Genomic DNA, 55,781 nt, shown 5'->3' with positions numbered 1-55,781 from the left:
CGGCGTACCGTTCAGGCCGCTCTTCTTCGGCTCGATCTGCAGCATCGAGCTGGCCTGGTAGACCGGCGTGGCCATTACCGCGTAGGCCAGGCCGCAGGCGCCGAACAGCCCGGTGACCGCGCCGATGAAGGCCTTGTGGTCGTAGGCCGCGCGCAGGATGCCGGCCAGGTCGATGCGGTTGTCGGCCTCGTACTCGATGGCGGGACGGGTCAGGGCGGTCATGCGGCTCCTTCCTGTATCGACGACGTCGCGGCTCCGCCGCTCGGCAATGGCATCAGTGTTTCAATCCGGCAGCCGGGACCAGTCGGCGGGCCAGGTTGGCGCCTGCGTTGGCGGCGACCGTCAGCAGCGCGCGCAGCTTGCGCGCCGGGGAGATCAGCGCCAGCGCGTGGCAGAACACCTCGGCCATGAAGTGCTGGTAGAGCGCCTCGTTGCCGATCCGCTGGTAGTAGCGGGCCAGGCTGTAGTAGGCATGCAGCGACATGCGGATGCGCTGCCGGCTGGGGCGCATGGAGAAGATCCCGCCCTGGTGCACGCGGTAGGCCGCCGGCTGGATCTGCTCGAGGAACTTGCCCTTGCCGTGGGCGCCGAGCAGCGACCACCAGCAGATGTCCAGCACCTCGACGCCGTGCAGCTCCGCGGGCAGCTCATGGACGAGGTTGCGAAAGCACACCGTGAGGGTCGACAGCGGGCGCCCGCGCATCAGCTCCAGCGCGCTGGCGTCGCGCCGGTAGCGGGCGCCGAGATGCGGCGAGCGGATCACGCCCCGCTCGTCGAACATGAAGGCGTCGTGATAGGTGATCACGTAGTCGCGGTTGTGCTCGAGGAAGTCCACCTGGATCTGCAGCTTGCGCGGGTCGGTCCAGTAGTCGTCGCCCTCGCAGTAGGCGATGTAGCGGCCGCGCGCCTGGGCGAACAGGGCGGTGCTGAAGGGCACGCCGAGGCTGTACTGGTTCTGCGTCTGGTAGATCGGCCGGATGATGTTCGGATAACGCGCGGCGTACTGGCGGATCAGCGCGGCGGTGCCGTCGCTGGAGGCGTCGTCGTGGACGATGATCTCGAACGGGAAATCGGTCTCCTGGCGCAGGAAGCCGTCGAGGGTCGCGCCGATGAACGCCTCGTGGTTGTAGGCCAGGCAGACGATGCTCAGCAGGGGTGTGGTGTGGCCGCCCCAGCGCGCGAGCAGCGCGTGTTCGTGCTTCAGATCCATTTCCGGGTACTCGGTCCGAGGGCCATGAGGTACAGCCGCTCCCGCACGCCGCGGGTGCTGGCGGTGACCAGCAGCAGGCAGAGCAGCCCGGAGGCGGCCAGTGCCAGCAGGATGTCCAGCCGCGCCTCGCTGGCGATGGCGTCGAACAGCGGTTCGCCCAGCAGCAGGCCCAGCGCGGTCGCCGCGGCGACGCGCAACAGGTCGCGCATCCACGGCCCCTGCAGTTCGGGGGCGAAGCGCCGGTGGACGATGGTCGGCCAGATCGCCAGGGTCGCCAGGCGCAGGAAGAACCAGGCCAGCGCCGCCCCCAGCGCGCCCGCCGAGAATGCGGCGTAGGCCACCACCGGGATGCTGATCGCCGTCGAGACCAGGCTGTACCAGATGTGCATGCGCAGCCGGCCATAGGCGTACTGCAGGTAGAACTGGAAGGCGCCGACCGCCAGCAGGGCGCTGCCGGCGGCGTACCAGGGCAGGATCGCGGCGCTCCACTGGGCGGCCTGCGCGTCGCCGCTCCAGGCGAACAGCAGGTCGCGCGCGTGGAAGGCGATGACCCCGGCCAGCGGGAACAGGATGCTGCAGATGAAGCGGTTGGCGTTCAGGTAGAGCGCCTGCATGTCCGCCACCCGGCCTTCGGCGGTGAGCAGCGTCAGCCGCGGCAGCAGCGTCTGCACCAGCGGGTTGGCCAGGGTCGTCAGGCCCGTGGCGATCAGCGCCACCAGCGAGAAGTAGCCGTATTCGCGCAGCAGCAGCAGGTTGGACAGCAGCACCTTGTCCAGCTGGGTGAGGACGATCGACAGCAGCGTGGTCAGCGACAGCCCGGCGGCGAACGGCAGCACCGGCCGGACCACCCGCCAGTCGAACCCCGTCAGCCGATGCGGGGCGGGCAGCAGGCGATAGGCCTGGACCGCGAAGAGCGCGGCCTCGACCAGGGTGACCGCGGTCTGGAACAGGAAGAAATGCAGCGGCTCCTGGGTCACCCGGGCGACCAGCCAGAGGCCGCCGAGGTAGCGCAGGCTGGCGATGGCGACGTTGGCGCCGTTCAGCCAGGCGTGCCGCTCCATGCCCTGGATGCCGCTCTTGTACAGCGTGATGTAGAGCCGCAGGCCGACCATCAGCCCCATCAGCGCGATGCACCGGGCGATGACCTGGACGTCCAGTTGCTGCGCCTGCAGCCAGTGATCGGCGATCCAGCCGCTGCCCAGGCCGATGCCGGCCACCGTGGCCACGGCGATCGGCAGGAAGATCAGTTCGAACGAGCGCAGCAGCCGCCCCGGCAGGCCGTCGGTCCCGCCGCCGCCGCGGTGGCTGGCGACCTGCCGCACCAGCGAGGGAGACAGACCGGCATCGAGCACCTGCAGCCAGGCCTGCATGACGGCGAAGAAGCCGATCAGCCCGTAGGCCTCGGCGCCCAGGTGCCCCAGGTAGAAGGGCAGCACCACAATTCCCACCAGCAGCGCGTAGGCCTGCCCGAGGTAGCTCAGGCCGGTGTTGCGCACCATGGAAAACATGCCGGCGTCCGACATCGCGAGCGACCTCAACAACTCTGCTTCAACTCGACCCCGGCCGCCGGGGCGCGCAACGCGTCGAGCGCCGTGGACAGCGGGCGGTACAGCGAGACGGCGGTGGCGCGGGCGCCGGTGGCCTCGCGGACCAGCGTGCGGATGATCCGCTCCTGCACGCCGCGCGGCAGGCCCGGGTAGATCGGCAGGCACAGCACGCGGTCGCTCAGGGCACGGGAGCGCGGCTGCGGGGCCTGCGGCTGGAGGTAGTCGAGGGTGTCCAGCGACGGGTAGAAATAGCGCCGCGGGTTGATGTCCTGGCCGTTGAGCGCGGCGCGCACGCACAGCAGCTGGGCCTCGTCGCGCAGCGCCAGCGGGAAGTAGCCGTGGTTGCGCTGGCTGCCCGGCTGCGCCCGCTGCAGGTCGAAGTGCTCGCCGAGCGTGCGCTCGTAGCGATGGGCGATCTCGGCGCGCTGCTCGAGGATCGCGTCCAGGTCGTCGAGGATGCACAGCCCCATGGCGGCGCAGACCTCGTTGAGCTTGGCATTGATGCCGGGCCCGTCGATCTGGTCGGTGTCGACGATGCCGAAGTTGCAGAGCAGGCGAATCCGCGCGGCCAGTTCGTCGTCGTTGGTGACGATGGCGCCGCCCTCGATGGTGTGGAACAGCTTGGTGGCGTGAAAGCTCAGCGTGCTGACGTCGCCCCAGTTGAACACCGACTCGCCCTGGTGCCGCACGCCGAAGGCGTGGGCGCCGTCGTAGACCACCTTCAGGTGGTAGAGCCTGGCCAGCTGTGCGATGCGCTCGACGTCGCAGGGGTTGCCGAACACATGGGTGGCGACGATGGCGCGGGTCTCGTGGTCGATGCGCGCCTCGATCTGCGCCGGGTCCAGCGTCCAGGTGGCCTCGTCGATGTCGGCGAACACCGGCCGGATGCCCTGCCACTCCAGTGAACTGGCGGTGGCGACGAAGCTGAACGGCGTGGTGACGGCCGCGCCGCTCAGGCCGAGCGCGCGGTAGGCGATCTGCAGTGCCAGGGTGCCGTTGCTGGTCAGGACGATATTGCGCACGCCCAGGTAGTCCTTCAGCCGCTCCTCCAGCGCGATCGCCAGCGGCCCGTGGTTGGTCAGCCAGTTGCTGGCGTAGATGCTGTCCACGTAGCGCTTGAACTTGTCCTTGTTACCGAGATAGGACCGAGTGACGTTGATGGTCATGGCGAATTCCTTGTCGAGCGCACGGCCGTGCGCGCCACCGGAGTGGGCCTGGTTGGGTCGGTGAAAGCGTTGTCCTGTAGCGGGCCGCGAACCCTGCCGAGGGTCGCTGGCCGTGAAGCGGTGCAGCTCCTGCCGCCTGGACGGGCGGGGCTGTCGTGGCCTGGGTAGCGGAAGGGCTACGCGTGCCTCCGTGTACGCAGATCGAGCGGCCATTTCTCTCTCCCTGAGGAAACTGCACTTGCCGGGCCTCGTGCCCTTTTCGTGGTCCTGCGGGTGACCAACGCCGTCAGCGAAGCCTTGCGCCGGGCAAGGCTACCGCCACCAGGTGCCCGTGGCGGGCCCGGTTCGATGTCTGGGAGTTTCCGAACGCATGGCCGCAGGTCGCGACCGGTGGCTTCGGATGGCTACCGCCCTCGGCTTTCGCCGAACTCATTCCCTTGATCGCGCACCTTGCGGCGCGCCGACTGTCCCTGCGGCGGATACCAATCCGGCTGGGGAGGCAGCAAAGGAGAACAGGGTCTTCTTGATTGTTGGGTATGTGACCGAACTCTCAGCTTTTTGCTGCAAGACTAGGTATTGACCACGGCCGCTTCGCTGTCAAGCGAAGCCGCGAGAAATACTTCTGCCAGGGGTGGCGCATGCCGCTGCCGTGATTTCGACGCCCGCTCCCGTAGGGGGGAGGCCCTGCCTGCGACCTGGCATCCGCCGGGAATGGGGGCCTGCACTCAGTTGGAGTCGACACGAAGCCACTCCCTCTCCCCGCGGGAGAGGGCTGGGGTGAGGGCAGGGCTGCACCGGATTGATTGGTGGGCTGAAGCGGAACGCCGCCCGGCCCACCCAACGCCCAGGCGTGCAACGACGCCTGGGCAGGCTTTCCCCTCATCCGGCCCTGCGGGCCACCTTCTCCCGGGGGAGAAGGGAAAGCGTCGGCGCTGCCCTGATTTCGATGCCCGCTCGCGTAGGAGCAGGCTCTGCCTGCGACCTGGCATCCGGTATGGGCCGAGCCAGTTCATGGTCAAGATCCCACGCAGCCGCAACGAGCCACTTTTCCGTAGGAGCGAGCTTGCTCGCGAACCGGGCACTCAGCCAGAGCTGACAAATGTTGGGCTGTGCATCGCCTGAATAGTGGGCTCAAGCCCACCCTGCGCCCACGCGTGCGATGACGTCCGAGCGCTCCCGCGGCCGCTGTGCGGGCACGCTCTTTTGTGGGAGCGGCCTGGGCCGCGAAACGGGCCTGCACTCAGTTGGAGTCGACACGAAGCCACTCCCTCTCCCCGCGGGAGAGGGCTGGGGTGAGGGCAGGGCTGCACCGGATTGATTGGTGGGCTGAAGCGGAACGCCGCCCGGCCCACCCTACGCCCAACTCGCATGCATGCAATGATGCGAAAGCGGCCCGTTCCCTGCCGCCGGGAGACGGGCCGCTCGAAGGGCGAGGGACGCCGGGGTTAGATCACCTCGGCCCAGAGGTCGTATTCGTCGGCGTTGGTCACCCGTACGCGAACCTTGTCGCCGGGCTGCAATGGCTGCTCGCTGTCGACGTAGACCATGCCGTCGATTTCCGGGGCATCGGCGTAAGAGCGGCCGATGGCGCCTTCCTCGTCGACCTCGTCGATGAGCACTTCGATCTCCTGGCCGATCTTGCGCTGCAGGCGCGCCGCGCTGATCGCCTGCTGGTGCGCCATGAAGCGCTCCCAGCGGTCCTGCTTGACCTCGTTCGGCACCGGCTCCAGGCCCAGTTCGTTGGCCGGGGCGCCCTCGACCGGCGAGTACTGGAAGCAGCCGACGCGATCGAGCTGCGCCTCGGTCAGCCAGTCCAGCAGGTACTGGAAGTCCTCCTCGGTCTCGCCGGGGAAGCCGACGATGAAGGTCGAGCGGATGGTCAGCTCCGGGCAGAGCTCGCGCCACTGCTTGATGCGGGCCAGCGTGCGGTCCTCGAAGGCCGGGCGCTTCATCGCCTTGAGCACCTTGGGGCTGGCGTGCTGGAAGGGGATGTCGAGGTAGGGCAGCAGCTTGCCCTCGGCCATCAGCGGGATGACGTCGTCGACGTTCGGGTACGGGTAGACGTAGTGCAGGCGCACCCACACGCCCATGGAGGAGAGCGCCTCGCACAGCTCCTTCATGCGCGTCTTGACCGGGCGGCCGTCCCAGAAGTCGGTCTTGTACTTGAGATCGACGCCGTAGGCGCTGGTGTCCTGGGAGATCACCAGGATCTCCTGCACGCCGGCCTTCACCAGGCGCTGCGCCTCGGACAGCACGTCGCCCACCGGGCGGCTGACCAGCTTGCCGCGCATCGACGGGATGATGCAGAAGCTGCAGCTGTGGTTGCAGCCTTCGGAAATCTTCAGGTAGGCGTAGTGGCGCGGGGTGAGCTTGATGCCCTGCGGCGGCACCAGGTCGACGAAGGGGTCGTGATCGACCTTCGGCGGCACCACCTCGTGCACGGCGTTGACCACCTGCTCGTACTGCTGCGGCCCGGTGACCGCCAGCACGCTCGGGTGCACGTCGCGGATGTTGCCTTCGTCCACGCCCATGCAGCCGGTGACGATCACCTTGCCGTTCTCGGCGATGGCCTCGCCGATGGCGTCCAGCGACTCGGCCTTGGCGCTGTCGATGAAGCCGCAGGTGTTGACCACCACCACGTCGGCATCCTGATAGGTGGGCACCACCTGGTAACCCTCCATGCGCAGCTGCGTCAGGATGCGCTCGGAATCGACCGTCGCCTTCGGACAGCCAAGACTGACGAACCCGACTGTTGGCGCTTTGCTCATGGGAGAAACCCTCAGGACACCGGAAAAAATGGCGCGCGAGTATACAGCGCTTTAGGCCCTTTCGAGCCACCTCCAGGCGCCGGTCGTCGTGCCGGATTTCAGCGGCCGGTGACGGGCAGCGGCCCGCTGCTCGGCCGGCGCCGGTACCAGGCGGCGAACAGCAGGACCGCCAGCAACAGTTCGGCCAGGTCGCCGCCGTAGTACATCATCACGGCGGCCACCTCCAGATCCTCGGGCGCTGCGCCGGCGCCGCGGGGATAGCCGTGGCCGTACATCAGCTTGGCCAGCAGCGCGTGGGCCGCGGTGCCGGCGAACAGCACCAGCAGGCGGGGGCGAAAGCCCGGGCGGTGGGGGGCCGGCGATCGACCAGCTGTACAGGTATCCGGCCACGAGGAAATGCAGCAGCAGCCAGCCGTGCAACACCGGCTGGCGCTGGCTCCAGGCGAACAGCGGAGTGAGGTAGAGCAGGTACAGTGCGCCGATGTCCAGCAGCAGCGCCGAGACCGGATGTGTCAGCACGCGCAGCGGCCGGCTGCCGAGCAGGGCGGTCAGGCGTCGTGCAGCGCTCGGCGGCGCCGCCTTGAGCAGCAGGGTGCCGGGCTGGCCGAGCATCAGCGACAGCGGGGCGAACATGCCCAGCAGCAGATGCTGAGCCATGTGCCCGCGCAGGTCGCCGTGTGCCCAGTGCTGCGCCGAGGGTGCCAGCGCGGCGGCGAGCAGGGCGCAGCCGAAGAGAAAGCACGCCGTGCGTGCGGCCGGCCAGTTCCGGGCGAGTCGGGCTACGCCGAGAAGGTAGAGGCCGGCGAGCAGCGCCGCCAGCCCCATCGGCAGCGCGTCAGCGCCCCACGCCGCGCCCGGCGCCACAGCAGCGCCCCGATCAGCAGCAGGAGCAGGGCGGCGGCATTCCAGCCCAGGTCGTACAGCCAGAGATCCTCGACGTAGCGCACCTGGTGCACCCGCAGCACCTTGTGGTCGACGATGCCGTCGAACAGCTGGAAACCGCCCGCGCCGAGGAACAGCCCGGCCCAGGCATGGCCGACCGCCAGCGTTCGCCGCTGGCGCAGCTCGGCGAAGAGGAAGAAGCCGGCGACCAGCAGGATGAGTTCGGCGGCGTGCAGCAGGCCGTCCGACAGCAGGCCGATGGCCGGCGTCGCGCGGTCGAAGAAGTGGTGCCAGGCGAGCAGCTGGTGAAAGACAATCTCGTCGATCGCGGCCATCAGCCCGACGCCGATCAGCGCGGTCGCCAGCAGCGAGCGTCGGGTGTCGAGAATGCCGGAACGGCTCTCCATTCGGCCTCCGTCTTGTTGCCTACCGTTGTGGCTGCACGTCGCGAACGGATTCAGCGGCGCTCAGAGGGATTCAGCGCTCCGGAATGATCGAGATTTTGCCGTCCTTCTCGAGGATGGCGAACTTGATCTGGTCCAGGCGCTCGAGGCCCTGGGTATTGCGCGCCGCTTCGAGGATGTCTTCCTCGCCGACCCGGGCCTTGTCCAGGCGCCGCTGCAGCACACGGCCGTGTTCGACGATGATCATCGGCTCGCCGTCGATGAACTTGGCCAGGCGCGTCGAGCGGCGCTTGAGCAGCGACAGGGCGATGTCGAAGGCGATCAGCGACACGATGACCACCACCGCGTTGGTCACCGAGAAGTCGTCGCCGAGCAGTGCCTGCTGGGTGGCCTCGCCGATGATCAGCAGCAGCACGAAATCGAAGGTGGTGATCTCCGACAACGTGCGCCGGCCGGCGAAGCGCAGCACCAGCAGCACGGCGAAGTAGACGGCGGCGGCGCGAAGAACCGAATCCACGTTGGACTCCTCAGGGGTAGACGAACTGGCTGATGTCGAGCGTTTCGCCGCGCAGCTGGGCACGGCTGCGCGCCGGCCCGACGCCGTTGGGCCGTAGCGTCAGGTTGAGCGTGGCGCTGTCGCCGCCGAGCGTGAGCTGCAGGCGCATGCCGCTGCCGGCGCCTTCCGCCAGCGCCGGCTCGGGTTGGATGCTTTCCAGCGCGAAGCGCTCCAGCAGCGCGCCGTCGAGCGTCAGCCAGAGGGTTTCGCCCGGGCTGCCGCGGATCGTCAGGCGCATGTCCGAACTCGCGCCGAGCCGCTCGAAGCGCTGGTAGTCGACGGCCAGCTGGCCGCTGGGCGTCTGTGCGTTGACCCGGCTCAGCGGGCCGGTACTGAACAGGCCGGCCAGCGCGAGGACGAGAATGAGCAGGATCAGGTACCAGCCGACGCGCTCGGTCTTCCATAGCCGCTGCTGCAGCGTCATATCCTCGCGGATCGGGTAGCTGCGGCTTTCCAGCTCGTCGCGGTTGTCGGCCATGGGGTCCTCGGCTCGCGGCCCTTGCAAGCGATAGACGATGCCGATGCCGGCAAAGTTCGGGACTCAGCGCGGCTCCGCCGGCCGATCCCGCGAGCTCCAGGGTTGCGCACCGTAATAACGGGCCAGCTGTTCGATCTGCTCGTCGTCGAGGCGGCGCGCGGCACTGTGCATGACATGCGCGTACTCGCTGCCGCCGCGGAGGCCGTCGCGGAACAGCTGCAGCTGCAGCGCCAGGTAGCCGGGGTACTGCCCAGCGATCTCCGGATACTGGCGGTTGCGCGGGGTGGAGGTCGGGCCGTGGCAATGCACGCAGCCGGGCACGCCGCGCTCGGGCAGGCCCTGCCGGGCGAGCGCTTCGCCTTGCGCCGGAGGGGCCGGCGGCGCTTCCTGCGTCGCCGGGGCGGGCAATCCGGCGTAGTGCCGGGCCAGCGCCTGCAGGGCCTGGTCGTCGAGCCCGGCGACGATCGGCTGCATGATGCCGCTCTGCCGCGTGCCACTGGCATAGGCACGCAGGCTGGCGAGCAGGTAGGCCTCGCGCTGCCCGGCGAGCTTGGGGTAGGCGCCGAGGCCGCGTCCGAGGCCGTCGTCGCCATGGCAGCGGGCACAGTCGGCGAGCAGTGCGTCCGGCGCATCGGTCGGCGCCTGCAGGCGCGGGACCGTGGCTGCCGCGCCCGGCCCCAGCGCGAGTTCGCGATAGCGTTGCGGGCTCATGCCAGGCAACTGCTCGAGGAAGGCCACCAGCGCCCAGACCTCGTCCTCGCGCCCGAGCGCCGGCCAGGCTGGCATGGCGGTGAACTTGATGCCGTTCTTGACGATCCAGAACAGCTCCTCGGGCCCCCACTCGGCGATGCGCGGCGGCAGGAAGGGCGGCGCCGGCGTCATCCGCTCGACGATCAGCGACCGCTCCTGGCCCGGTGCGCCGTGGCAGAAGGCGCAGCCGGTGGCGTAGTGCCCGGCGCCCTTGAGCACCAGCGATGGGTCGTCGAGCGGGGGCGGGGTGATGCTCGCCGACTGCGTACGTACCGAACTGCGCATGGTGAAGTGCAGCAGCCAATCGGTGAGCGGCCAGTGCCCGGAGCTGGCGGCCACCGGAACCAGGCCCGACCAGGCGAACAGCAGCCCGGTGCCGCTCAGCAGCACCAGCGTCAGCGCCGCCGCGGCCAGCCGAAAGCGCCACGAACCGTGCCGCAGCCGTTGCCCGAGGCCGGCGAAGGGCCGCATGAGCAGGCGGTAGAGTGCCTCAGCGGGCCGATGCGACATCGGTTTTCTCTCTCAGCAGGCCGGCCAGCAGGTAGAGCCCGCCGGCCAGATAGGAGCAGCCGCCGAACACCAGCATGATCACCCCGCCCAGGTGCTGGTCGTCGAGCGCGGACAGGCCGTCGGCGGCCAGTGCCGCGTGCGCGTACAGCGGTCGCCCGGCCAGCGCCAGCAGCACGCCGAGCAGGGTCATGTGCATGGAGGTCAGCAGCAGCCCGGCGATGCCGGCCGCGGCGCGGTCGCGGCGCCGCGAGCCGCCGAAGGCCGACAGCCAGAGCAGCAGGCCGACGGCCAGGTAGCTGAGCTGCTCCAGCGCCAGCAGGCCGCTGGAATGGCGGGCGGCGTGGTGCAGCGCCGGCGCGTGCCAGCCCCAGACCACCACCAGCTCCACCAGTGAGGCCAGCGCCGGCGAAAACAGCCGGGGCGCCTGCTGTACCGGGTCCAGGCGGCCGTTGGCCAGCCCGAGCGCGAGCAGCGGCGCGGCTACCGCCACCACCAGCACGTGCATCGCCATGTGCGCGGCGAAGGCGCGTTCGGCGAGCGCCGGCAGCGGGCCGAGCCAGGCCATGGCCAGGGTCAGCGCGCCGAGTAGCAGGGCCAGGCGTTTCATTCGCAGGTCTCGATGAACACGACCGAGAGCGCCACGAACAGGGTGGCGACGAAGCTCAGGCCGCTCAGCAGCAGGGTTGAATAGCCGAGGAAACGGTAGCGGTCCTCGGCGGTGTCGAAGTCGTGCGGCGGATCGGCGTGGCCGAAGCGGTGTTGGCGATAGCCGCGCCAGCCGGTCAGGCCGATGCCGACCAGCGCCACCAGCGTGTACAGGCCCACCAGCAGGCTCGCGTCGCCCAGCAGGCCGGTCCGGCCGGCGACCTTGGCGCACCAGACCGCCGCGGTGACGTAGCACAGCAGGAAGTGGATCGCCCAGATGCCCGGGCCGAAGGTCAGCAGCCACAGGCTCCCCCAGCGCGCCGGCGGGGCTTCCAGTTCTTCGTCGGGCAGATCGTCGTTGCGTTCGTTCATGCGACCCTCGGGAATCCGCCGATCACCGCCACCGTCACCACCAGGGTGATGGCCATGAAGTGCCAGTAGAGGCCGACGTTCTGCATGTCGATGTCGTATTCGGCGGTCATCCGTCCGGCGGCGCGCCGGGCGACGCAGTACAGCAGCATAATCAGCGCCGCGCCCAGGTGCAGCAGCGTCCAGAGCACCAGCACCCAGACCGTCGCCGGGTAGACGTGAGTGGTCGGATCGAGCCCGCTAAGGTGCGGACCGGCGAACAGCGCGACGCTGCAGGCCACCGTGAGCAGCGCGGCCAGGGCCAGCGACAGGTAGAAGCCGAGGACCTGGTCGCGCCGGTTGCAATGCCGCGCCAGCAGGGTCAGCGCCCAGGCGCCCAGGCCCAGCCCGGCGGCGATGGCCGGCCAGAGCAGGCCGGGCCCCGCGGCCGGCCCCGGCAGGAAATCGTCGTGCACCGTCCAGAAGAAGAAATAGCCGAACACCAGGCTGGCGAAGGCGCTCATGTCGCCGATCATGGTGATGAACATCGCCCACCAACCCACCGATTTGGGCCCCGAGGCGTAGAGCGGCAGGGTCAGGCCGAGGCCGACATCCTTTTGCGGCTTTTCCGGGATCATCGCGGTGCCCGTCCACAGCCAGCCGAGGATGGCGAAGCCCGCCAGCACCGCACAGACGAGCGCCGGCAGGTACAGGTGATAGACCGGAAAGATGAAGGCGCCGCCGGTGAAGATCGCCGCCCACAGCGTCTGGAAGGTCGGCCCCGGCACCCGCAGGCATTGCATCGGCCGGCCGTCGATGGTGCTGGTGATCAGTGTCTCGCGCTGCCCTTCCTCGGCGTCGGGCAGGTAGAAGCGCCCGGCATCGACGTCGGCCATCAGGTTGGGCTGGTCCCAGAGCGGGTAGCGGCTCTTGATCAGCGGGATCGAGCGCACGCCCCAGGACTCGTCGGGCATCTTCGCCAGCCACTCCAGCGTGCCGGCGCTCCAGGGATTGCGTGGCGAGTAGGGCTCGTTCTTCTTCGGCCGCACCACCTCGAACAGCAGGATCAGCACGCCGGCGGCGAACACGAAGGCGCCGACGGTCGAGACCAGGTTCAGCAGGTCCAGGCCCATGCCGGCCGGATAGGTATAGACCCGCCGCGGCATGCCCAGCAGCCCGGTGAAGTGCATCGGCAGGAAGGCCACGTTGAAGCCCACGAACATCAGCCAGAAGGCCCACTTGCCGCTCCTTTCCGACATCTGCTTGCCGTTGGTCAAAGGGTAGAAGTAGTAGATCCCGGCGGCCACCGGGAACAGCATGCCGCCGATCAGCACGTAGTGCAGGTGGGCGACGACGAAATAGGTGTCGTGTGCCTGGAAGTCGAAGGGCGCCACCGCCACCATCACCCCGGTCAGCCCGCCGAGCACGAAGATCGCCAGCGCCCCGGAGACGAACAGCGTCGGCACCGACTTGACGAAGCGCCCGGCCAGCGCCGTGGCGAGGAAGCAGAAAATCTGCACGCCGGTGGGAATCGCCACTGCCTCCGAGGCGGCGGAGAAGAACGCCAGCGAGATGCCGGGCATGCCGGTGGTGAACATGTGGTGCACCCACAGCCCGAAGCTGATGAAGCCGGTCCCCACCGCCGCCAGCACGATCCAGCCGTAGCCGACGATCGGCCGCTGCGCGGCGGTGGGCACGATCATCGCCACCAGCGCGATGGCCGGCAGGAAGATGATGTAGACCTCGGGGTGGCCGAAGATCCAGAACAGGTGCTGCCACAGCAGCGGATCGCCGCCGCGGGTGTGGTCGAAGAACGGCCAGTCGAAGGCGCGCTCCATCTCGAACAGCAGGTCGCCGGCGATCAGCGGCGGGAAGGCGAACAGGATCATCACCGCCACTACCAGGATGTACCAGGCGTAGAGCGGAATCAGATTGATGCGCATGCCTGGCGGGCGGGTCTTGAGCACGCCTACGATCAGTTCGACGGCGGCGGCCAGCGAGGCGATCTCGATGAACGACAGGCCGAGCAGCCAGACGTCCGGGCCGATGCCTTCGCTGTAGCTGGTGGTCAGCGGCGGGTACATGAACCAGCCGCCCTGGGGCGCGGCGCCGAAGAAGATCGAGCCGCAGACGAAGATTCCGCCGATCACGAAGCACCAGAAGCCGTAGGCCGACAGGCGCGGGAAGGGCAGGTCGCGGGCGCCGAGTAGCTGCGGCAGGATCAGGATCGAGAAGGCCTCGAAGATCGGCACGCCGAACAGGAACATCATCACCGAGCCGTGCAGGGTGAAGGCCTGGTTATAGGTGTCGGCGGAAAGGAAGTCGTTTTCCGGCACCGCCAGCTGGGTGCGCATCAGCAGCGCCAGCACCCCGGCGAACAGGAAGAACACGAAGGCCACCGTCGTGTACCAAAGCCCGACGTCGCTGTTGTTCACCGCCGACCAATAGCGCCAGCCGCGCGGGACCTCCCAGGGCTTGCGCAGGCGCTGCTCCTGCGCCTTCTGGCGCTCGCGGTCGTCCGGGTCGAAGGGCTCGGTGGCGCTGTCGGTCATTCCAGTTCGCTCAGGTAGGCGGCCAGCGCGGCCAGTTCGTCGACCGGCAGCATGCCGAAGGCCGGCATGCGCACGTCGGGCTTGACCTCGCCGGTGTGGCCGATCCAGCGGATCAGCGCCTCGCGGTCGTTGGGCAGGGCGTCGGCGCCCAGGCCCAGGCGGCTGCCGACATGGGTCAGGTCGGGCCCCAGGCGGCCGTCGGCCGGCGTGCCGCGGACGGTGTGGCAGGCGCCGCAGCCGTTGGCGAGAAAGGCCTGCTGGCCGCGTCGCGCCTGCTCGGCGGTGGGCGCTCGGGCGAGCGTCGCCTGGTGCGCCAGCCAGTCGCGGTAGGCGTCCGGCTCCATCACCACTACCTGGAAATTCATCAGCGCGTGGGACGCGCCGCAATATTCGGCACAGGCGCCGCGGAAGGTGCCGGTGCGGGTCGGCTCGACCACCAGTTCGGTGATGCGTCCGGGGATCATGTCCACCTTGCCGGCCAGCGAGGGAATCCAGAACGAGTGGATCACGTCCGGGCTGCTCAGGCGGAACAGGATGCGTTCGCCGAGCGGCAGGCGAATCTCGTTGGCCAGCTCGACCGCTTCGCCGTTCTCCTGCGGGTAGCGCACGCGCCACCACCACTGTTCGCCGGCGACCTCGATGCGCCGGTCGATGTCGCCGGTGGCGCGCAGCTCGGGGATCAGCATCAGCCCGTAGATCAGCAGGGCGGTGAGCACGGTAGTCGGGAACACCACGCCGCCGCCGATGATCAGCCAGCGGGCCGAGCGGACGCCGTGGGCCTCCGGGTGCGCGCGGGTGACGTAGAGCGCCAGGCCGATGACCAGCGCCCAGATCAGCAGCGAGCCGACGGTCATCCACCAGAACAGCTCGGCGATCCGCTCGGCGCCCGCTCCGGCGGGGGCAAGGGCGGACTGGCGTCCTTCGCAGCCGGCCAGCGACAGTGTCGTGGCCAGCAGCCAGCCGGCCCGGTACCTGCGCGGTTGTCGTGGGTCTGTCCTGATCAAGGGATCGCCCGGTTCTGGTGACTAAAGGTGTCCGACCATCTGCGAGGAGAAAAATTTGCGTCGTGGACCGATTCGGCTTTGGCTCGGTGGGGCGGGCGTTGGGGTCGCAGGCAGAGCCTGCTCCTACAGGTGTGGGCCAGCCTTCAGGCAGCACCGGCTTTTCCCTTCTCCCGCGGGAGAAGGTGGCCCGCAGGGCCGGATGAGGGCCAGGCGGCGTCCGGTTCGCGAGCGAGCTCGCTCCTGCGGGTCTATGCCAGCCTTCAGGCAACACCGGGCTTTTCCCCTACGGAGAAGGTATCCCGCAGGGCCGGATGAGGGCATGCCCGCGGGAACCATCGGACTGACCGGCGAGTCAGGTTCACAACATTCATCACCGGAGCCTGTCATGACTGCGACCACCCACAGTACCCGCGTCGACTACTTCTACCAGCAGGACCCGCGCGAACACCTCGTCGAAAGCGACGGGCCGCTGAGCCCGGGGCAGGCGGCGCGGCTGCTGATTGAGCGGCATTTCGCCGATGCCGAGAACAACCTGGTGCTGCCCGAAGCCGACGCCAGCGAGGACGAGCTGCTGCGCCAGGCCGAGATACTCGGCATTACCCGCATCCGCCTGCATGACCAGGGATGACTTCCCACAAACAGGCCGGCAAACGGTCCGAACGCGGCCACGCCCGCTCGGTCCCTTGAAAGAGGCGCCGCCGGGACCCGGGCGGCGCGTGGATCAGCAGCAGGGCGTGAGCCCCTCGAGGAGCGATGTCATGACCGAGCGAATCGTCACCAGCGGCAACGGCTACTACGTCTATGAGTGCTGGACGGACGGGTCGATGAGCGAGCCCTACTACGAGATCCGCCAGGCGGGCGAGGTGGTCAAGCGCTGTGACCAACTGCCTGAAGCCGAGGAGTACATCCAGTACGACTACGAGCACCAGGAGCAGAACTACGACCGCTAGTCGCGCGCACCGACCTGGACCACCAGCTTGCCGAAGTTCCTGCCCTCGAGCAGGCCGATGAAGGCCTCGGGGGCGTTCTCCAGCCCCTCGACGATCTGCTCGCGGTACTTGATGCGCCCCTCGGCGTACCAGCCGCTCATGTCGCGGTGGAACTCGCGGTAGCGGTGCCCGTAGTCGAGCGAAATGATGAAGCCCTGCATGCGCATGCGTTTGCGCAGGATGGTCTCGAGCAGCAGCGGCAGGCGGTCGGGGCCGTCCGGCAGGCCGGTGCGGTTGTACTGCGCGATCATCCCGCAGACCGGGATGCGCGCGCGGGTGTTGAGCAGCGGCAGCACGGCGTCGAACACCTTGCCGCCGACGTTCTCGAAGTAGACGTCGATGCCCTGTGGGCAGGCTTCGGCGAGTGCGTCCTTCAGGTCGTCGCGGTGATGGTCGATGCAGGCGTCGAAGCCGAGCGTCTCCACCGCGTGCCGGCATTTCTCCGCGCCGCCGGCGATGCCGACCACCCGGCAGCCCTTGAGCTTGCCGATCTGCCCCACCGTGCCGCCAACCGGGCCGGTGGCGGCGGCGACCACCAGCGTCTCGCCCGGCTGCGGCTGGCCGATGTCGAGCAGACCCATGTAGGCGGTGAAGCCGGGCATGCCGAGGATGCCCAGCGCGTGCGACGGGTGCGCCATGTCGGGCGCGAGCTTCTGCAGGCCCTGGCCGTCGGAGAGCGCGTAGTCCTGCCAGCCGGTATAGGCCAGCACCCAGTCGCCCTCGCGGTAGTCCGGATGGCGCGAGGCGGCGACCCGGCAGACCGTGCCGCCGCACATCACGTCGCCGACTTCCACCGGCGCGGCGTAGGACGGGCCGGCGCTCATGCGCCCGCGCATGTAGGGGTCGAGCGACAGGTAGACGGTGCGCAGCAGCAGCTGGCCTTCGCCCGGCGTCGGTACCGCCGCGGTCTCCAGGCGGAAGTTGTCGGGCACCGGCGCGCCGTGCGGGCGGGAGGCGAGGCGGATGCTGCGGTTCTGGCTGGCGGTCTGGGGCATGCTGTCGAACTCCCTTGTCGAGGTTGGAAAGGCGCTGCGGTCAGGCCAGTTCGCCGTGCTCGGCGACGAAGCGATCGCGCAGCTCGCGCTTGAGCACCTTGCCGATGGCGCTGCGCGGCAGCTCCTCGGCCAGTTCCAGGCGGGCCAGCCGCTGGGTCTTGCCGACCCGCCCATTGAACCACTCCAGCAGGCTCGCGGCGGTTTCGCCAGTGCCGGCGACGGGTACCACGAAGGCCACCGGCGTCTCGCCCCAGCGTTGCGAGGGCACGCCGACCACGGTGACGTCGGCGATGGCCGGGTGCTGGCGCAGCACCGCTTCCAGGTCGCTCGGGTAGAGATTGAAGCCGCCGGAGATGATCATGTCCTTCTTGCGGTCGAGCAGGGTGAGGAAGCCGTCCTCGTCGAAGCGGCCGACATCGCCGGTGCGGATGAAGCGCTTGCCGCTGCGGTCGTGCCATTCGGCCTCGGCGGTCTTCTGCGGCTTGTTCAGGTAGCCGACCATCATCGCCGGCGAATGGCCCACCACCTCGCCGGTGGCGCCCGGCGGCAGCTCGTTGCCCTGGTCGTCGATCAGGCGGATGTCGTGGCCCTCGGCCGGCTGGCCGACGGTGTGCAGCTTGTCCGGGTGCTCGTGGGCCATGAGCAGGCAGGTGCCGCCGCCCTCGGTCATGCCGTAGATCTCCACCAGCGCCCCCGGCCAGCGTGCCAGGATGTCGGCCTTGAGCTCGGCGCGAAAGGGCGCGCTGGTGCAGGACTTGAAGCGGAAGCTGGAGAGGTCGTAGCGGTCGAAGTCCGGGTGCGCCATCAGGCGCTGGTACTGCACCGGCACCAGCATGGTGTGGGTGACCCGGTGCCGCTGCGCCAGTTCGAGGTAGCCGGTGGCGTCGAACTTGCCCATCAGCACCGTGCTGCCGCCCAGCGCCACGGTGGGGATGAAGGCCACCAGGGTGGTGTTGGAATACAGCGGCGTGGCGATCAGCGTGGTGACGTCCGCGCCGTAGCCGTAGGTCCGGCTGCGGCGCACGTGCGACCAGCGCATCGCGTGCGACTGCACGATGCCCTTGGGCTCGCCGGTGGTGCCGGACGAATAGATGATATTGAACGCCCAGGACGGCTCGATCTGCACCGGCTGCGGTTCGGCATCACCCAGCCAGCCGTCCAGGCTGTGGGCGGGCGCATCGGCCTCGAGGCGCAGGCACGGGATGCCCAGGCGCCCGGCCACCGGGGCGAGATGCGTCTCGGCCGCGGCGTCGACGAACAACAGGCGCGCGCTGGCGTCCTCGATCATGGTCAGCAGGCTCTCGGCGCTCGCCGAAGGCGCCAGCGGCGCCACCACCACGCCGGCGCGCAGCGCGCCGAGGAACACGCAGGCGTATTCGATGGAGTTGAGCGCGCAGAGGGCGATGGCCTCGCCCGGACGCAGGCCGTCGCGCTGCAGGCTGGCGGCGATGCGCTCGACCCGCGCCTGCAGTTCGCCGTAGCTCAGCTGGCGCCCGTCCTGTATCAGCGCCGGGTGCGCCGGCTGGGTGCGGGCCCAGTGGGCGAGCAGGTCGGGTACGGCGAGGAAGGGCTGGTCGAAGTCGAGAACGGCGGGTTGGACGATCGAGTTCATTGACGGCTCGCTGTTCGGCAGAAATGACGTGAAGGCTGCGGCTCGGCGCGGCCGGGTGTTTCAGAGTTCGGCAACCGGTTGCTCCTGGCCCCATTCCAGCCAGCCGCGGGTGTCGCGCAGCGGGGTGATGGCGATGCGCCGGTCGCGCAGCGCGCAGACGTCCACCTGCGGGTCGACGATGTGGCTGGAGGAATGGGCGAAGCCGAGCCACCAGTACGGCAGCCCGCGGGCATCGTGGCCGGCCACCAGGCGCGGGCCGGCCACCGAGCCGCGCGATTGCCGGGCCATGCGCAGGTGGCTGACCTCGGCGGCGGAGCAGGCCGGGAAGTTGACGTTCCAGCAGCAGCCGTCCTGCCCGGCGCGGGCCCAGAGGGCACGGACGATCGCCAGCGCGTGGGTCTCCACCGGCGACCAGTCGATGTTGGCGCGGTCGTGGAAGGCCTGGCTGAGGCCGATCGCCGGCAGGCCGAGCAGGTCGGCGCTCATCACCGCGCCGATGGTGCCGGAGTAGGGCACCGAGTCGCCGATGTTGGCGCCGCTGTTGATGCCCGAGAGCACCAGGTCCGGGCGTTCGTCGCGCATCCATTCGGCCATCGCGAACATCACGCAGTCCGACGGTGTGCCGGAGACGGCGTAGCGCCGCTCGCCATGGCGGAACACGCGCAGGGGCGCATGCAGCGAAATGCCCTGGCCGGTGCCGCTCTGATCGTGCTCGGGGGCCACCACCCAGACGTCCTCCGCCAGCTCGGCGGCCAGGCGTTCGAGGCGCGCCAGCCCGGGCGCGGCGATGCCGTCGTCGTTGGTCAGCAGGACGCGGCGAAACAGATGCTTGCTCATGGAGTTTCCCTGGTGCGAGGGCGCGGCAGGGGCGCTGCCGACGCCCGAGGCGAAATCAGACCTTCATGCCCGGCAGGTTCAGCGAGGCGGTGTTGCCGCCGTCGACGGCCAGCGCCTGGCCGGTGATGTAGCTGGCGTCGTCGCTGGCGAGGAAGGCGATGGCAGCGGCGATCTCCTCGGGGCGGCCGTAGCGGCGCAGTTCGCAGCGCGAGCCGAGCCTGTCCTCCTTGCCCTTGGCGCGGGCCAGTTCGAACACGCGGCGGGTCATGCCGGTTTCCACCAGCCCAGGGCACACCGCATTGACGCGGATGCCGAACTCGCCGAGGTCGCAGGCGCTGGTCATGGTCAGGTTGATCACCCCGGCCTTGGAGGCGCTGTAGGCATTGCCGCCGGCGCCGGAGCGGATACCGGCCACCGAGGCGGTGTTGACGATGGCGCCGCGGCCGCGCGTTTTCATCGCCGCGCTGACGTGCTTGGAGAAGAGCATCGGGCCGATCAGGTTGACCGCCAGGATGCGCTCCCACTCCTCGCGATCCTGCTGGTCGATCAGCGGATAGCCGCTTCCGGAGATGCCGGCGTTGTTGCACAGCACGTCGACCTGCCCGAAGCGTTCGAGCGTCTGCGCGACCAGCGCCTGCACCGCCGCCTCGTCGGACACGTCCATCTGCCGGACCAGCGCCTCGGTCTGTTCCGGCAACTGCGCCCGGGTCTCGTCCAGGCCCTCGGCCGACCGGTCCACCAGCACCAGCCGCGCGCCCTCGCCGGCGAGCCGCCTGGCCGTGGCGCGGCCGATGCCGCTGCCGGCCCCGGTGACGATCGCTACCTGACCCTCGAATCGCATCGCAAAGCCTCCCGCACGCGTGTGCGCCCGTTCTTGTTTGCTCCGGAAACTGGCATCGGCGGGTCGGTGCGTCAATTGCAGCGCGGCGTTATCAGCCGAGTTGATGACGGGGTACAGCGGGCGGGGGCGTGAAGGGCAGAGGGGAGGGATATCCGGAAGGGAGACGCGGAAACGAAAAAGCCCCAGGTGCTTTCACACCTGGGGCTTTCTGTTTGGTTGCGGGAGCCGGATTTGAACCGACGACCTTCGGGTTATGAGCCCGACGAGCTACCAGACTGCTCCATCCCGCGTCTGTGGGTCGGCATTCTACAGCCGGATCCCGTCATGTCAACCGTTGGACTGGAAAAAAGTTTTTTCAGTCAAATATTTAGCGTGACCGCACGGCCGCTGTGCCGCGCCCGCAGTGGCTTGTGGGCAGCCGTGCCGTGCGCCTGCGGGGGCAGCGGGCGATGGTGTCGGCGGGCGATTCGCAGCATGCCCCAGAGCATCGCCACGGCCATCGCGAGCCAGCCCAGCACCATGAGCATCAGTACCAGTGCGTTCGTCATCGTCATTCCCTCGCGCGCCTCGGGCCACCCCTGTGGCCCCTCTGTTGGTATGGACCCCGGGGCCGCGCAGGGGTTTCCGTTCGCCGACCGTCAGGCAGCGATCGCGACGGTCGCACTCGCGATCGGGGCCGCTGCCCAAAGAAGAGAGACAGACGAACGAAGGAGGACAGCGATGCGGGCTTTGCCGTACGTCGTGGCCTTGCTCGTGGCAGCCGCGCCCTGGGCCGTGGTCCAGGCCGACACACGAGTGGCGCAGAACACCGGGCCGGTCGACCGGGGCGCGGCCGGCAGCGGGTCGATGGGCATGGGTGAGGGGGTCCGTCCGTCCGATCGCCGGCAGGACGAGCCGGACTGGCCGGAAGAACAGGCGCCGGCGATGCCGTCGCGCGACGACGCCGAACCCGATCACGGCGACGTCGGGCAGGACATGGAGCATCGCAAGGGCTACAGGTCGCGCGATGCGAACGAAGACTGACAGGCAAGCGTCCGGAGGGCACATGAACATCTTTCTGACCGCAGGTCTCGCGGTCGTCCTGGGGCTGGGCGGCAGCCTCGCCCTGGCCGCCGGCCAGGGCGAAGGCGACAACGGGCAGCCCGGGCCGGGCGCTTCGCAGCGCCAGCCGGCGCCGGGCGATACCGACAGCGCCGGGGTGGACACCGGCAGCGATACCACCGACGGCACCGCCACCACCGACGGCACCGGCCTGCGCAGCGGCAAGGGTGACGCGCCCGAGGGCACCGGCGACAAACCGGAAGAAGGCGAGGCCGCCGACCGCAAGCAGTGACGCAGCGCCGACCGGCGGAGCCTGCCTGAGCGGGCCGTGCGTTTGCCTGGCGCCGCCGCGTCATTACAATGCGCGCCCGTCTTTCGCAACGAACCCTCGCCATGCAGATTGCGCTCGCCCCGATGGAGGGGCTGGTCGATGAAATCCTGCGCGACATCCTGACCCGCGTCGGCGGCGTCGACTGGTGCGTGACCGAATTCATCCGGGTCACCGACCGGCTGCTGCCGCCGGCCAGCTTCCAGAAGCTGGCGCCCGAACTGGAGACCGGCGCGCGCACCCGCGCGGGGACGCCGATGCGCGTCCAACTGCTCGGCTCCGACCCGGCGTGCCTGGCCGACAACGCGGCCCATGCCTGCACCCTCGGCGCCCCGGTGATCGACCTGAACTTCGGCTGCCCGGCCAAGACCGTGAACAAGTCGCGTGGCGGCGCCGTGCTGCTGAAGGAGCCGGAGCTGCTGCATGCCATCGTCGCCGAGGTGCGTCGGGCGGTGCCCGCCGCCATTCCGGTGACCGCCAAGATGCGCCTGGGCTTCGACAGCCCCGAGGGCGCGCTGGACTGTGCCCGGGCGCTAGCCGACGGCGGCGCCGCGCAGTTGGTGGTGCATGCGCGTACCAAGGTCGAGGGCTACAAGCCGCCAGCGCACTGGGAGTGGGTGGCGAAGGTGGCCGAGGCGGTGCCGGTGCCGGTCTATGCCAACGGCGAGATCTGGTCGCTGGCCGACTGGCGCCGCTGCCGCGAGGTCAGCGGGGTGGAGGACATCATGCTCGGCCGCGGCCTGGTGTCATGCCCGGACCTCGCCCGCCAGATCGCGGCGGCACGGCGCGGCGAACCGGTGGCGCCGCTCGGCTGGGCGGAAATCGAGCCGCTGCTCGCCGACTTCTGGCGCCAGGCGCGGCGCAAGATCGCCCCGCGCTACGCCCCCGGACGGCTGAAGCAATGGCTGGGCATGCTCACCCGAACCTACCCGGAAGCCGCCGAGCTGTTCGCCCGGGTGCGCCGCGAGCACGACTGCGAACGGCTGGACGCCTGGCTCGGCGTGGCGCACCGCGAGCCAGCACCGGCCTGAGTGGCGCTCAGCGCGCGCCGGCCACGTCGAGCAGGGCGCCGCTGGTGTAGCTGGCCTCGTCGCTGGCCAGCCAGAGGATCGCCCGGGCCACTTCCTCGGCCTGGCCGCCGCGCCCCATGGGCACGCTCTTGCTCACCCGCTGGATGCGATCCGGCTCGCCGCCGCTGGCATGGATTTCGGTGTCGATCACCCCGGGGCGCACGGCGTTGACGCGAATCCCCTCGGCGGCGACTTCCTTGGCCAGGCCGAGCGTCATGCTGTCGATCGCGCCCTTGGCCGCGGCGTAGTCGATGTATTCGTTCGGCGCGCCGAGCTTGGCTGCCACCGAGGAGACGTTGACGATGCTGCCGCCCGAGCCGCCGTGACGGGTGGACATGCGCCGCACCGCCTCGCGGGCGCAGAGGAAGCTGCCGGTGACGTTGGTGGCGAAGACGCGGGCCAGGCGTGCGGCGTCCATCTCGTCCAGGCGCATCTGGCGCTCCAGCATACCGGCGTTGTTGACCAGCACGTCGAGGCGGCCGAAGGCCCGGTCGCAGGCCTCGAACAGGCGCGCCACCTCGTCTTCGCGGGCGACGTCGGCGGCCACCGCGGTCGCTTCGCCGCCGGCCTTGCGGATCGCCTCGACCAGCTGCTCGGCGGCGTCCCGGCGTTGGTGGTAGTTGATGCACAGGGCATAGCCCCGTGCCGCGGCCAGTCTCGCGGTGGCGGCGCCGATCCCGCGGCTGGCGCCGGTTACAAGCATCACTCTGGACATGGTTCTGTGCCTCGAATTTTTTTGTTGGAGGGTCTTGAAAGCGTTCCGTGCGTCCACATCTAGCCCTTGCGGGATGCCGAAGTCGGGTCCCGCGAAGCATCAACTCGCTGATATTCAGGAGAACGCATCATGACCAGTTTTTCCATGGCTCCGCTGTTTCGTCAGTCGATCGGTTTCGACCGGTTCAATGACCTGTTCGAGTCGGCCCTGCGCAACGAGGCCGGCACGTCGTACCCGCCCTACAACGTCGAGAAGCATGGCGACGACCGCTACCGCATCGTGGTAGCCGCGGCCGGCTTCCAAGATAGCGACCTCGAACTGCAGGTCGAGCGCGGCGTGCTGACCATCAGCGGCGGCAAGCGCGAGAACGGCGCGGACAACGTGACCTATCTGCACCAGGGCATCGCCCAGCGCGCCTTCAAGCTGTCGTTCCGCCTGGCCGACCACATCGAGGTTCGCGGCGCCGCGCTGAACAACGGCCTGCTGAACATCGACCTGGTCCGCGAAGTGCCGGAAGAAGCCAAACCCAAGCGCATCCCGATCGCCAGCACTGAGCGACCTGCGCTGGAAGGGTAATCCAGAACGAAAGGGGCGTCGAAGGACGCCCCTTTTGGTTTTCGGCAGGCCTGCGCCGCGAGGGCGCGGCTCCCACAGAATTCCGCGGGGCCATGCCGCTTTTGTGGGAGGCCCGCCCTCAGGGCGATGCTTTCGGCTGGAAGGCTGGACGGAGAGGGGCTTCGAGCTGCGGGGAAAGGTGTGGCTGAGGTGGTTTTTTGCCAAAAATTTGACTTGAATGGAGTTGAGGGGGCGCCCTCCAGCCTTCAGGGCGTTTGTGCCCGCATAGGTCGTTTTTTCAATTTGCCCGGTCGCCCGCGGCCTCCAGCAGGGCCATGAAGGCGCGGGCCGCGTTGGAGAGCGTCCGCTCGGTATGCAGGATGTAGCCGAGCGAGCGGTGCAGGCGCGCGCCCGGCAGCGGCAGGGCCAGCACCTGGTCGTCGAGCAGGGTGCGCGGCAGCACGCTCCAGGCGATGCCGATGGAGACCATCATCTTGATGGTCTCCATATAGTTGGTGCTCATGGCGATGTTCGGCGTCAGCCCCTCGCGCTCGAACAGCGCGCGCACGATGTGATGGGTGAAGGTGTTGCCGCCCGGGAACACCGCCGGGTAGCGGGCGATGTCGGCGAGCGTCACCCGGCCGTTGCGTGCCAGCGGGTGCTCCGGCGCGGTGACGAAAGCCAGCGGGTCGTCCCACACCTCGACCGCTTGCACCGGCGCCGCGGTCTCCGGCGCCAGGGTGATCACCGCCAGCTCGGCGCGGCCGTGCAGGACTTCCTCGTAGGCGACCTCGGAATCGAGAAAGCGGATGTCCAGGCTGACCTGCGGGTGCTCGCGGGTGAACGCACGCAGCACCGGCGGTAGCCGATGCAGGCCGATGTGATGACTGGTGGCCAGGCTCAGGCGGCCGCTGACCACGCCGGTGAGGTTGCTCAGCGCGCGGCGGGTGTCGTCCAGCTCGGCGAGAATCCGGTAGGCGCGCGGCAGCAGGGCGCGGCCGGCTTCGGTGAGGCCGATCTCGCGCCCCAGCCGGTCGAACAGGCGTACGTCCAGCTGCTGCTCCAGTGCGGCGATGCGCTTGCTCACCGCCGGCTGGGTCAGGTGCAGGCGCTCGCCGGCGAGCGAGAAGCTGCCGGTCTCGGCGACGGCAATGAAGGCGTTGAGGCTGGCGAGATCCATGTACGTGTTTCCGGAGGCATGAAAACGCAGGGGCGTGAAGGGCGCAGAGGATAGGCTGGGCCGGGTTCCGCGCCAGTCCAACGCGTGCCGGACGGCGCATTCTGGTGGGCTGAAGCCCACCCTACGGCCTAGTCTAATCCGAATTCCTGTTTGGAATGCGCTGAATGAAAAATATGAATTTGAGTAATCCGCGTGGGCGCCCTAGGATTGCCCCCACAAGCGCAGGGGCCATGACCGCTGCGCGCCCACGATGAGGAAAGTCCGATGGCTGGCAAGACGCTCTACGACAAGCTCTGGGAGATGCACGAGGTCAAGCGCCGCGACGACGGTTCGTCGCTGATCTACATCGACCGGCACATCCTGCACGAAGTGACTTCGCCGCAGGCCTTCGAAGGCCTGCGCCTGGCCGGGCGCAAGCCGTGGCGGATCGACGCCAACATCGCTACGCCGGACCACAACGTGCCCACCACCGCCAGCGAGCGCAAGGGCGGCATCGAGCAGATCGCCGACGAGGTCTCGCGCCTGCAGGTGCAGACGCTGGACGAGAACTGCGACGACTTCGGCATCCTCGAGTTCAAGATGAACGACGTGCGCCAGGGCATCGTCCACGTGATCGGCCCGGAGCAGGGCGCGACCCTGCCGGGCATGACTGTGGTCTGCGGCGACTCGCACACATCGACCCATGGCGCCTTCGGTGCGCTGGCGCACGGCATCGGCACCTCGGAAGTCGAGCACGTGCTCGCCACCCAGTGCCTGGTGGCCAAGAAGATGAAGAACATGCAGGTGCGCGTCGAAGGCCAGTTGCCGTTCGGCGTGACCGCCAAGGACATCGTGCTCGCGGTGATCGGCCGGATCGGCACCGCCGGCGGCACCGGGCATGCGCTGGAGTTCGCCGGCAGCGCCATCCGCGACCTGTCGATGGAAGGTCGCATGACCCTGTGCAACATGGCCATCGAGGCCGGTGCGCGGGTCGGCATGGTGGCGGTGGACGAGAAGACCATCGCCTACGTCGAGGGCCGCCCGTTCGCGCCCAAGGGCGCCGACTGGGAAAAGGCCGTGGCGCTGTGGAAGGGCCTGGTGTCCGACCCGGACGCGGTGTTCGACACCGTGATCGAGCTCGACGCCAGCCAGATCAAGCCGCAGGTCAGCTGGGGCACCTCGCCGGAAATGGTGCTGCCGGTCGACCAGCGTGTGCCGGACCCGGCGGTCGAGGCCGATCCGATCAAGCGCGGCTCCATCGAGCGCGCGCTGAAGTACATGGGCCTGCAGGCCAACCAGCCGATCACCGAGATCAGGCTCGACCGCGTGTTCATCGGCTCCTGCACCAATTCGCGCATCGAGGACCTGCGTGCCGCCGCCGAAGTGGCCAGGGGCCGCAAGGTGGCCGCCAACGTCAAGCAGGCGATGGTGGTGCCGGGCTCCGGCCTGGTGAAGCAGCAGGCCGAGGCCGAGGGCCTGGACCGCATCTTCCTCGAGGCGGGCTTCGAATGGCGCGAGCCGGGCTGCTCCATGTGCCTGGCGATGAACCCGGACAAGCTCGGCAGCGGCGAGCACTGCGCCTCCACTTCGAACCGCAACTTCGAAGGCCGCCAGGGCGCCGGTGGGCGCACGCACCTGGTCAGCCCGGCGATGGCCGCCGCGGCGGCGGTGACCGGTCATTTCGTCGACGTACGCGAACTGCTCAACGGGGGCGCGCAGCAATGAAGGCTTTCACTCAGCACACCGGCCTGGTCTGCCCGCTCGATCGGGCCAACGTCGACACCGATCAGATCATTCCCAAGCAGTTCCTCAAGTCGATCAAGCGCAGCGGCTTCGGCCCCAACCTGTTCGACGAATGGCGTTACCTCGACGTCGGCCAGCCCGGGCAGGACAACAGCGCCCGGCCGATCAACCCGGATTTCGTGCTCAACTTCCCGCGCTACCACGACGCCAGCGTGCTGCTGGCGCGCGAGAACTTCGGCTGCGGTTCCTCGCGCGAGCACGCGCCCTGGGCGCTGGACGAGTACGGTTTCCGTGCGGTCATCGCGCCGAGCTTCGCCGACATCTTCTACAACAACAGCTTCAAGAACGGCCTGCTGCCGATCGTGCTCGCCGAGCAGGAGGTCGACGAGCTGTTCCGCCAGACCGAAGCCAGCGAGGGCTACCAGCTGACCGTCGACCTCGACGCGCAGACCGTGACCCGGCCGGACGGCGTGCAGTACCGCTTCGAGGTGGATGCCTTCCGCAAGCACTGCCTGCTCAACGGGCTCGACGACATCGGCCTGACGCTGCAGGACGCCGAAGCGATCGAGGCTTTCGAGGCCCGTCATCGCCAGAGCCAGCCCTGGCTCTTCGGCGCGATCCGGTAGGCGGCCGAGCCATGAGCGAGCACCAGCAGGTCGTCCAGCGCCAGTTCGGCGAGCAGGCCGCTGCCTACCTCACCAGCGCCGTGCATGCCCAGGGGGCCGAATTCGCCGCCCTGAAGGAGGCGCTGGCCGGCCGCGCGGATGCCCGGGTGCTCGACCTGGGCTGCGGCGCCGGGCACGTCAGCTTCCAGGTCGCGCCGCATGCCGGGGAGGTCGTGGCCTACGACCTTTCGGCCGGGATGCTGGAGGTGGTGGCGGCCGCCGCGCGCGAGCGCGGGCTGGGCAACGTCCGCACCGAGCAGGGCGCGGTCGAGGCGTTGCCGTTTCCCGACGGCCGCTTCGACTTCGTCTTCAGCCGTTATTCCGCTCATCACTGGAGCGATCTGGGGCGTGCGCTGCGCGAGGCGCGCCGGGTCCTGGCGCCGAGCGGCCGGGTCGCGATCATCGACGTGGTCGCGCCGGGGCTGCCGCTGCTCGACACGCACCTGCAGACGGTGGAGCTGCTGCGCGATGCCAGCCACGTGCGCGACTACAGCGTCGCCGAATGGCTGCGGCAACTGGGCGACGCCGGCCTGCAGGTCGAGCGCCATGCCTGCCAGCGGCTGCGTCTGGAATTTTCCTCCTGGGTCGAGCGCATGCGCACGCCCCAGCCGTTCCGCGAGGCCATCCGCGCGCTGCAGACCGCAGCCAGCGAAGAGGTCCGCGATTATTTCGAAATCGATGCCGAGGGTTCCTTTTCCACCGACGTGGTGGTCATCTGGGCCCGGCGCTAGACAGGTGGCGCGTATGGCGCCCGACAAGGGGCAAGCATGAGCAAGCAGATTCTGATTCTCCCGGGCGACGGCATCGGCCCTGAAATCGTGGCCGAGGCGGTCAAGGTCCTGGAGTCGGTGAACGACAACTTCGGGCTGGGCTTCGAGCTGACCGAAGACGTCATCGGCGGCGCGGCCATCGACAGGCACGGCTTGCCGCTGGCCGACGAGACGCTGGCGCGGGCGCAGGCGGCCGATGCCGTGCTGCTGGGCGCGGTCGGCGGCCCGAAATGGGACAGGATCGAGCGTGACATCCGCCCTGAGCGCGGCCTGCTGAAGATCCGTTCCGCCCTGGGGCTGTTCGGCAACCTGCGCCCGGCGACCCTGTATCCGCAGCTCGCCGGCGCCTCGACGCTCAAGCCCGAGGTGGTCTCGGGGCTGGACATCCTCATCGTCCGCGAACTGACCGGCGGCATTTATTTCGGCGCGCCGCGCGGCCAGCGCCAGCTGGACAACGGCGAGCGCCAGGCCTACGACACGCTGCCCTACAGCGAGGGCGAGATCCGCCGGATCGCCAAGGTCGGCTTCGACATGGCGCGGGTGCGTGGGAAGAAGCTGTGCTCGGTGGACAAGGCCAACGTGCTCGCCTCCAGCCAGCTGTGGCGCGAAGTGGTGGAGGAGGTGGCCCGTGAGTATCCGGACGTCGAGCTCAGCCACATGTACGTCGACAATGCCGCCATGCAGCTGGTCCGCGCGCCCAAGCAGTTCGACGTGATCGTCACCGACAACATGTTCGGCGACATCCTGTCGGACCAGGCTTCCATGCTCACCGGCTCGATCGGCATGCTGCCGTCCGCCTCGCTCGACGCCAACAACAAGGGCATGTACGAACCCTGCCATGGCTCCGCGCCTGACATCGCCGGGCAGGGCATTGCCAACCCGCTGGCCACCATCCTTTCGGTCTCGATGATGCTGCGCTACAGCTTCGGCCAGAGCGCTGCGGCCGGCGCCATCGAGCGGGCGGTCGGCCAGGTGCTCGACCAGGGGCTGCGCACCGGCGACATCTGGTCCGAAGGCTGCAGGAAGGTCGGTACGCGCGAAATGGGCGACGCGGTGGTCGCCGCGCTCGCGACGTTGTAAGCTTTTTGCCCGCCAACAGGGCGGGCCACTCCCACTGAAGGTTAGTTGCAGATGAAACGTGTAGGTCTGATCGGTTGGCGGGGCATGGTGGGTTCCGTGCTCATGCAGCGCATGCTGGAAGAACGGGACTTCGACCTGATCGAGCCCGTGTTCTTCACCACCTCCAATGTCGGCGGCCAGGCGCCGGACATCGGCAAGGACATTCCCGCGCTGAAAGACGCCTACAGCATTGACGAGCTGAAAGGTCTGGACGTGATCCTGACCTGCCAGGGCGGCGACTACACCAACGAGGTCTTCCCGAAACTGCGCGAAGCTGGCTGGCAAGGCTACTGGATCGACGCGGCCTCGGCGCTGCGGATGCACGACGACGCGGTCATCGTGCTCGACCCGGTCAACCGCCGGGTGATCGACCAGCAGCTCGACGCCGGGACCCGCAACTACATCGGCGGCAACTGCACCGTCAGCCTGATGCTGATGGGCCTGGGCGGCCTGTTCGAGGCCGGGCTGGTGGAGTGGATGAGCGCCATGACCTACCAGGCGGCGTCCGGCGCCGGCGCGCAGAACATGCGCGAGCTGATCAAGCAGATGGGCGCGATCAACGCGGCGGTGGCCGACGACCTGGCCAACCCGGCGAGCGCCATCCTGGAGATCGATCGCAAGGTCGCCGAGACCCAGCGCGGCGAAGGCTTCCCGGTCGACAATTTCGGCGTGCCGCTGGCCGGCAGCCTGATCCCCTACATCGACAAGGAACTGCCGAACGGCCAGAGCCGCGAGGAATGGAAGGCCCAGGCCGAGACCAACAAGATCCTCGGCCGCTTCAAGAACCCGATTCCGGTCGACGGCATCTGCGTGCGCGTCGGGGCCATGCGTTGCCACAGCCAGGCGCTGACCATCAAGCTGAACAAGGACGTGCCGATCTCGGACGTCGAAGGGCTGATCAGCCAGCACAACCCCTGGGTGAAGCTGGTGGCCAATCACCGCGAGGACAGCGTCCACCAGCTCAGCCCGACCGCCGTGACCGGCACGCTGACCGTTCCGGTCGGCCGCCTGCGCAAGCTGAACATGGGCTCGCACTATCTCGGCGCGTTCACCGTCGGCGACCAGCTGCTGTGGGGTGCCGCCGAGCCGCTGCGGCGCATGCTGCGGATTCTGCTCGAGCGCTGAGGTCGGCGGCTGGGGTCAAGAACACCGAGCCGCTGCCGAAAACCAGAAGACCGCCATGCTGCATGGCGGTCTTTTTTATTCGTGATCGGTGTTTCGCCAGGGGCCATTCCGGTATGCGAGGGTCGCTGATGCGGGGGACTTCGGCTCTTGGCGCCGGCGCCGAGCCCGGTGGCGGTCAATTTGTGGATTGCGTCTGATAATGTGCCAAAAAGCGCGGCGGCGGGCGCCATGCGGCCAGGCGACTTGTTGATAAAACACTATCTGTAAAAGATACTTGCTGAACTATTGAAGAACTATTCTAGAAATGGATTGTTTCTTGCTGATCGCCGGCGGGGACCCCGCGTCGGGCTGGGGCGGCGATATAAACCTCGAAGTTCGAGAAAGAAGATAAACAAGGGATTTTCACTATGGTTCGGGTTCGCAATCTAGTGCTGGCAATCGCGGCTGCCACCGCGTTGACAACCGAAATGGCGCATGCGCTGGGGCTCGGTGAAGTCACGCTCAAGTCGTCGCTGAATCAACCCTTGGTGGCCGAGATCGAACTCTTGGATGCGAAGTCGCTGGCGCCGGGCGAAGTGGTTCCGGCACTGGCGAGCGTCGAAGACTTCAGCAAGGCGGGCGTCGACCGCCTTTATTTCCTCACCGATCTCAAGTTCACCCCCGTTCTTCGCCCTGACGGCAAGAGCGTCATCCAGGTGACCTCGAGCAAGCCGGTTCGCGAGCCCTATCTGAACTTCCTCGTCGAAGTCATGTGGCCCAACGGTCGCCTGCTTCGCGAATACACCCTGTTGCTGGATCCGCCGCTCTATTCGCCCGAGACCGCGGCCGCCGCAGCGCCGCAGCTGCCCATCGCGCCGGCAGCGCCCCGTCAGGCACCCGCGGCCCAGCCGGCCCAGCGCCCGGCGGCCACCGCCGGCGGTGCAGCCTCCGGCAGCACGGCCGCCAGCACCACGGCCGGCGGCGAGTACCGCACGAGCGCGCGCGATACCCTGTGGGAAATCGCCGAGCGCAATCGCCAGGGCGGCAGCGTGCACCAGGCCATGCTGGCCATCCAGGATCTGAACCCGAACGCCTTCATCGACGGCAACATCAACCGCATGCTGAGCGGCCAGGTGTTGCGCATGCCCACCGCCGAGCAGGTTCGCCAGAGAAGCCAGGCCGAAGCGATCGCCGAGGTCGCTCAGCAGAACGCCGCCTGGCGCCAGGGCACCGGTGCGGTGGCAGGCGCCCGGCAGATCGACGCCACCCAGCGCAATGCGGCCGGCGCCTCGCCGTCGCGGAGCGAGGCGGGCGACAGCCTCCGGCTCGTCGCACCCAACGACGGCAATGCCGAATCCGGCAGCGATCGCGGTGCCGAGGGCTCGACCAAGGCCCTGAGCGACAAGCTCGCGGTGACCCAGGAAAGCCTGGACTCCAGCCGCCGTGAAAACGCCGAACTGCGAGACCGCATGCAGGATCTGCAGGGGCAACTGGAAAAACTGCAGCGTCTGATGGCGCTGAAGGACGACCAGCTCGCCAGGCTGCAGGCGCAACTGGGTGCGGACGCCGCCGGATCGGACGCCGCGGACGATCAGGATGCCGCGCCGGCAACCGGGGCGGAGGCTCCGGAGTCCGGGTTGGGGGAGCCGGCAAGGGCTGGGAACGGTGACGCGTCCCAGCCCGCCGCTACCGACGCGCCTGTAACGGGAAATGCGGGGCAAGCGGGCAATGCGACTGCCCCTGCGCCGTCTTCCACGGCTTCGCAGCCGACCCCGTCGGCCCAGACGCCGGCTCCGGCGGCACAGGCCCCGCGCCCCGCCACGCAGCCTGCCACGCCGGCGGCCAGCGAGAGGGAGGACGAAGGCTTCGTCGGCTCCCTGTTGGCCAATCCGGTGATGCTCGGGCTGGTCGGCGGCGGTGTGCTGCTGTTGCTGCTGGTCGGCCTCATGGCCTTGTCGCGCCGCAATGCCATGAAAGAGGCCGAGCTGCAGGAGAGCCTGGACAACGAAGAGCATTTCAACGGCTATGGGGTCGGTACCGCGGCGACCGCGCCGGCATACACCCATTCGCTGGCCGATGAAGAGCGCGAGGAAGCCCTGGAGCAACCGGTCACCGCTCAGTCCAACGACCCGCTCGCCGAGGCGGACATCTACATCGCCTACGGCCGTTTCAATCAGGCGGCGGAACTGCTGCAGAACGCGCTGAACAACGAGCCCCAGCGCACCGACCTGCGCCTGAAGCTCATGGAAGTCTATGCCGAGCTCGGCGACCGCGAGGGCTTCGCCCGGCAGGAGGCCGAGCTGCGCGAGATCGGCGGCGCCGGAGCGGGTGTCGACGGGCTCAAGGCCAAGTTCCCGGCCATGGCGGCGGCCACGGCTGGCGGGGTGGCTGCGGCGGCAGCGGCGCCGCGTCTCGACGATCTGAGCCTGGACGATCTGGACCTGGGCGATGACGAGCCGGTCCAGCCCCCGGTCACCCAGGGCGCGGAAGGTGCGTTCGATCTGGACCTGGATCTGGACAGCCTGGGTTTCGGTATGGATGAGGAGCCTCGCCCGGCCGCCGAGGCGGATGGGGCGGCGGAATCCATCGCCGATGCGACGGCTGACGGAATGGATGAGTTCTCCTTCGACGAACCGCTCGCGCTCGACACGCCGGCTGCCGAGGCGCCGGCCGACTCGGATTTCGACTTCAATCTGATGGACGAGCCGGCTTCGGCGACTCCGGCAGAAGTCGATCCGCTGGCCGATTTCGACTTCCAGTTCGACGAGCCGATGCCCTCTGCCGAGGAGCCGACGGTGGCCGAGTCCGAGACGCCGGCCGGCAACGCGAGCGACCTTGACGATTTCGGTTTCGAGCTGCCCGAGGAGCAGGCCCAGACGGCCGACAGCTCCCTGCCCGACGACTTCGATCTTTCCCTCGACGAGCCGCTTGCCGAGCCCGCCCAGCCGGAAGCGCCGAGCGTCCCGCAGGCCAGCGAAGAGGCGCTCGCCAGCCCGCAGCCGATCGGCGGCGGCGCGGGGGATTCGCTCGACGACGATTTCGACTTCCTCGCCGATGCCGACGAGACCGCGACCAAGCTGGATCTGGCGAAGGCCTACATCGACATGGGTGATTCGGAAGGCGCTCGCGACATCCTCGACGAGGTGATGAGCGAGGGTAGCGACAGCCAGCAGCAGGAGGCGCGCGAAATGCTCGCCCGCCTCGGCTGACCATGGTTGCAGTGGTACCTGAAGCGGCAGCCCCCGGGGCTGCCGCTGCTCGTTTCAGGATCGCGCTCGGCGTCGAGTACAAGGGCTCGCGCTACCACGGGTTCCAGCGCCAGCGCAACGGCGTGCGCTCGATCCAGGAGGAACTGGAGAAGGCCCTGACCCGCGTAGCCGGGGGCGAGGAGGTGACCATCAGCTGTGCCGGCCGCACCGATGCGCTGGTGCATGCCAGTGGCCAGGTCGTGCACTTTGATACCGGCGTCGAGCGCACCATGTTCGCCTGGGTGATGGGTTGCAACGCCAACCTGCCGCCGGACATCAGCGTCACCTGGGCCCAGCAGGTGCCCGACAACTTCGATGCACGCTTCAGCGCCATGTCGCGGCGCTATCGCTACGTGATCTACAACGACCAGATCCGCCCGGCGCACCTGGCCGAGGAGGTGACCTGGAACCATCGGCCGCTGGATGTCGAGCGGATGCGCGCGGCGGCGGCCTGCCTGGTCGGCACCCACGACTTCAGCGCCTTTCGCGCCCAGCAGTGCCAGGCCAAGTCGCCGGTCAAGACCATCCACCACCTCGAGCTCATGCAGAGCGGGCGCCTGATCGTGCTGGACGTACGGGCCAATGCCTTTCTCCACCACATGGTGCGTAACCTCGCGGGCGTGCTGATGACCATCGGCGCGGGCGAGCGGCCGGTGGGGTGGGCGCAGGAGGTGCTGGCCGCGCGCCAGCGCAAGGCCGGCGGCGTGACCGCCCATCCGTACGGCCTGTATCTGGTGCAGGTCGAGTATCCGGAGGAATTCAAGCTGCCGGTCCGTTACCTCGGGCCGCATTTCCTCTCCGGCTTGCCGGATGTTCTAGAGCGCTGAGCCGGGACAGCGGGTGAGGGGTGCGGAGGGTGGCTTGCAGGCGACCTTCGTTTTGTTACCATCCAGTGCTTTACCAGCAGAGTAGCCTTCCTTTGTCCGTCGTACGCAGCAAGATTTGCGGTATCACCCGAGTGGAAGATGCCCTGGTGGCCGCCGAAGCGGGTGCCGACGCCATCGGACTGGTGTTCTATCCGAAGAGTCCTCGAGCGGTTTCGGTCGCCCAGGCACGCCAGATCGTTCGGGCCCTGCCTCCGTTCGTCAGCGTGGTGGGCCTGTTCGTGAACCCCAGCCGCTGCGAGCTGAACGAAATCCTCGACGCCGTCGCGCTCGATCTCCTGCAATTTCACGGTGACGAGCCCGCCGAGGCGTGCGAGGGCTTCCATCGCCCCTGGTTCAAGGCATTGCGCGTGCGCCCCGGCGAGGATGTTGCCCATGCCGCGGCGCAATACCCCGGCGCCAGCGCCATCCTGCTCGATACCTATGTCGCCGGCGTGCCGGGCGGGACCGGGGAGGCCTTCGACTGGTCGCTGATCCCGCCGGCCCTGCCCAAGCCGCTGATTCTCGCCGGCGGTCTCACGCCGGAAAACGTCGGGGAGGCCATCGAGCGCGTGCGCCCGTACGCCGTCGACGTCAGCGGCGGCGTCGAGGCCGGCAAGGGCGTCAAGGATGCCGACAAGGTTCGTGATTTCGTGGCCCGCGTCCGTCAGCGGATGTGACGAGTGCTGGCCGATTGCCGTCCAGTAGGGACGCTTTGGGGGCGGGCTGCCCCTCGGTCAAGCGACCGAAGTGATTGCAGGCGGTACGCCGCCTTGATGAATTTGGCCGGTGCCAGCGAGCGCCGGAACTGGAGAACAAAAGCATGAGCAACTGGCTGGTAGACAAGCTGATCCCCTCGATCATGCGGTCCGAGGTGAAGAAAAGCTCGGTCCCCGAAGGCCTCTGGCACAAATGTCCGGCGTGCGAAGCCGTGCTGTATCGGCCGGAGCTGGAAAAGACGCTCGACGTATGCCCGAAGTGCCAGCATCACATGCGCATCGACGCCCGCACCCGTCTCGACATCTTCCTCGATGCCGAGGGGCGCGAGGAAATCGGCGCGGACCTGGAGCCGGTGGATCGGCTCAAGTTCCGCGACAGCAAGAAATACAAGGACCGCCTCGCCTCGGCGCAGAAGCAGACGGGTGAGAAGGACGCGCTGGTCTCCATGCGCGGGACCCTGCAGGGCATGCCGGTGGTGGCCTGTGCCTTCGAGTTCTCCTTCATGGGCGGTTCGATGGGCGCCATCGTCGGCGAGCGTTTCGTGCGTGCCGCCAACGCGGCGCTCGAGCGGCGTTGTCCGCTGGTGTGCTTCGCCGCTTCCGGTGGTGCGCGGATGCAGGAGGCGCTGATCTCGCTGATGCAGATGGCCAAGACCTCCGCCGTGCTGGCGCGCCTGCGCGAGGAAGGGCTGCCGTTCGTGTCGGTGCTGACCGACCCGGTCTACGGCGGCGTGTCGGCCAGCCTGGCGATGCTCGGCGATGTCATCGTGGCCGAGCCCAAGGCGCTGATCGGCTTCGCCGGTCCGCGGGTGATCGAGCAGACGGTGCGCGAGAAGCTGCCGGAAGGCTTCCAGCGCAGCGAGTTCCTGCTGGATCACGGCGCCATCGACCTGATCATTCACCGTACCGAGCTGCGTCCGCGCCTGGCCCGTCTGCTGGCCCAGCTTCAGCACCTGCCGGCACCCACCGACGTACCGCGCGTGACGGCTTCCGCATGACCCGACGGAGCCTGGCGCAATGGCTCGCCTACCTCGAGCAGCTGCATCCCAAGGCCATCGACCTCGGGCTGGAGCGCTCCGGCGAAGTCTTCGCCCGGCTCGGCCTGACACGGCCCGCGCCTCGCGTGGTGACCGTCACCGGCACCAACGGCAAGGGCTCGACCTGCGCCTTCGTGGCCTCGCTGCTGGCTGAACAGGACCTGCGGGTGGGCGTCTACAGCTCGCCCCATCTGCTGCGCTACAACGAGCGGGTCGCCATCGACGGCGTACCGGTCGACGATGACGCCCTGTGCGAGGCGTTCGAAGCGGTCGAGGCCGCACGTGGCGCGATATCGCTGACCTATTTCGAAATGGGCACGCTGGCCGCCTTCTGGCTGTTCGAGCGCGCCGCGCTGGATGCCGTGGTGCTGGAAGTCGGGCTCGGTGGCCGGCTGGATGCGGTCAACCTGGTCGACGCGGACGTCGCGGTGGTCACCAATATCGGTCTCGACCATGCCGAATGGCTGGGTAGCGACCGGGACAGCGTCGCCCGCGAAAAGGCTGGCATCTTCCGCCGCGGCCGGCCGGCCGTCTGCGGCGACCTCGATCCGCCCGCCGCATTGCTGGCGGCGGCCGAGACGCTGCAGGTGCCGCTCGACCGGCGCGGGCACGACTACGACCTGTCGCCCACGGCCGATGGCTGGCGCTGGCGCGGGCATAGCGGGGATGGCCGTGCGCTCGTGCTCGAGGGGCTGCCACTGCTGCGCCTGCCGGTGGAGAACGCGGCGCTGGCCCTGCAGGCCGTCGCCCGGCTCGGTGTCGGGCTTTCGCGGGAGCAGGCGTCGGCGGCCCTGACGCGCACCACCATGGTCGGGCGGCTCGACCGTCGTAGCCTCGAATGGCGTGGCCGTCGGGTTTCGCTGCTGCTGGACGTCGCGCACAACCCCCATGCCGCGCGCTTTCTCGCCGATCACCTGCGCAGGCAGGCGCCCGCCGGACGGCGCCTGGCGGTGTTCGGCCTCTTGGAAGACAAGGATCTGCAAGGCATCCTCGACAATCTGGGGCCCTTGGTCGATGCCTGGGCGGTGACGCCCCTGGCGACCCCGCGCTCCCGCGGCGCCGACGAACTGTTCAAGGCGCTGAAGGGCAGGGGGGCGAACGTGGTGGCATGCGATACGGTGCGGCAGGCGCTGGACGTACAATGCGAGGCCTGCGCCGAAAACGACGAGCTGCTGGTGTTCGGTTCCTTTTTCTGCGTGGCCGAATGTCTCGAGTGGCTGAACCGGGCCTAATTCCGATGAAGAGGGAGCGAGCGTGCTCGATAGGGGACTGAAGCAGCGAATCGTGGGCGCGCTGGTGCTGGTCGCGCTTGCCGTGATTTTCGTTCCGATGCTGTTCAACCGGGGCAACGACCTGCGCCACGTCTCGGTGGAGGCGCCGCCCATGCCGGAGATGCCGGCGACCCCGGATATCCAGGTGCAGCCGGTCGAGGTGCCCGAGCCGGAGCCCGAACCCGCGCTGGAACCGGAGCCCGAGCTCGAGCCCCTGCCGGACGAACCGCTCACCGCCGACGCGCCGCCTCCGGTGCGTGCGCCCGACCGGCCCATCGAGGCGCCTGCACAGCCGGCACAACCGATCCAGCCCGCACCGGCTCCCGCTCCTGCTCCGGCGCCGGAGCCCGAGCGTCGGCTCGACCGCAACGACCTGCCGGTGAGCTGGTCGGTCCAGCTGGCCAGCCTGTCCAGCCGCGAGAACGCCGAGGCGCTGCAGGCCACGCTGCGCAAGCAGGGCTACAACGCCTACATCCGCTCGGTCGATGGGATGAACCGGGTGTTCGTCGGGCCGCTGGTGGAGCGATCCGAAGCCGACCGGCTGCGCGACCAGTTGCAGAAGCAGCAGAAACTCAACGGTTTCGTCGTGCGCTTCAAGCCCGAAGCCGGTTGAGCGAGCGGGCCTGTCGGCGGGGGCGCTTAACCCCTCGCCGGCCCTCTGCTAGAATGCGCGGCCTTTCCGGTTTGCAGGCGCTATCGTGGCTTTTACCTGGTTCGATTGGGCCATCATCGCCGTCATCGCGGTCTCCAGCCTGATCAGTTTGAAGCGCGGCTTCGTCAAGGAAGCGCTGTCACTCGTCACCTGGATCATCGCCGGGGTGGTCGCCTGGCTGTTCGGTGGCGCGCTTTCCCATTACCTGGTCGACTACATCGCCACGCCGTCGGTGCGGGTCATTGCCGCCTGCGCCATACTTTTCGTCGTCACCTTGCTGGTCGGCGCGCTGGTGAACTTCCTCATCGGCGAGCTGGTCCGGGTGACCGGCCTGTCGGGGACCGACCGGTTCCTCGGCATGGCATTCGGCGCGGCCCGCGGCGGCCTGCTGGTGGTGGTCGTCGTCGGCCTGCTGAGCCTGGCGCCGGTGCAGGGCGACAGCTGGTGGCAGCAATCGACCCTGCTGCCGCATTTCCTGATCGTCGCCGACTGGTCGAAGAACCTGATTCTCGGGTTCGGCAGCCAGTGGGCCGCCAGTTCGATCAGCCCCTGAGGGGCAGTGCGCTTCGTCCGGTGTTTGGCTGGCCGGCTAAACCAGTCAGAAGGTCAATTCGAGAGGTTGTCTTGCATGTGTGGCATCGTCGGCATCGTCGGTAGGTCGAATGTCAATCAGGCGCTCTATGACGCGCTTACCGTATTGCAGCACCGCGGGCAGGACGCAGCCGGTATCGTGACCAGTCATCGCGGGCGCCTGTACCTGCGCAAGGACAACGGGCTGGTGCGCGATGTCTTCCAGCAGCGCCACATGCAGGGCCTGGTCGGCAGCATGGGCATTGGCCACATTCGCTACCCGACCGCCGGCAGTTCCAGTTCGGCGGAGGCGCAGCCCTTCTACGTGAACTCGCCCTACGGCATCACCCTGGCGCACAACGGCAACCTCACCAACGTCGAGCAGCTGACGAAGGAAATCTACGAGTCCGATCTGCGCCACGTGAACACCAGCTCCGACTCGGAAGTGCTGCTCAACGTCTTCGCCCACGAGCTGGCGGTGCGCGGCAAGCTGCAGCCCACCGAGGAGGACGTGTTCGCCGCCGTGGCCAAGGTGCACGAGCGCTGCCGCGGGGGTTACGCGGTGGTGGCGATGATCACGGGCTACGGCATCGTCGGCTTCCGCGACCCCAACGCCATCCGCCCGATCGTGTTCGGCCAGCGCCACACCGACGAGGGCGTGGAGTACATGATCGCCTCGGAAAGCGTGTCGCTGGACGTGCTCGGCTTCACCCTGATCCGCGACCTGGCCCCGGGCGAGGCGGTGTACATCACCGAGGAAGGCAAGCTGTTCACCCGCCAGTGCGCGGCCAGCCCGCAGTACGCGCCCTGCATCTTCGAGCACGTCTACCTGGCGCGCTCCGACTCCATCATGGACGGCGTCTCGGTGTACAAGGCGCGCCTGCGGATGGGCGAGAAGCTCGCCGACAAGATCCTGCGCGAGCGCCCCGAGCACGACATCGACGTCATCATCCCGATTCCCGACACCAGCCGGACCGCGGCGCTGGAGCTGGCCAATCGGCTGGGCGTGAAGTTCCGCGAGGGCTTCGTCAAGAACCGCTATATCGGCCGGACCTTCATCATGCCCGGACAGGCCGCGCGGAAGAAATCGGTGCGCCAGAAGCTCAACGCCATCGACCTCGAGTTCCGCGGCAAGAACGTGATGCTGGTGGACGACTCCATCGTGCGCGGCACCACCTGCAAGCAGATCATCCAGATGGCGCGCGAGGCGGGGGCGAAGAAGGTCTACTTCTGCTCCGCGGCGCCAGCGGTGCGCTACCCCAACGTGTACGGCATCGACATGCCCAGCGTGCACGAGCTGATCGCGCACAACCGCACCACCGAGCAGGTGGCCGAGCTGATCGGCGCCGACTGGCTGGTCTATCAGGACCTGCAAGACCTGATCGAGGCGGTCGGCGGCGGCAAGGTGAAGATCGAGCGCTTCGACTGCGCGGTGTTCGACGGCAACTACGTCACCGGCGATGTCGACGCGACCTACCTGAACAAGATCGAGCAGGCCCGCAACGACGCCAGCAAGGCGAAGCTGCAGGCGGTCAGCGCGATCATCGATCTGTACAACAACTGACGGGCGGGCGCCGCCGCGGCGCCCCAGCTTTCAATCAGGCGCGGTGCACCTGCAGCGGCGCGCTGCCGACCCAGTGAGGCCTAGATGACACAGGAATGGGAAGCCGGACGACTGGACAGTGACCTGGAAGGCGTCGGATTCGACACGCTGGCGGTACGCGCCGGCCAGCAGCGCACGCCGGAGGGCGAACACGGCGAGCCGCTGTTCTTCACCTCGAGCTATGTCTTCCGTACCGCAGCCGATGCCGCAGCCCGCTTCGCCGGCGAGGTGCCCGGCAACGTCTATTCGCGCTACACCAACCCCACGGTGCGCACCTTCGAGCAGCGCATCGCCGCCCTCGAAGGCGCCGAGCAGGCGGTGGCCACGGCCTCGGGCATGTCGGCGATTCTCGCCACGGTGATGAGCCTGTGCGGCGCCGGCGACCACGTGCTGGTCTCGCGCAGCGTGTTCGGCGCCACCGTCTCGTTGTTCGAGAAGTACCTCAAGCGCTTCGGGGTGCAGGTCGACTACGTGCCGCTGGCCGATCTGGACGCCTGGGCCGCGGCCTTCAAGCCCAACACCCGCCTGCTGTTCGTCGAGTCGCCGTCCAATCCGCTCGCCGAGCTGGTAGACATCCGCGCGCTGGCGGACCTGGCCCACGCCAAGGACGCCTGGCTGATGGTCGACAACTGCTTCTGTACCCCGGTGCTGCAGCAGCCCCTGGCGCTCGGGGCGGACATCGTCATCCACTCGGCGACCAAGTACATCGACGGGCAGGGCCGCTGCCTCGGCGGCGTCGTCGCCGGGCGCAGCGAGCAAATGAAGGAGGTGGTGGGCTTCCTGCGCACCGCCGGCCCGACGCTCAGCCCGTTCAACGCCTGGGTGTTCCTCAAGGGGCTGGAGACGCTGCGGCTACGCATGCAGGCGCACTGCGCCAGCGCGCAGGCGCTGGCCGAGTGGCTGGAAACCCAGCCGGGCATCGAGCGGGTGCACTACGCCGGACTCGCCAGCCATCCGCAGCACGAGCTGGCGCGGCGGCAGCAGAAGGGCTTCGGTGCGGTGCTGAGCTTCGAGGTCGCCGGAGGAAAGGACGCCGCCTGGCGCTTCATCGACGCGACGCGGCTGATTTCCATCACCGCGAACCTCGGCGACACCAAGACCACCATCACCCATCCGGCCACCACTACCCATGGGCGCCTGTCGCCCGAGGAACGGGCCAATGCCGGCATCCGCGACAGCCTGATCCGGGTCGCCGTGGGGCTGGAAGAGGTCGAGGACCTCAAGGCCGACCTGGCGCGCGGCCTGCAGGCGCTCTAAGTCCGCGCAGGGCGCGCGAACGCGCCCTCATCCGCCCTGCGGACCCCATGCCGGGCTCCGCCCCGGAGACGTCGCCGTGAGGGCGCGCCTCCCACTGCCCGCAGGGGCAACGCCGCCGACTGCGCTCCGCAGAAGGCAGAGCCCTCATTCTGTGTCGGCGGCGCCGAATCTCACCACGAAGCCGTCGAGCTGGTACTGCTGCTGCAACTGCTGGCGCAGGCGGCTGGCCTCGGCGCGCTCGGCGACCGGGCCGACGAAGACCCGGTGGCGTCCCTCGGTGGAGAACACGTAGGCGTTGTAGCCCTGGGTGCGCAGGCGCTGCTGCAGCCCGGTCGCGCTGTCGAGGCTGTCCAGGCTCGCGAGCTGGATGCCCCAGCCGCTGGCCAGCGACGAGGCCGTGGGCCGGGCCGGGGACGACGGCGTGGGCAGGGTCGGCGGCGTGGTTGGCGGTGCGCCATCCTGGCCCAGGAACGGCTCGAGGCGTGTCGGCGGCAGCTGTTGCGGCTCGGGTGCGGCATCGTCGGGGCGCAGGTCCACTTCCGGCGGCACGCCCTGGCCGTCGAACAGCATGTTGGCATTTTCCGGCAGCACGACGGGCCGGTCCGAGCCGGTGTTCACCAGGCGGATGTCGCTGTACTTGCGGCCGGACAGGGCGGCGATGCCGGCGCGATCGCGCACCACGGTCGGGCGCAGGAAGATCATCAGGTTGCGCTTGACATGGGTGTCCTGGGTCGAGCGGAAGAGGCCGCCGAGCAGGGGGATGTCGCCGAGCAGCGGCACCTTGGAGTTGGTGCGGGTGATGTCGTCCTGGATCAGGCCGCCGAGCACGATCACCTGGCCGTCTTCGGCGAGGATGGTGCTCTTGAGCGAGCGCTTGTTGGTGATCAGGTCGACGGCCCCGGCGGCGGTCGGGGCGATCGAGGAGATTTCCTGCTCGATTTCCAGGCGCAGGGTCGCGCCCTCGTTGATGTGCGGCACCACCTTGAGGGTCACGCCGACATCCTGCCGCTCGATGGTGGTGAAGGGGTTGTTGGCGCCGGCGGCATCGGTGGTGTAGGAGCCGGTCTGGAAGGGCACGTTCTGGCCGACGAGGATTTCCGCCGGCTGGTTGTCCAGGGTCAGCAGGCTCGGGGTGGACAGCAGGTTGCTGTTGCTGTTGGCCGAGAGCGCGGTGATCAGCGCGCCGAAGCTGCGGGTGCCGATGCCGATGACCGCGCCGTCCGGCAGGTCGGCGGGAATCTCGCCCTCCTGGTAGGCCTCGAGCACCGTGCCGATGGAGAGCCCGGTGTTGCCGAAGCTGACGCCGCCCAGGCCGCCGGTGCCGCCGCGGGCGTCCACGGCCCACTGCACGCCGAGCGCGTCGGTGATGTCGCCGGAAATCTCGACGATGGCCGCCTCCACCATGACCTGCGCGCGCGGCACGTCGAGCTGGCGGACGATGCTTTCCAGGGTGCCGATGAGTTCCGGGTCGGCCAGCAGGACCAGCGCGTTCAGGCTTTCGTCCGCGCGGATGAGGATCGGCTGCTGGGTGCGCAGGGTTTGCGTGTCGGTCTGTCCCGGCGCCGGGGCGAGGCCTTCGGAAACCTCGCCGAGCACCTCGGCGAGCTGCTTGGCATCGTTGTGGCGCAGGCGGATGACGCGCGTATTGGCCGAGCGGGTGCTGGTGGTGTCGAGCGAGCGGGCCAGGTCGGCCAGCTGGTTGCGCGCCCCGGCCGGGCCGATGAAGATCAGCCGGTTGGTGCGCGAGTCGGCGATGATCTGCGTGTTCTGCAGGCCGGCGCCCTGGCCTTCGCCGCGGGCGGTGGTGTTGCGCAGGACATCGGCGATGTCCACGGCCCAGCCATGCTGCAGCGTCACGACCGTGTAGTTGCCGCTCTCGGCACGATCGAGCGAGCGGATCAGGTCCTGGATGCGCGCGATGTTGGCGCTGCGGTCGCTGATGATCAGGGCGTTGGCCGAGGGCACGGCGGCCAGGTGGCCGTACTGCGGGACCAGCGGACGGATCAGCGGGATGAGCTCGGTGGCCGGCGTGTGCTGGACCTGGATCACCCGCGTCTCCAGCAGGTCGCCGCCGGTCGGCCCGCCGCCGGCTTCGGCCTTCGCCTCGGCGTTGGGCACCACCCGCGCCACGTCGCCCTGGGTGAGCACGCTGAAGCCGTGCGTGGCCATCACCGAGAGGAACAGCTGGTAGACCTCGCTCAGCGAAAGGGTGGCGTTGGACACCACGCTGACCTGTCCGCGCACGCGCGGGTCGACGATGAACGTCTGTCCGGTGATCTGGCTGATGTGGTCGATGAAGGCGCGGATGTCGGCGTCCTTCAGGTTGATGGTCCAGCCGTCGGCGGCCTGGGTGGTGCTCGGCGAGCCTGCCGGCTCCTGGGCGAGGAGCGGCAGGGGAGCGGCTGCGACACCCAGGGCGAGCAGGCCAATGAGCGGGCGGGAAAAGGTCAACATCGTTCAGTTGTCTTCCATGGGCTGTTCATCGGTGGGTGGGTTGCCGGATGGGTTCGCCCCTTCTTCCATCTGTTGGCGCAGAGCGTCCATCTGCTGCTGCATCGCAGCGTCCGATTCCGTGGGGACGGGTTCGCTGCCCGGCGGAAGGCCGGTAGTGGGGTCGGGGAGGTTCTGCAGGTCCGGGGTGACGTAGCTCGACGAGGCGCTGGTGGGGAAATACAGCGTCTCGACCTGGCCGTTGCGACTGACTTCGATGCGGTCGGGGTAGACGGCCTCGAGCTTCACGCCGGGGACCAGTTCGGTGCCGGCCATGTACAGCTGCGGCGGCATGCCCTGCTGCTGGATGATGGCGCTGGAGCGCGTCGGATCGCGGTTAACCAGGCTGCCATGCAGGGTCAGGCCGAGGTCGCTGGCGTAGGTCGTCTCGGGGGCGGCTCCGACCGGAGCCTCGGGGTTCGGCGGCGTGCCGAACAGCCCCGCGATGCGCTGCAGGTCGGGCGCCGCGCCGGGCGGCTGTGCGGTCGCGCTGTCGACTGCGACCGGCTCGTCGACCAGGCGCAGCCAATCGCTGACCTGCCGGGCCAGGTACAGGGCGAACAGGCAGAGCAGCACGGCGGCAGCAAGCAGAGGTGCGTGTTGCTGAAGTTTCTGCAGGTTACCAGTGCGAGGCAAGTAGCGGACTCCCTGGCCGTTCTAATGGGTTTCCTGTCAGCCTCGGGATGATAGCAGCCGCAGTCCACCGGACCACGAAGGTAGCCGGTTCACATGACGAGCTGCATGGCAAGGAAGCGTGCCCCTGACTGATGTTTTCTGCTGACCGTGATTCGGGTGAAAAGTGCGGGCGGATCGTTTTGCCCAGAGTGGGTTGATAGCGTGTGGAAGAAAAAGTTCAACGCTGTTGTTGACTTAGCCCCGGGGCATGAGTAAATTGCGCGCCTCGCAAGGCGAACGGCTGATTAGCTCAGCTGGGAGAGCACCTGCATCACACGCAGGGGGTCGGCGGTTCGATCCCGTCATCAGCCACCATCCTTGTGAGTACGGATGAAAGTCCGGCCGACGCGCAGCGGTAGTTCAGTCGGTTAGAATACCGGCCTGTCACGCCGGGGGTCGCGGGTTCGAGTCCCGTCCGCTGCGCCATATCCTTCATCCTCCTGGATGAGCAACGAAAGCTGCCGAGAGCAGCTTTTTTTGTGCCTGCGAAAAGGTCCTGCCGGTTTTTCGGCTCCCATCGGCATGCAGTCCCCATCAAGGCCTCCTGCGGAGGTCTGGCGCACCCAATCACCTCCTTCGTATAGCCTCATTGTGTTAATTTATAACATTGCAATCTGGCGAGGTGCACTCTGGTGAGGCTTGTGCGTTCCCTGGCCCTGCTGCTCTTCGGGGTTTCGCTGATGAATACGTCGGCGGCAAGAGCGGAAATCCCGGTGCTGTCGTCCTTCATCAATCCGTGTACGCGCAGCGCCATGCTGTTGCACTGCAAGGACGGTCGTGGGGGCTACTATGGGGTGGCGCAATGGGGAAACGATATGTTCCTGCGCGGTCATGATGGGGGCTCCGGCCTGTCCTGGGCGCAGACCAATACCCGCTTCGGACGTGTCCAGTTCTTTAGCGGTGTCAGCAGCGACGGCAATGTCTGGGTTGGCAGAACGCGCTTGATTGGCTGGAACGCCATCAGTCGCTTCTCTACATCCAGTGGAGATCAAGGGCGGATCTCCTGCAACCGCCTGAAGGGATGCGACTAGACGGAGCCGGCTCGGCACACCCGCCACCTGCGCATGGTACCCAATCGACTCAGGCGCTCTGGCTTTCATTCATTCGAGCCAGAAGCGTGCCCTGCGGCGGCCTGGCCTGGAAGTGCCGATGCAGGCCCTCGAAGATGGCGCCCGCCACCTTCTCCTGATGACGCGGTTCGATCAGTCTTCTGCAATCGCCCGGGTTCGAGATGAAGCCCGTTTCCACCAGCACCGAGGGAATGTCCGGCGATTTGAGTACCGCGAAGCCGGCCTGTTCGACGCGCTTCTGGTGGACGCCCGCAACGCCCTGCAGGCTGTCGAGAACATCCTTGCCGAGGTCGAGGCTGGTGGTGATGGTTGCGGTCATCGACATGTCCAGGATGACCTTGGCAAGCATCGGGTCCTTGTCTTTCAGAGACAGCAAGCGTTCGCTGCCGAGCAGGTCGACATGATTCTCCCGCTCGGCCAGCCAGCGGGCCATCGTGGAGGTGGCGCCGCCCTGCGACAGGGCATACACCGACGCGCCCGATGCCGTGCGCCGGGGAGCGGCGTCGGCATGTATGGAAATGAACAGGTCGGCGTTCCGGCGATGGGCCACTTCGACGCGCTTGCGAAGCGGCACGAAGATGTCCCCGTTGCGTACCAGATGGGCCTTGAAGCCGGGCTGGCTATTCACCTTCTTTGCCAGCAGGCGGGCAATGGCCAGTGCGACGGCTTTCTCTTTTTCCCCCTTGAGGCCAACGGCGCCGGGATCCTTGCCGCCATGACCGGCGTCGATCACGACCACGATATCGCGCTGCCCGCTTCGCGTGGGGGGCGTGGGGTTGGCAGCTTTGCCTGCGAGCGCCGCCGTGAATGGCTGGAAATCCAATACCAGGCGATGTCCCTTGCCTTCGTCAGGGCCCAGTGCAAAGGCGTTCATCCGAACGGGGTCGTTCATGTCGAACACGAGCCGCGTATCCGCGCCCCGGAGGCCGCTGCGTATCGACCGGAGCGGGCCGTCAGGCATTGGGGGGGCCGGAAGAACGGCATCGAGATGCGTGTTGGTCAGGTCGATGACCAGCCGCGGTGGGGACACCAGTTCGAAGGTCCTGTACTCGACAGGGCCGCTGAGGTCCAGGACCACGCGCAGCCTGTCGTCTTCGTACCAGCTCCGCAGGCCGGTGATTCGTTGCGCCGCCTGCGTTGCGGCCGAAACGGGGAGGGCGAATCCGGCAATCAGGAGTCTCAATAGATCGCGCCTGTGCATGGGCCAGTCCTTGCAGAAACAGAGGTTTCGTTTTGTATTGTTATAACATAACATTTACGTCTGTCATTCCATGGGTAGAACGTTCCGCATGATTCTCTGCGATCAATTGCAGTGGGGGGCCGCCGGTTGCCCGCTCACCCCGCCACTGGACCTGGAGCTCCCGAAGGGCAGCTTGACGGCGGTGATCGGCTCAAACGGCTGTGGCAAGAGCAGCTTCCTGAAGGTGATCGCCGGCTTGCAGAGGCCGTTGTCGGGGCGGATTTCCGTTTCGGCTCCAAGGTTCGGCGGCATCGGTTATCTGGTCCAGCAACAGGCCATCGACCGCCAGTTCCCCATCGATCTGCGTGAGCTAGTCAGCGCAGGTTTCTGGGGGCAGCGTCTCGACGCCGGCCAGCGAAGACAGCGCCTCGAGCAGGTGTTGTTCGAATGGCAGCTCGATGGGCTGGAGGCTCGCCCTCTCCAGGCGCTGTCCGGAGGAGAGCTGCAACGGGCCCTGCTGGCTCGTGCGAGTCTCATGCAGGCCTCGCTGCTGCTGCTCGACGAGGCGGATGCGGCACTCGACGACACCGGCCAGACGCTGTTTTGGCGGCACATCCATGACTGGGTACGCACAGGCCGCACGCTCGTGGTGGTGAGCCACGATCTGGGGCGCGTGCGCCAGGAGATCGGGCAATGCCTGGTGATCGACCGGCTGGGCTGTCGCTATGGCCCGAGCGGCTCGCTCATCGGCGAGGCTGCGTACTGCCAGGTCGCCTGAATGATCGATCAGCTATGGCAGCCTTTCATTGAGTTCACCTTCATGCGTCGGGCGCTGCTCGGCGGATTGCTGCTGGCCGTGAGTGCCGCACCGCTCGGGGTGTTCCTGATGCTGCGGCGAATGAGCCTGATCGGCGATGCCATTGCCCATGGAATCCTGCCTGGTGCGGCGCTCGGCTTCTGGCTGGCCGGGTTGTCGCTGGTGGCCATGTCGCTTGGCGGGCTGCTTGCCGGCCTGGCGGTGGCAGGTTTCTCGGCCTTGGTGAGCAGGCGCACCGGCCTGCGCGAGGATGCCAGCCTGGCCGCCATCTATCCGATTTCCCTGGCCTCGGGTGTGTTGCTGCTTGGTCTGGCCGGCAAACGTCTCGATCTGCTGGGGCTGCTGTTCGGCTCGGCGCTGGCAGTCGACGCCGAGACCCTGCGCGCAATCCTGTGGGTCACCCTGGGTAGCCTGGCGGTGTTCGCAGCGATCTACCGTGCCTTGCTGCTCGACAGCCTGGACCCGCTGTTCCTGCGCCGGGTCAGTCGCTACGGGCCGATTACCCATGGCCTGTTCCTCGGCCTGGTGGTGCTGAACCTCGTGGTCGGCTTCCAGGCCATCGGCGCGTTGATGATGGTTGGCCTGATGATGCTGCCTGCAGCGGCCGCCCGGTTCTGGAGCCGGCGGCTGCTCAACCTGATTGCCATCGCCGCGCTGATCGGCATGGCTTCGGTATGGGCAGGGTTGCTGCTGTCCTATTACGCCTCTCTGTCCAGCGGCCCGTCCATCGTGGTCATGGCCGGTGGCGCCTATCTGTTTTCGGTCATGTGCGGCCCGGTCCATGGCCTGTTCCGTCGACGTTATCTCTCCATTCCTCAATAAGGAGCGCCCCATGCGGCTGATCGTTGTTTTCCTGATGCTGATGGTTTCGCCGATTCTGTCGGCGGCCGAGCGGGTGAAGGTTCTCACCAGCTTCAGCATCCTTGCGGACATCACCCGCAACATTGGCGGTGCGGAAATCGAGCTCACCAACCTGGTCGGCCCGGACAGCGATGCGCACCTCTACGAGACCACGCCGGACGATGCCAGGCGCGTCGCCGCTGCGGATCTGATCATCGTGAACGGCCTGAATTTCGAGCCGTGGCTGGATAGGCTGGCGACCAGCACGGGCGCAAACGGGAAGGTGGTCCAGGCGAGCCAGGGGGTCATCCCGCGTACGCTCGAAGAGGACGGCCAGCAAATCCCCGATCCCCATGCGTGGAACAACCTCGCCAACGCCAAGATCTATGCCGGCAATATCGCCAAGGCGCTCGCACGGGTCGACCCGGCCCATGCCGAACGTTATCGGGCGAACCTGGAGGCCTACCTTTCGCAGATCGACGCGCTGCTGATCGAGACACGCGAACGCTTCGGCGGGCTGCCGGCCGGCAGCCATCGGATCGTGACCTCTCATGACGCCTTTGGCTACCTCGGGCAGGCGTACGGGATCGATTTCATTGCACCGCAAGGGCTTTCCACCGAGCACGAGCCATCCGCCCGGGAAGTGGCGGACCTGATCGGACTGATCCGCTCGGAGGGCATCAAGGCCGTATTCGTCGAGAACATCAAGGATGCCCGGCTGCTGGAGCAGATCGCCGACGAAACGGGCGCCAGGATCGGCGGAACCCTGTATTCGGACGCCCTGGCATCCGAAGGGCCGGCCAGCGCCTACCTGGGGCTGTATCGCCACAACGTCGAAACCATCACTCGAGCACTGGCCCGCCGATGAATGAATTTCTCTGGCTCGAGCAGGCTTCGAGGGGCGCCAAGCGGCCGGTTGCCGAAGTGCTTGACGCCATCCCCTGGAATGCCGATGGGCTGATCGCCGCCATCGCGCAGCAGCATGACACCGGCGAGGTGCTGATGCTGGCCTGGATGAATCGCGTGGCGCTGGAGGAGACCCTGGCCAGTGGCTGGGCATGCTACTGGTCCCGTTCGAGGCAGGCCCTGTGGCGAAAAGGGGAAACCTCGGGGCATCGGCAGCGTCTGGTGGAGGCCCGCCTGGACTGCGATGGAGATGCCGTCTTGCTGCTGGTCGAGCAGACGGGGGCGGCCTGTCATACCAATCGCCGTAGCTGTTTCTACAACGCCATTCGTGGCGCAGAGGTCGAGGTCATCGCCGCTGCCCTGGAATCCTGATGAGTCCGTTCAGCGGCGAGGCGTGCTCTCGCGCCTTTGCTGCCGTGGGCGATGCTGTGCGTTGCACGATGGGCAGACGGCGCCGATCTCCATCACGCTGCGGTCCAGGCGATAGCCGGCTGCATACAGGGCCTGGTGCAGCGCCCGCGATGCGGTGTCGTCGTAAAACTCCGTGACGCTATGGCAATGAGGGCAAACGAGAAAAAGGCCGGCCTCATCGCGAAGGCGCCCGTTCTGGTGGCAGGCGATGAACAGGTTCATGCAGCTGATCTTGTGCGCCAGGCCTTGGGTCACCAGGAAGTTGAGCGCACGGTAAACGGTCGGTGGCGCAGCGTTCGGCTTGAGCGGGCGAATCAGGTCTAGCAGATCGTAAGCCTTGACGCCCTGCGGATGCTGCTGCAGCAGCCTCAGTACGAGGCGCCGGATGGGAGTAAGCGCGACGTCCCGCAGGTGGCCGTCCGCCCCGGCTCTATCGGGCAGTGCCCGCTCTTTTCCCGATTCACTGGCAGGTATGCGGCGCTGCTTGTTCATGGGTGCCTGCTCCCGTTGAGTGACATAAAATATGTTATAACATAACATCTACGATGAAGCCTGGGCATGCCAGGTGCCGAAGTCCCTCGCAGGGTGTCCGGCACCTCCCCGGGCACCCTGCGAGCCCTGAGAGAAACCAGTCAGCCATGAGTATTCTGTTGCCCGACGTCGCCCGGACGGAGCTGTCCATTGCGCGCCTGCCCCTGGACTGGGTGGGGATGGATGGAATCGATCTGCCGATCACGCTGGACGAGCCCGAGATCGTCCATCCCGTCCATGCGCGTGCGGATGTCCATGTCGACCTGCCCGATCCCGCGATCAAGGGCATCCACATGTCCCGGCTGTATCGGCTCCTGGACGGCTTCGCCGAGCGCGAAAGGCTCAGGCCGGCCACCCTGTCGGCGTTGCTGGCGGAGATGGTGAGCAGTCATGCGGATTGCCACTCGACCCGTGCCCGGGTCGTACTGAATTTCTCCGTACTGTGCCGACGCCCGGCATTGCTGACGGAGGGCCTGAGCGGCTGGAAGTCCTATCCCGTCCGGCTGGAGGCATTCTGGAGCGAAAGCGGATTCTCACTGGATGCCTCGGTGCAGATCGGCTACTCGTCTACCTGTCCCTGTTCCGCGGCCCTGGCTCGACAGCTCATCGAGCAAGCGTTCATCGATCGATTCGGCCCGAGCGGTTACGTCGAATCCGCGGCGATCGCGGCCTGGCTGCGGCAGCACGCCACCCTGGCGACGCCCCATAGCCAACGCAGCCTGGCCGAAGTGCGCGTACGCATTCCCGACGGGGCGGTCGCTCTGGGCCTGATTGCCTTGATCGACCGGGTCGAAGACGCGCTGGGAACACCCGTGCAGACGGCGGTCAAGCGCGCCGACGAACAGGCCTTCGCCCGCCTGAACGGGCAGAACCTGATGTACGTCGAGGATGCCGCGCGCAAGATCCAGCAATCGCTCGGCAATGCCTTCCCGCAGTCCAGCGTCAGCGTTCGGCATGTGGAGAGCCTGCATCCGCACGACGCGGTGGCGAGCAGCTCGGGTTTCCCGAAAGCCGGAGACCCGATCGGCCGCTAGAAGGGCGCAGACACCGGCTCGTCTGCGTGCCGGCGATTCAGCAACAGATTACGGAGGCATCGCCATGGTCATGCGTGACCAACGCCGTCCGATCCGGCTGTACAACACCCTGGCTCGTGCGAAAGAGCCGTTCGTACCTGCCGATCCGGATCGTGTCACCCTGTATGTCTGCGGACCGACGGTCTACAACTACGCCCACATCGGCAATGCCCGTCCCGCAGTGGTGTTCGACGTGCTGGCCAGGCTGCTCCGCCAGCGCTATCGCCGGCTGGTATACGCACGCAACTTCACCGACGTGGACGACAAGATCAACGCCGCGGCCCGCGAGGCGGGGGTACCGATCGGCGACATAACCCGCCGCTACATCGACGCCTACCACCAGGACATGCAGGCGCTGGGCGTGCTGAGGCCGGATCTGGAACCGCGGGTCACCGAGCACATTCCGGACATCATCGATCTGATCCGCGCGCTGATCGAGCGGGGCAATGCCTATGAGGCCGAGGGCCATGTGCTGTTTCACGTGCCCTCGTTCGCCGGTTACGGGGCGCTGTCCGGCCGCCGTCCCGAGGACATGCTCGCCGGTGCGCGCGTGGAGGTGGCGCCCTACAAGCGCGACCCCCTGGATTTCGTGCTCTGGAAACCCTCCAGACCCGACCAGCCCGGCTGGGAAAGTCCCTGGGGGCGAGGCCGTCCCGGCTGGCACATCGAGTGCTCGGCGATGGTCGGGCGCCACCTGGGTCGGACCATCGACATCCACGGCGGCGGCCAGGATCTGATTTTTCCCCACCACGAGAACGAGATCGCCCAGGGGACCTGCGCGCACGACGGTGCACCCTACTGCCGGACCTGGGTGCACAACAGCTTCGTCACCGTGGACGGACAGAAGATGTCCAAGTCGCTGGGCAACGTCCTGCTCGTTCGTGACCTGTTGCGGCAGGCCCCGGGTGAAGCGGTCCGCCTGGCGTTGCTGTCGACCCATTACCGCCAGCCGCTGGACTGGAACGACGGGCGCCTGGAGTCGTCCAGGCGGGTGCTGCTGCGTTTCTACCAGAGCCTTGCCCGAGTCGAAGGCGATGAAGAAGCGGATGCGGACGAGCAGGTCGTCGCAGCGCTTTGCAACGACCTGAACGTCTCCGTCGCGCTGGCGCGATTGCACGAACTGGCCGGACGCCTCGATGCCAGTCGCTCGGATGCGGAACGACGCGGGCTGAAAGCGAGCCTGAAGGCATCCGGAGCGCTGCTCGGGCTGCTGCAGCAGGAGCCTGCCCAGGCCGCGGCCGCGTTGGCGCAGTCCGGAGAAGCGGCCGGGCAGGTGGACGTCGGCTGGGTGGAAGGGCTGGTTGCCCAGCGCAACCTGGCCCGCCAGCGGCGGGAATTCGCCCGGGCGGACGCGCTGCGAGACCAGTTGGCGCGGGCAGGCGTGGTGCTCGAGGACGATGCGCAGGGTACCCGCTGGCACCACCAAGCCGAGCGTTGCCCATGAAGCACTGGCCCCTTCGGTTGGCAAGGCTGATGGTGCGCGCCCACCAGTACCTGATCAGCCCCTTGCTGGGGCCGCGCTGCCGTTTCCATCCCAGCTGTTCCCAGTACGCGCTGGAAGCGCTCGATCGGCATGGCTTGTGGCGCGGCAGTTCGCTGACGCTACGTCGCCTGCTGCGCTGCCACCCCTGGCATGCCGGCGGCTACGACCCGGTACCGCCACGCCGCGATGAACATTCACCCAGCCAAGAGGACATCCGACCGTGATTCGCAGGAATCCATCCGGCCACCTGCCGCTGATAGCCGAATCGGCCTACATCGACAAAACCGCGATCATCTGCGGGAAGGTGGTGATCAAGGACAACGTGTTCGTCGGCCCGTATGCGGTCATCCGTGCCGATGAGGTCGATGCCGGCGGAGACATGGAGCCGATCGTCATCGGCGCCAATTCAAATATCCAGGATGGCGTGGTGATCCACTCCAAGTCCGGTGCCGCGGTGGTCATCGGCGAGTACAGCTCCATCGCCCACCGCTCCATCGTCCATGGTCCCTGCGTGGTCGGTGATCGCGTCTTCATCGGCTTCAACAGCGTGCTGTTCAATTGCCGCGTGGGTGACGGCAGCGTGGTGCGGCACAACTCGGTGGTCGACGGCCGCGACCTCCCAGAAAACTTCTACGTGCCGCCTACCGAGCACATCGGCCCGCACACAGACCTCGGCCGGTACCCGCCCGTCAGCGTTTCCGCCTCGGAGTTTTCCGAGGACGTCGCCCGCACCAACATCGATCTGGTGCGCGGCTACAAAGCGTTGCAGAACGAGTTCTGACCATGTCCGACGTGCTCATCCGCAACGCCCGGCTGGTGAACGAGGGGCGTGAATTCGAGGGCGACGTGCTGGTGGCCCATGGGCGCATCGAGAAGATCGCCGGCGGCATCGAAGGTGTCCAGGCGCGGCTCGAGATCGATGCCGCCGGGCAATGGCTGTTGCCGGGAATGATCGACGACCAGGTGCACTTCCGCGAGCCGGGCGCGCCCCACAAGGGCTGCATTGCCAGCGAATCGCGGGCGGCGGTGGCCGGCGGCATCACCAGCTTCATGGACATGCCCAACACCGCTCCGCCGACCCTGACCCTGGAGGCGCTCGCCGACAAGAGGCGCCGGGCAGCGGCGAGCGCACGGGCCAACTACGCCTTCCACTTCGGTGTCAGCCGCGACAACCTCGACATCGTCGCTGCGCTCGATCCTCGCGAGGTCGCCGGGGTGAAGGTGTTCATGGGCGCTTCGACGGGCGACATGCTGGTCGACGATCCCGAGGTGCTGGAGCGGCTGTTCCGCTGCGTGCCGACCATTCTGCTCGCCCACTGCGAACACACCCCCAGCATCCTCGAGAACGAGGCGCGCCTGCGTGCACGTCACGGCGATCACATCCCGCCGTCGGCGCATCCGCTGATCCGCGATGCCGAGGCCTGCTACCGGTCTTCCAGGCTGGCGGTCGAGTTGGCCAGGCGCCATGGCACCCGGCTGCACGTGCTGCACCTGACCACGGCACGCGAGCTGTCGCTCTTCGCGCCGGGGCCGGTAGCCGGCAAGCGCATCACCGCGGAGGCCTGCGTCCACCATCTGTTGTTCGACGACGGCGACTATGCCGAGCTCGGTCACTTGATCAAATGCAATCCGGCTATCAAGACCCGTGCCGACCGCGATGCCCTTCGCCAGGCGCTGCGTTGCGACCGCATCGATGTGATCGGCACCGACCATGCCCCGCATGCACTCGACGAAAAGCGCCAGCCCTATGCCAGGGCGCCATCGGGGCTGCCCCTGGTCCAGCATGCGTTGCCAGCGCTCCTGGAGCTTATGGAGGACGGCGCGCTGACGCTGCCGCACCTGGTACGCAAGACCAGCCATGCGGTCGCCGAGCTGTTCGGCATCCGCGAGCGGGGTTACCTGCGCGAGGGCTACTGGGCCGACCTGGTCCTGGTGGAGCGCCTGGCGGCAGCGCGGCCGGTCGACGAGGAGCCCGTGCTGGCCCACTGCGGCTGGACGCCTTTCCGGGGGCGCCGCTTCCGCCACGCGGTTCGTACCACGCTGGTGTCCGGCCAACTGGCCTGGCACCAGGGTCGCATCCACGACGACTGCCAGGGCCTGCCCCTGAGTTTCCACCGTTGACTACACAGGACATCCGATGATTCGCATCAGTCTCCCCGACGGAACCCTGCGCCAATATCCGCAGCCCGTTTCCGTCCAGCAAGTCGCCGCCGATATCGGCACCGGGCTCGCGAAGGCCACGCTGGCCGGCAAGGTCGATGGCCGGCTGGTCGATGCCGGCGACCTGATCGAGCGGGATGCGATCCTGCAGATCATCACTCCCAGGGACCCGGAAGGCGTGGAGATCATTCGCCATTCCTGCGCGCACCTGGTGGGGCACGCGGTAAAACAGTTGTACCCGACCGCGAAAATGGTCATCGGACCGGTGATAGAGGACGGCTTCTATTACGACATCGCCTACGAGCGGCCCTTCACGCCATACGATCTGGCGGCCATCGAACAACGCATGCGCGAGTTGATCGACAAGGACTACGACATCATCAAGAGCATGACGCCGCGCGCCGAGGCGGCCGCCATCTTTCGTGCCCGTGGCGAGGATTACAAGCTGCGCCTGATCGAGGACATGCCTGGCGAGCAGGTGGTGGGCCTGTACTTCCATGAGGAGTACATCGACATGTGCCGTGGGCCGCACGTGCCGAACACGCGCTTCCTCAAGGCCTTC

General features: G+C 67.9%; 54 protein-coding genes, 3 tRNA genes and 1 pseudogene (2 of these 58 running past the window's edge). 33 read left to right on the top strand and 25 right to left on the bottom strand.

Translation table 11 applies throughout. From position 1 onward, the window contains the following. The 14 genes and pseudogenes from H610_RS0109240 to coxB form a co-directional block, all read right to left on the bottom strand. Window positions 1-222 carry the 5' portion of a polysaccharide biosynthesis tyrosine autokinase gene (locus H610_RS0109240; RefSeq protein ID WP_028239387.1) on the bottom strand. It extends 1,989 nt beyond the left edge of the window, so the window shows 222 of its 2,211 coding nt (coding positions 1-222); it begins with the start codon at window positions 220-222; its stop codon lies off the left edge, out of view. Between the two features lie 52 nt (window positions 223-274). Further along, window positions 275-1,210, bottom strand: coding sequence for a glycosyltransferase family 2 protein (locus tag H610_RS0109235; protein WP_028239386.1), 936 nt, complete (start codon window positions 1,208-1,210; stop codon window positions 275-277). Continuing rightward, window positions 1,201-2,733, bottom strand: a complete 1,533-nt coding sequence (locus tag H610_RS0109230) for a lipopolysaccharide biosynthesis protein (RefSeq protein ID WP_028239385.1) — start codon at window positions 2,731-2,733, stop codon at window positions 1,201-1,203. The genes H610_RS0109235 and H610_RS0109230 overlap by 10 nt, the downstream gene beginning before the upstream one ends. Window positions 2,734-2,744: 11 nt before the next feature. Then, window positions 2,745-3,923 (bottom strand): DegT/DnrJ/EryC1/StrS family aminotransferase, encoded by a 1,179-nt coding sequence (locus H610_RS0109225; protein WP_028239384.1) that lies wholly within the window; start codon window positions 3,921-3,923, stop codon window positions 2,745-2,747. Between the two features lie 1,445 nt (window positions 3,924-5,368). Further along, the gene (gene rimO, locus H610_RS0109220) at window positions 5,369-6,691 is read right to left on the bottom strand and encodes a 30S ribosomal protein S12 methylthiotransferase RimO (RefSeq protein WP_028239383.1); all 1,323 of its coding nucleotides are present in this window, start codon (window positions 6,689-6,691) and stop codon (window positions 5,369-5,371) included. A gap of 98 nt (window positions 6,692-6,789) precedes the next feature. Beyond that, window positions 6,790-7,516, bottom strand: a pseudogene (locus H610_RS23665) (cytochrome c oxidase assembly protein). Next, complete coding sequence (locus H610_RS23660) at window positions 7,471-7,980, bottom strand: DUF2243 domain-containing protein (protein ID WP_051231636.1); 510 nt, start codon at window positions 7,978-7,980, stop codon at window positions 7,471-7,473. Before H610_RS23660 ends, H610_RS23665 begins: the two are co-directional and overlap by 46 nt. 70 nt (window positions 7,981-8,050) lie before the next feature. Further along, window positions 8,051-8,494 (bottom strand): DUF421 domain-containing protein, encoded by a 444-nt coding sequence (locus tag H610_RS0109205; RefSeq protein ID WP_028239381.1) that lies wholly within the window; start codon window positions 8,492-8,494, stop codon window positions 8,051-8,053. A 10-nt stretch (window positions 8,495-8,504) separates the two neighbouring features. Next, complete coding sequence (locus H610_RS0109200) at window positions 8,505-9,011, bottom strand: hypothetical protein (protein ID WP_028239380.1); 507 nt, start codon at window positions 9,009-9,011, stop codon at window positions 8,505-8,507. A gap of 63 nt (window positions 9,012-9,074) precedes the next feature. After that, a complete protein-coding gene (locus H610_RS0109195) occupies window positions 9,075-10,271 on the bottom strand; it encodes a c-type cytochrome (protein WP_051231634.1) in 1,197 nt (398 codons plus the stop codon). After that, entirely contained in the window at window positions 10,252-10,878 is a 627-nt protein-coding gene (locus H610_RS0109190; protein WP_043238152.1) for a cytochrome c oxidase assembly protein, read from the bottom strand. Before H610_RS0109190 ends, H610_RS0109195 begins: the two co-directional genes overlap by 20 nt. After that, entirely contained in the window at window positions 10,875-11,288 is a 414-nt protein-coding gene (locus tag H610_RS0109185) for a hypothetical protein (protein WP_084166422.1), read from the bottom strand. The genes H610_RS0109190 and H610_RS0109185 overlap by 4 nt, the downstream gene beginning before the upstream one ends. After that, a complete protein-coding gene (gene ctaD, locus H610_RS0109180; RefSeq protein WP_028239376.1) occupies window positions 11,285-13,816 on the bottom strand; it encodes a cytochrome c oxidase subunit I in 2,532 nt (843 codons plus the stop codon). The genes H610_RS0109185 and ctaD overlap by 4 nt, the downstream gene beginning before the upstream one ends. Further along, window positions 13,813-14,820: a cytochrome c oxidase subunit II gene (coxB, locus tag H610_RS0109175; RefSeq protein ID WP_236614286.1), complete on the bottom strand. Its 1,008-nt coding sequence runs from the start codon at window positions 14,818-14,820 to the stop codon at window positions 13,813-13,815. The genes ctaD and coxB overlap by 4 nt, the downstream gene beginning before the upstream one ends. A gap of 385 nt (window positions 14,821-15,205) precedes the next feature. On the opposite strand from coxB, the gene H610_RS0109170 reads away from it, so the two are divergent. Both H610_RS0109170 and H610_RS0109165 read left to right on the top strand, forming a co-directional pair. Next, a complete protein-coding gene (locus tag H610_RS0109170) occupies window positions 15,206-15,448 on the top strand; it encodes a hypothetical protein (RefSeq protein ID WP_028239374.1) in 243 nt (80 codons plus the stop codon). Between the two features lie 130 nt (window positions 15,449-15,578). Further along, complete coding sequence (locus H610_RS0109165; protein ID WP_028239373.1) at window positions 15,579-15,770, top strand: hypothetical protein; 192 nt, start codon at window positions 15,579-15,581, stop codon at window positions 15,768-15,770. Here the strand turns inward: H610_RS0109165 and H610_RS0109160 are convergent. From H610_RS0109160 to H610_RS0109140, 5 genes are all read right to left on the bottom strand, one after another. Beyond that, window positions 15,767-16,804: an NADP-dependent oxidoreductase gene (locus H610_RS0109160; protein ID WP_028239372.1), complete on the bottom strand. Its 1,038-nt coding sequence runs from the start codon at window positions 16,802-16,804 to the stop codon at window positions 15,767-15,769. The two genes, H610_RS0109165 and H610_RS0109160, sit on opposite strands and share 4 nt — an antisense overlap. A gap of 40 nt (window positions 16,805-16,844) precedes the next feature. Next, entirely contained in the window at window positions 16,845-18,416 is a 1,572-nt protein-coding gene (locus H610_RS0109155) for a class I adenylate-forming enzyme family protein (RefSeq protein ID WP_043238149.1), read from the bottom strand. A gap of 60 nt (window positions 18,417-18,476) precedes the next feature. Beyond that, entirely contained in the window at window positions 18,477-19,253 is a 777-nt protein-coding gene (gene surE, locus H610_RS0109150; RefSeq protein ID WP_028239370.1) for a 5'/3'-nucleotidase SurE, read from the bottom strand. A gap of 55 nt (window positions 19,254-19,308) precedes the next feature. Further along, window positions 19,309-20,094, bottom strand: a complete 786-nt coding sequence (locus H610_RS0109145) for an SDR family NAD(P)-dependent oxidoreductase (RefSeq protein ID WP_028239369.1) — start codon at window positions 20,092-20,094, stop codon at window positions 19,309-19,311. Between the two features lie 213 nt (window positions 20,095-20,307). After that, window positions 20,308-20,384: transfer RNA gene (locus H610_RS0109140), tRNA-Met, on the bottom strand. A 184-nt stretch (window positions 20,385-20,568) separates the two neighbouring features. Between H610_RS0109140 and H610_RS25685 the strand changes: the two genes are divergently transcribed. The 3 genes from H610_RS25685 to H610_RS0109120 all read left to right on the top strand — a co-directional run bounded on the left by H610_RS25685 (window position 20,569) and on the right by H610_RS0109120 (window position 22,494). Beyond that, window positions 20,569-21,117, top strand: a complete 549-nt coding sequence (locus H610_RS25685; protein ID WP_161630461.1) for a hypothetical protein — start codon at window positions 20,569-20,571, stop codon at window positions 21,115-21,117. A gap of 22 nt (window positions 21,118-21,139) precedes the next feature. Further along, the gene (locus H610_RS0109125; protein WP_028239368.1) at window positions 21,140-21,427 is read left to right on the top strand and encodes a hypothetical protein; all 288 of its coding nucleotides are present in this window, start codon (window positions 21,140-21,142) and stop codon (window positions 21,425-21,427) included. Between the two features lie 101 nt (window positions 21,428-21,528). Next, window positions 21,529-22,494, top strand: a complete 966-nt coding sequence (locus H610_RS0109120; protein ID WP_028239367.1) for a tRNA dihydrouridine synthase — start codon at window positions 21,529-21,531, stop codon at window positions 22,492-22,494. Window positions 22,495-22,501: 7 nt separating this feature from the next. Here the strand turns inward: H610_RS0109120 and H610_RS0109115 are convergent, their stop codons facing one another. Further along, window positions 22,502-23,248, bottom strand: coding sequence for an SDR family oxidoreductase (locus H610_RS0109115; RefSeq protein ID WP_028239366.1), 747 nt, complete (start codon window positions 23,246-23,248; stop codon window positions 22,502-22,504). 129 nt (window positions 23,249-23,377) lie between these two features. Between H610_RS0109115 and H610_RS0109110 the strand changes: the two genes are divergently transcribed. Further along, the gene (locus H610_RS0109110; RefSeq protein WP_028239365.1) at window positions 23,378-23,824 is read left to right on the top strand and encodes an Hsp20 family protein; all 447 of its coding nucleotides are present in this window, start codon (window positions 23,378-23,380) and stop codon (window positions 23,822-23,824) included. Window positions 23,825-24,101: 277 nt separating this feature from the next. On the opposite strand, the gene H610_RS0109105 is transcribed toward H610_RS0109110, so the two are convergent. Beyond that, window positions 24,102-24,983 carry a LysR family transcriptional regulator gene (locus H610_RS0109105; protein WP_028239364.1) on the bottom strand — a complete coding sequence of 294 codons (882 nt, stop codon included), beginning with the start codon at window positions 24,981-24,983 and terminating at the stop codon, window positions 24,102-24,104. Between the two features lie 264 nt (window positions 24,984-25,247). On the opposite strand from H610_RS0109105, the gene leuC reads away from it, so the two are divergent. The 14 genes from leuC to H610_RS0109035 all read left to right on the top strand — a co-directional run bounded on the left by leuC (window position 25,248) and on the right by H610_RS0109035 (window position 41,583). Further along, window positions 25,248-26,687, top strand: a complete 1,440-nt coding sequence (gene leuC, locus H610_RS0109100; protein WP_028239363.1) for a 3-isopropylmalate dehydratase large subunit — start codon at window positions 25,248-25,250, stop codon at window positions 26,685-26,687. Beyond that, window positions 26,684-27,331, top strand: coding sequence for a 3-isopropylmalate dehydratase small subunit (leuD, locus tag H610_RS0109095; protein WP_028239362.1), 648 nt, complete (start codon window positions 26,684-26,686; stop codon window positions 27,329-27,331). Before leuC ends, leuD begins: the two co-directional genes overlap by 4 nt. Before the next feature lie 11 nt (window positions 27,332-27,342). Next, on the top strand, window positions 27,343-28,101 hold the full coding sequence (locus tag H610_RS0109090) for a class I SAM-dependent methyltransferase (RefSeq protein WP_028239361.1): 759 nt from the start codon (window positions 27,343-27,345) through the stop codon (window positions 28,099-28,101). Window positions 28,102-28,137: 36 nt separating this feature from the next. Continuing rightward, entirely contained in the window at window positions 28,138-29,220 is a 1,083-nt protein-coding gene (gene leuB / locus H610_RS0109085; protein WP_028239360.1) for a 3-isopropylmalate dehydrogenase, read from the top strand. Between the two features lie 51 nt (window positions 29,221-29,271). Beyond that, window positions 29,272-30,384 carry an aspartate-semialdehyde dehydrogenase gene (gene asd / locus H610_RS0109080; RefSeq protein ID WP_028239359.1) on the top strand — a complete coding sequence of 371 codons (1,113 nt, stop codon included), beginning with the start codon at window positions 29,272-29,274 and terminating at the stop codon, window positions 30,382-30,384. 407 nt (window positions 30,385-30,791) lie between these two features. Continuing rightward, window positions 30,792-33,572 carry a FimV/HubP family polar landmark protein gene (locus tag H610_RS0109075; RefSeq protein WP_028239358.1) on the top strand — a complete coding sequence of 927 codons (2,781 nt, stop codon included), beginning with the start codon at window positions 30,792-30,794 and terminating at the stop codon, window positions 33,570-33,572. A gap of 2 nt (window positions 33,573-33,574) precedes the next feature. Then, the gene (gene truA, locus H610_RS0109070; RefSeq protein ID WP_028239357.1) at window positions 33,575-34,438 is read left to right on the top strand and encodes a tRNA pseudouridine(38-40) synthase TruA; all 864 of its coding nucleotides are present in this window, start codon (window positions 33,575-33,577) and stop codon (window positions 34,436-34,438) included. A 92-nt stretch (window positions 34,439-34,530) separates the two neighbouring features. Then, window positions 34,531-35,154, top strand: coding sequence for a phosphoribosylanthranilate isomerase (locus tag H610_RS0109065; protein ID WP_028239356.1), 624 nt, complete (start codon window positions 34,531-34,533; stop codon window positions 35,152-35,154). A gap of 143 nt (window positions 35,155-35,297) precedes the next feature. Next, window positions 35,298-36,191, top strand: a complete 894-nt coding sequence (gene accD / locus H610_RS0109060) for an acetyl-CoA carboxylase, carboxyltransferase subunit beta (protein WP_028239355.1) — start codon at window positions 35,298-35,300, stop codon at window positions 36,189-36,191. Further along, a complete protein-coding gene (gene folC, locus H610_RS0109055) occupies window positions 36,188-37,462 on the top strand; it encodes a bifunctional tetrahydrofolate synthase/dihydrofolate synthase (RefSeq protein ID WP_028239354.1) in 1,275 nt (424 codons plus the stop codon). The genes accD and folC overlap by 4 nt, the downstream gene beginning before the upstream one ends. A gap of 22 nt (window positions 37,463-37,484) precedes the next feature. Next, window positions 37,485-38,114 (top strand): SPOR domain-containing protein, encoded by a 630-nt coding sequence (locus tag H610_RS0109050; protein WP_043238137.1) that lies wholly within the window; start codon window positions 37,485-37,487, stop codon window positions 38,112-38,114. Window positions 38,115-38,199: 85 nt separating this feature from the next. Next, on the top strand, window positions 38,200-38,706 hold the full coding sequence (locus H610_RS0109045) for a CvpA family protein (protein WP_028239352.1): 507 nt from the start codon (window positions 38,200-38,202) through the stop codon (window positions 38,704-38,706). Between the two features lie 75 nt (window positions 38,707-38,781). Then, window positions 38,782-40,287, top strand: coding sequence for an amidophosphoribosyltransferase (purF, locus tag H610_RS0109040; protein ID WP_028239351.1), 1,506 nt, complete (start codon window positions 38,782-38,784; stop codon window positions 40,285-40,287). An 84-nt stretch (window positions 40,288-40,371) separates the two neighbouring features. Beyond that, on the top strand, window positions 40,372-41,583 hold the full coding sequence (locus H610_RS0109035; RefSeq protein WP_028239350.1) for an O-succinylhomoserine sulfhydrylase: 1,212 nt from the start codon (window positions 40,372-40,374) through the stop codon (window positions 41,581-41,583). 144 nt (window positions 41,584-41,727) lie between these two features. Here H610_RS0109035 and gspD read toward each other — a convergent pair whose 3' ends face one another. Continuing rightward, the gene (gspD, locus tag H610_RS0109030) at window positions 41,728-44,037 is read right to left on the bottom strand and encodes a type II secretion system secretin GspD (protein WP_028239349.1); all 2,310 of its coding nucleotides are present in this window, start codon (window positions 44,035-44,037) and stop codon (window positions 41,728-41,730) included. A 3-nt stretch (window positions 44,038-44,040) separates the two neighbouring features. Next, complete coding sequence (locus H610_RS0109025; protein WP_028239348.1) at window positions 44,041-44,709, bottom strand: type II secretion system protein N; 669 nt, start codon at window positions 44,707-44,709, stop codon at window positions 44,041-44,043. Between the two features lie 278 nt (window positions 44,710-44,987). Here H610_RS0109025 and H610_RS0109020 point away from each other — a divergent pair. From H610_RS0109020 to H610_RS24875, 3 genes are all read left to right on the top strand, one after another. Next, a tRNA-Val gene (locus tag H610_RS0109020) sits at window positions 44,988-45,063 on the top strand. Between the two features lie 34 nt (window positions 45,064-45,097). Then, window positions 45,098-45,174 (top strand) — tRNA-Asp (locus H610_RS0109015). A 215-nt stretch (window positions 45,175-45,389) separates the two neighbouring features. Continuing rightward, window positions 45,390-45,779: a hypothetical protein gene (locus tag H610_RS24875; RefSeq protein ID WP_236614285.1), complete on the top strand. Its 390-nt coding sequence runs from the start codon at window positions 45,390-45,392 to the stop codon at window positions 45,777-45,779. A gap of 49 nt (window positions 45,780-45,828) precedes the next feature. On the opposite strand, the gene H610_RS0109010 is transcribed toward H610_RS24875, so the two are convergent. Then, window positions 45,829-47,019 carry an N-acetylmuramoyl-L-alanine amidase gene (locus H610_RS0109010; RefSeq protein WP_028239347.1) on the bottom strand — a complete coding sequence of 397 codons (1,191 nt, stop codon included), beginning with the start codon at window positions 47,017-47,019 and terminating at the stop codon, window positions 45,829-45,831. 88 nt (window positions 47,020-47,107) lie between these two features. On the opposite strand from H610_RS0109010, the gene H610_RS0109005 reads away from it, so the two are divergent. Genes H610_RS0109005 through hisI form a run of 4 tightly spaced genes read left to right on the top strand, consistent with a single transcriptional unit; the run spans window position 47,108 to window position 49,933 of the window. Continuing rightward, window positions 47,108-47,776, top strand: a complete 669-nt coding sequence (locus H610_RS0109005; protein WP_028239346.1) for a metal ABC transporter ATP-binding protein — start codon at window positions 47,108-47,110, stop codon at window positions 47,774-47,776. Next, window positions 47,777-48,637, top strand: a complete 861-nt coding sequence (locus H610_RS0109000; RefSeq protein ID WP_028239345.1) for a metal ABC transporter permease — start codon at window positions 47,777-47,779, stop codon at window positions 48,635-48,637. Window positions 48,638-48,647: 10 nt separating this feature from the next. Continuing rightward, entirely contained in the window at window positions 48,648-49,523 is an 876-nt protein-coding gene (locus tag H610_RS0108995) for a metal ABC transporter substrate-binding protein (RefSeq protein ID WP_028239344.1), read from the top strand. Continuing rightward, the gene (gene hisI / locus H610_RS0108990; RefSeq protein ID WP_028239343.1) at window positions 49,520-49,933 is read left to right on the top strand and encodes a phosphoribosyl-AMP cyclohydrolase; all 414 of its coding nucleotides are present in this window, start codon (window positions 49,520-49,522) and stop codon (window positions 49,931-49,933) included. Before H610_RS0108995 ends, hisI begins: the two co-directional genes overlap by 4 nt. 9 nt (window positions 49,934-49,942) lie before the next feature. Here the strand turns inward: hisI and H610_RS23645 are convergent, their stop codons facing one another. Continuing rightward, a complete protein-coding gene (locus tag H610_RS23645) occupies window positions 49,943-50,464 on the bottom strand; it encodes a transcriptional repressor (RefSeq protein ID WP_051231630.1) in 522 nt (173 codons plus the stop codon). 146 nt (window positions 50,465-50,610) lie between these two features. Between H610_RS23645 and folE2 the strand changes: the two genes are divergently transcribed. The 6 genes from folE2 to thrS form a co-directional block, all read left to right on the top strand. Next, window positions 50,611-51,537, top strand: a complete 927-nt coding sequence (folE2, locus tag H610_RS0108980; protein WP_028239342.1) for a GTP cyclohydrolase FolE2 — start codon at window positions 50,611-50,613, stop codon at window positions 51,535-51,537. 70 nt (window positions 51,538-51,607) lie between these two features. Then, a complete protein-coding gene (gene cysS, locus H610_RS0108975; RefSeq protein ID WP_043238253.1) occupies window positions 51,608-53,020 on the top strand; it encodes a cysteine--tRNA ligase in 1,413 nt (470 codons plus the stop codon). Beyond that, window positions 53,017-53,283: a membrane protein insertion efficiency factor YidD gene (gene yidD / locus H610_RS0108970; RefSeq protein ID WP_028239340.1), complete on the top strand. Its 267-nt coding sequence runs from the start codon at window positions 53,017-53,019 to the stop codon at window positions 53,281-53,283. The genes cysS and yidD overlap by 4 nt, the downstream gene beginning before the upstream one ends. Then, a complete protein-coding gene (locus tag H610_RS0108965) occupies window positions 53,280-53,840 on the top strand; it encodes a gamma carbonic anhydrase family protein (RefSeq protein WP_028239339.1) in 561 nt (186 codons plus the stop codon). The genes yidD and H610_RS0108965 overlap by 4 nt, the downstream gene beginning before the upstream one ends. Before the next feature lie 2 nt (window positions 53,841-53,842). Continuing rightward, window positions 53,843-55,180 (top strand): dihydroorotase, encoded by a 1,338-nt coding sequence (locus H610_RS0108960; RefSeq protein ID WP_028239338.1) that lies wholly within the window; start codon window positions 53,843-53,845, stop codon window positions 55,178-55,180. Between the two features lie 16 nt (window positions 55,181-55,196). Beyond that, window positions 55,197-55,781, top strand: partial view of a threonine--tRNA ligase gene (gene thrS / locus H610_RS23640; RefSeq protein WP_084166419.1) — the beginning only. It continues 1,401 nt past the right edge of the window; the window shows 585 of its 1,986 coding nt (coding positions 1-585); the start codon lies at window positions 55,197-55,199; the stop codon falls past the right edge of the window.

Source organism: Stutzerimonas azotifigens DSM 17556 (assembly GCF_000425625.1).
Lineage (GTDB): Bacteria > Pseudomonadota > Gammaproteobacteria > Pseudomonadales > Pseudomonadaceae > Stutzerimonas > Stutzerimonas azotifigens.
Note: the sequence above shows the minus strand (reverse complement) of the source record. Positions and strands in the feature narration are given on the sequence as shown.

Excerpts from the sequence above, each read along its gene's own strand:
- H610_RS0109010 (WP_028239347.1), bottom strand. The coding sequence starts at position 47,019 with ATGCACAGGCGCGATCTATTGAGACTCCTGATTGCCGGATTCGCCCTC.
- H610_RS0109155 (WP_043238149.1), bottom strand. The coding sequence starts at position 18,416 with ATGAACTCGATCGTCCAACCCGCCGTTCTCGACTTCGACCAGCCCTTC.
- H610_RS0109000 (WP_028239345.1), top strand. The coding sequence starts at position 47,777 with ATGATCGATCAGCTATGGCAGCCTTTCATTGAGTTCACCTTCATGCGT.
- H610_RS23645 (WP_051231630.1), bottom strand. The coding sequence starts at position 50,464 with ATGAACAAGCAGCGCCGCATACCTGCCAGTGAATCGGGAAAAGAGCGG.
- H610_RS0109230 (WP_028239385.1), bottom strand. The coding sequence starts at position 2,733 with ATGTCGGACGCCGGCATGTTTTCCATGGTGCGCAACACCGGCCTGAGC.
- H610_RS0109200 (WP_028239380.1), bottom strand. The coding sequence starts at position 9,011 with ATGGCCGACAACCGCGACGAGCTGGAAAGCCGCAGCTACCCGATCCGC.
- purF (WP_028239351.1), top strand. The coding sequence starts at position 38,782 with ATGTGTGGCATCGTCGGCATCGTCGGTAGGTCGAATGTCAATCAGGCG.
- leuB (WP_028239360.1), top strand. The coding sequence starts at position 28,138 with ATGAGCAAGCAGATTCTGATTCTCCCGGGCGACGGCATCGGCCCTGAA.
- hisI (WP_028239343.1), top strand. The coding sequence starts at position 49,520 with ATGAATGAATTTCTCTGGCTCGAGCAGGCTTCGAGGGGCGCCAAGCGG.
- H610_RS0109110 (WP_028239365.1), top strand. The coding sequence starts at position 23,378 with ATGACCAGTTTTTCCATGGCTCCGCTGTTTCGTCAGTCGATCGGTTTC.
- H610_RS0109035 (WP_028239350.1), top strand. The coding sequence starts at position 40,372 with ATGACACAGGAATGGGAAGCCGGACGACTGGACAGTGACCTGGAAGGC.
- folE2 (WP_028239342.1), top strand. The coding sequence starts at position 50,611 with ATGAGTATTCTGTTGCCCGACGTCGCCCGGACGGAGCTGTCCATTGCG.
- H610_RS0109160 (WP_028239372.1), bottom strand. The coding sequence starts at position 16,804 with ATGCCCCAGACCGCCAGCCAGAACCGCAGCATCCGCCTCGCCTCCCGC.
- H610_RS0108960 (WP_028239338.1), top strand. The coding sequence starts at position 53,843 with ATGTCCGACGTGCTCATCCGCAACGCCCGGCTGGTGAACGAGGGGCGT.
- gspD (WP_028239349.1), bottom strand. The coding sequence starts at position 44,037 with ATGTTGACCTTTTCCCGCCCGCTCATTGGCCTGCTCGCCCTGGGTGTC.
- H610_RS0109145 (WP_028239369.1), bottom strand. The coding sequence starts at position 20,094 with ATGCGATTCGAGGGTCAGGTAGCGATCGTCACCGGGGCCGGCAGCGGC.
- H610_RS0109195 (WP_051231634.1), bottom strand. The coding sequence starts at position 10,271 with ATGTCGCATCGGCCCGCTGAGGCACTCTACCGCCTGCTCATGCGGCCC.
- H610_RS0109105 (WP_028239364.1), bottom strand. The coding sequence starts at position 24,983 with ATGGATCTCGCCAGCCTCAACGCCTTCATTGCCGTCGCCGAGACCGGC.
- asd (WP_028239359.1), top strand. The coding sequence starts at position 29,272 with ATGAAACGTGTAGGTCTGATCGGTTGGCGGGGCATGGTGGGTTCCGTG.
- H610_RS25685 (WP_161630461.1), top strand. The coding sequence starts at position 20,569 with ATGCCCCAGAGCATCGCCACGGCCATCGCGAGCCAGCCCAGCACCATG.
- yidD (WP_028239340.1), top strand. The coding sequence starts at position 53,017 with ATGAAGCACTGGCCCCTTCGGTTGGCAAGGCTGATGGTGCGCGCCCAC.
- H610_RS0109090 (WP_028239361.1), top strand. The coding sequence starts at position 27,343 with ATGAGCGAGCACCAGCAGGTCGTCCAGCGCCAGTTCGGCGAGCAGGCC.
- H610_RS0109185 (WP_084166422.1), bottom strand. The coding sequence starts at position 11,288 with ATGAACGAACGCAACGACGATCTGCCCGACGAAGAACTGGAAGCCCCG.
- rimO (WP_028239383.1), bottom strand. The coding sequence starts at position 6,691 with ATGAGCAAAGCGCCAACAGTCGGGTTCGTCAGTCTTGGCTGTCCGAAG.
- H610_RS23660 (WP_051231636.1), bottom strand. The coding sequence starts at position 7,980 with ATGGAGAGCCGTTCCGGCATTCTCGACACCCGACGCTCGCTGCTGGCG.
- H610_RS0109225 (WP_028239384.1), bottom strand. The coding sequence starts at position 3,923 with ATGACCATCAACGTCACTCGGTCCTATCTCGGTAACAAGGACAAGTTC.
- leuD (WP_028239362.1), top strand. The coding sequence starts at position 26,684 with ATGAAGGCTTTCACTCAGCACACCGGCCTGGTCTGCCCGCTCGATCGG.
- cysS (WP_043238253.1), top strand. The coding sequence starts at position 51,608 with ATGCGTGACCAACGCCGTCCGATCCGGCTGTACAACACCCTGGCTCGT.
- accD (WP_028239355.1), top strand. The coding sequence starts at position 35,298 with ATGAGCAACTGGCTGGTAGACAAGCTGATCCCCTCGATCATGCGGTCC.
- H610_RS0108995 (WP_028239344.1), top strand. The coding sequence starts at position 48,648 with ATGCGGCTGATCGTTGTTTTCCTGATGCTGATGGTTTCGCCGATTCTG.
- H610_RS0109190 (WP_043238152.1), bottom strand. The coding sequence starts at position 10,878 with ATGAAACGCCTGGCCCTGCTACTCGGCGCGCTGACCCTGGCCATGGCC.
- truA (WP_028239357.1), top strand. The coding sequence starts at position 33,575 with ATGGTTGCAGTGGTACCTGAAGCGGCAGCCCCCGGGGCTGCCGCTGCT.
- H610_RS0109120 (WP_028239367.1), top strand. The coding sequence starts at position 21,529 with ATGCAGATTGCGCTCGCCCCGATGGAGGGGCTGGTCGATGAAATCCTG.
- folC (WP_028239354.1), top strand. The coding sequence starts at position 36,188 with ATGACCCGACGGAGCCTGGCGCAATGGCTCGCCTACCTCGAGCAGCTG.
- H610_RS0109170 (WP_028239374.1), top strand. The coding sequence starts at position 15,206 with ATGACTGCGACCACCCACAGTACCCGCGTCGACTACTTCTACCAGCAG.
- H610_RS0109125 (WP_028239368.1), top strand. The coding sequence starts at position 21,140 with ATGAACATCTTTCTGACCGCAGGTCTCGCGGTCGTCCTGGGGCTGGGC.
- H610_RS0109115 (WP_028239366.1), bottom strand. The coding sequence starts at position 23,248 with ATGTCCAGAGTGATGCTTGTAACCGGCGCCAGCCGCGGGATCGGCGCC.
- H610_RS0109075 (WP_028239358.1), top strand. The coding sequence starts at position 30,792 with ATGGTTCGGGTTCGCAATCTAGTGCTGGCAATCGCGGCTGCCACCGCG.
- H610_RS0109235 (WP_028239386.1), bottom strand. The coding sequence starts at position 1,210 with ATGGATCTGAAGCACGAACACGCGCTGCTCGCGCGCTGGGGCGGCCAC.
- leuC (WP_028239363.1), top strand. The coding sequence starts at position 25,248 with ATGGCTGGCAAGACGCTCTACGACAAGCTCTGGGAGATGCACGAGGTC.
- ctaD (WP_028239376.1), bottom strand. The coding sequence starts at position 13,816 with ATGACCGACAGCGCCACCGAGCCCTTCGACCCGGACGACCGCGAGCGC.
- surE (WP_028239370.1), bottom strand. The coding sequence starts at position 19,253 with ATGAGCAAGCATCTGTTTCGCCGCGTCCTGCTGACCAACGACGACGGC.
- H610_RS0109165 (WP_028239373.1), top strand. The coding sequence starts at position 15,579 with ATGACCGAGCGAATCGTCACCAGCGGCAACGGCTACTACGTCTATGAG.
- H610_RS0109005 (WP_028239346.1), top strand. The coding sequence starts at position 47,108 with ATGATTCTCTGCGATCAATTGCAGTGGGGGGCCGCCGGTTGCCCGCTC.